A 46,029-nucleotide genomic window follows, 5' to 3' on the forward strand; every position below is an offset into this window, starting at 1 on the left:
GCTTCGTTGCGACGACTGGGGTTCAACTTCGTGTGCGCCGAGGTCGCTACCACCAACCCCAACCGCACCGCTTCCCTTCTTCCCCCGCGCTGCGTTTCCGTTAGCGCGAAAGAGGCGTGATTCTAAGCATCCGCTCCGCTCTCCGCAAGCCCTTTGTGAAAATAATTTGAAAAAGCCTCCGTGCGCTGCCGCGCACGGAGGCTTTGGGTTCGCAACACCAGGCGATCATGCCGACGACCAACACCCGTCGCTCGCCAGGCACTGCCCATCACCGCAAAATCAGCGGTGCTTGAATACCGGCTTCCGCCTCTCGACAAATGCCGCCATCCCTTCCTTCTGATCTTCGGTCGCGAACAGCGAATGGAACAGTCGGCGCTCGAAGTGAACGCCTTCGGCCAGCGTCGTCTCATATGCGCGGTTCACCGACTCCTTGACCATCATGACCGCCGGCAGCGAAAACTCGGCGATCGTCGTCGCAGCGGCAATCGCTTCGTCGAGCAGCTTGTCGGCCGGTAGCACACGCGACACGAGCCCCGCCCGCTCCGCCTCGACCGCGTCCATGAAACGCGCGGTCAGGCACATGTCCATCGCTTTCGCCTTCGACACCGCGCGCGGCAGGCGCTGCGTGCCGCCCGCGCCCGGCATCACGCCCAGCTTGATCTCGGGCTGGCCGAACTTGGCCGTATCCGCCGCGAAGATGATGTCGCACATCATCGCGAGCTCGCACCCGCCGCCAAGCGCGAAGCCCGCCACGGCGGCAATGATCGGCTTGCGGATCTCGCGGACGGTCTCCCAGTTACGCGTGATGTAGTCGCCGCGATAGACATCCATATAGGTATAGGTCGACATCATGCCGATGTCGGCCCCGGCCGCGAACGCCTTCTCGCTCCCCATCACGACGATCGCGCCAATCTCGTCGTCCGCGTCGAACGCCTTCAGCGCAGCGCCCAGTTCATCCATCAGCGCATCGTTCAGCGCATTGAGCGCCTTCGGACGGTTCAGCGTAACCAGCCCGACTCGCCCCCGGGTCTCCACCAGGATGTTCTCGTAAGACATCTATTTCTCCTCGATCAATGAAATGAGAAACGCCTCGCACATGCGAATAGTTTGATGCTACCATTCTCCGACCAACCGGTCGGTTAATTAATCGAACCAATCCCTCTCAACGTCCATCAGGCCGCCGTCATGACCCATGCACTGTTCACGAAGCACGAAGACACGCTGAAACACGCCCTCGCCGCCATCGAGAGCCGCGGGTACTGGAGCCCGTTTACGGAAATGCCGAGTCCCAAAGTGTACGGGGAAAGCGCCAACGCCGATGGCGAAGTCGCGTTCAAGGCGCACCTCGACAGCACGTTCGCCCTCGACCAGCCGGCATCCGGCGGTACCGTCGGTGCCGAGCAGTCTCCGTACGGGATCGCGCTCGGTATCCGCTACCCCAAATCGACGCCCGACGAACTGATTGCAGCGGCGGCCGCTGCCCAGCGCGCTTGGCGCGAAGCCGGCCCGAGCGCCTGGGTCGGCGTCAGCCTCGAAATCCTCGCGCGCCTGAACCGCGCGAGCTTCGAGATTGCGTACAGCGTGATGCACACCACGGGCCAGGCGTTCATGATGGCATTCCAGGCCGGCGGCCCCCACGCGCAGGATCGTGCGCTCGAAGCGGTCGCCTATGCGTGGGACGAACTGCGCCGCATCCCCGCCGACGCGCACTGGGAAAAGCCGCAAGGCAAGAACCCGCCGCTCGCGATGCACAAGCGCTATACGATCGTGCCGCGCGGCACCGGCCTCGTGCTCGGCTGTTGCACGTTTCCGACCTGGAACGGCTACCCCGGCCTGTTCGCCGACCTGGCGACCGGCAACACGGTCATCGTCAAACCGCACCCGGGCGCGATCCTGCCGCTCGCGATCACGGTCCGTATCGCCCGCGACGTGCTGCGCGAAGCCGGCTTCGATCCGAACGTCGTCACGCTCCTCGCGACCGAGCCGAACGACGGCGCCCTCGTGCAGGACCTCGCGCTGCGCCCCGAAATCAAGCTGATCGACTTCACCGGCAGCACGCACAACGGCACGTGGCTCGAACGCCATGCCCATCAGGCACAGGTGTATACAGAGAAGGCGGGCGTCAACCAGATCGTGATCGACTCGACCGACGACCTGAAGGCCGCAGCCAAGAACATCGCGTTCTCGCTCGCGCTGTACTCCGGCCAGATGTGCACGGCACCGCAGAATATCTATGTGCCGCGCGACGGCATCCGGACCGCGGAAGGTCATGCGAGCTTCGACGAAGTCGCCCAGGCGATCGCCACCTCCGTGCAAAAGCTGACCGGCGACCCGGCCCGCTCGGTCGAACTGATCGGTGCGATCCAGAACGACGGCGTGACCGCGCGCATCGACGACGCCCGCAAGCTCGGCCGCGTGCTCGCCGACAGCCAGACGCTCCAGCACCCGGCGTTCGCCGACGCGCGCGTGCGCACCCCGCTCGTGCTGCAGCTCGACGTGGCCGACCGCGCCAAATTCACGCAGGAGTGGTTCGGCCCGATCTCGTTCGTGATCGCGACCGACTCGACCGCGCAGTCGCTCGAGCTCGCCGGCGACATCGCCGCCGAGCATGGCGCACTGACGCTCTCCGTCTACAGCACCGACGACAAGATCGTCGACGCCGCGCACGAGGCGGCGGTGCGTGGCGGTGTCGCGCTGTCGATCAACTTGACGGGCGGTGTGTTCGTCAACCAGTCGGCCGCGTTCTCCGACTTCCACGGCACCGGCGCGAACCCGGCAGCCAACGCGGCGCTGGCCGACCCGGCGTTCGTCGCCAATCGGTTCCGCGTGGTTCAAAGCCGCGTCCATGTTGCGCCGAAGGCAGTCGCTGCGGAAGCCGGCCAGACGGCATAACCCGAATGGCCGACGTGCAAACGCCGCCACTTTCTCTACCATGAACGAATCCGCCACCCGGCGGGTTCGTTGCACCTCGACACGCTCATGACCGACGCCTACATCTGCGACGCGATTCGCACCCCCATCGGCCGCTACGGCGGCGCCCTGAAAGACGTTCGTGCCGACGATCTCGGCGCAGTGCCGCTCAAGGCGCTGATCGAACGCAACCGCAACGTCGACTGGTCGGCGATCGACGACGTGATCTATGGCTGCGCGAACCAGGCCGGCGAGGACAACCGCAACGTCGCACGCATGTCCGCGCTGCTTGCGGGCCTGCCGACCGCCGTCCCGGGCACGACGCTGAACCGGCTCTGCGGCTCGGGGATGGACGCGGTCGGTACGGCCGCCCGCGCGATCAAGGCGGGTGAGGCACGTCTGATGATCGCGGGCGGCGTGGAAAGCATGACGCGCGCGCCGTTCGTGATGGGCAAGGCCGTGAGCGCATTCGCGCGCCAGGCCGCCATTTTCGACACGACGATCGGCTGGCGTTTCATCAATCCGCTGATGAAACAGCAATGCGGCGTTGATTCGATGCCCGAGACGGCCGAAAACGTCGCGGTCGACTACAACATCAGCCGCGCCGACCAGGACCTGTTCGCGCTGCGCAGCCAGCAGAAGGCCGCACGTGCCCAGCAGGACGGCACGCTCGCCGCGGAAATCGTGCCGGTCACGATTGCGCAGAAGAAAGGCGATGCGCTGCTCGTCTCGCATGACGAGCATCCGCGCGAGACTTCGCTCGAAGCGCTCGCGAAGCTGAAGGGTGTCGTGCGCCCGGACGGTTCGGTGACGGCCGGCAATGCGTCGGGCGTCAACGACGGCGCATGTGCACTGCTGCTCGCCAGCGCGGAAGCCGCGGATCAGTACGGGCTGCGCCGCCGCGCACGCGTCGTCGGCATGGCGACCGCCGGCGTCGAGCCGCGCGTGATGGGCATCGGCCCGGCGCCTGCGACGCAGAAACTGTTGCGCCAGCTCGGCATGTCGATCGACCAGTTCGACGTGATCGAGCTAAACGAGGCGTTCGCGTCGCAAGGCCTCGCGGTGTTGCGCATGCTCGGCGTCGCCGACGACGATCCGCGCGTGAACCCGAACGGCGGCGCGATCGCGCTGGGTCACCCGCTCGGCGCATCGGGCGCGCGGCTCGTGACCACGGCACTTCACCAGCTCGAACGTACAGGCGGCCGCTTCGCGCTCTGTACGATGTGCATCGGCGTCGGCCAGGGCATCGCGATCGCCATCGAACGCGTGTAACCGCCGCGCGGCGCGCCTATAACGAAGTCATGAAGGAGACACTGCATGTCATATCAGGCGATCCAGCTGGATGTCGATCAGGCTGCCCGCGTGGCCACGATCACCCTCAACCGTCCGGACAAGCTGAACAGCTTCACGCGGGCGATGCACCGCGAACTGCAGTCGGCACTCGATGAAGTCGAAGCGGCCGGCGCGCGCGCGCTGATCCTGACGGGTGCGGGGCGCGGCTTCTGCGCGGGCCAGGACCTGGCCGACCTTGACTTCACGCCGGGTGCGTCGACCGACCTCGGCACGCTGATCGACGAGCATTTCAATCCGCTGATCCGCCGCCTGCAACGCATGCCGATTCCGGTGATCGCCGCCGTCAACGGCACAGCGGCCGGCGCCGGCGCGAATCTGGCGCTCGCCTGCGACCTCGTATTCGCTGCGCGCTCGAGCAGCTTCATCCAGGCTTTCGTCAAGATCGGGCTCGTGCCCGATTCGGGCGGCACCTGGTTCCTGCCGCAACGCGTCGGCATGGCCCGCGCGCTGGGGTTGGCGCTGACCGGCGACAAGCTCGGCGCCGAACAGGCCGAACAATGGGGTTTGATCTGGCGCGCGGTCGACGATGATGTGCTCGCCACGACGACCCGCCAGGTCGCCAACCAGCTCGCACTGCAGCCGACGCGCGCGATCGCGTCAATCAAGCAGTCGATGCGCGACAGCGTCACGAACACCCTCGAGCAGCAACTCGACCTCGAGCGCGACCTGCAGCGCAAGCTTGGCCAGTCGTACGACTATGCGGAAGGCGTGAAGGCGTTCATCGAAAAGCGCGCGCCGCGCTTCGAGGGACGTTGACATGACCGCCTCCACCGCCACGCTCGACCCCGATGCGCTCGCCCGCGCCACCGCGCGGGCCATGTACGACGCGGACGCCTGCAGCCGCGCGTTCGGGATGGAAGTCGCCGAAGTTCGCGCCGGCTACGCACGCCTGCAGATGCGCGTGCGGCCCGAATTCCTGAACGGGCATCAGACCTGCCACGGCGGCATCATCTTCACGCTCGCCGATTCGACGTTCGCGTTCGCATGCAACTCGTACAACCTGAATACCGTTGCGGCAGGCTGCTCGATCGAATACCTGCGCCCCGTATTCGGCAACGACCTGCTGACGGCCGAGGCGATCGAGCAAACGCGCAGCGGCCGGCACGGCATCTACGACATCCGCGTGACGAACCAGACGGGCGAAACGGTCGCGATGTTTCGCGGCAAATCGGCCCAGATCAAGGGTACGGTCCTCCCGGAAGACCGCTGACGTCAACGGCTCGCGCATAACAATCACTGGAGACAGGCATGACTACCCCGCTACCGCTCGAGCCGATCGAGACCGCGTCACGCGACGAGCTGACTGCGCTGCAGCTCGAGCGCCTGAAATGGTCGCTCCGGCATGCGTATGAGCACTCCCCCGTCTATCGTCGCAAATTCGACGAAGCGGGCGTGCATCCCGACGACCTGAAGACGCTCACGGATCTGTCGCGCTTCCCGTTCACGACCAAGAGCGACCTGCGCGACAGCTATCCGTTCGGGATGTTCGCGGTGCCGCAAGATCAGATCTCGCGCATCCACGCGTCGTCGGGCACCACCGGCAAGCCGACCGTCGTCGGCTATACGGCGCGCGACATCGACACGTGGGCGAATCTCGTCGCGCGCTCGATCCGGGCAGCCGGCGCGCGCCGCGGCGACAAGGTTCATGTCAGCTACGGCTACGGGCTGTTCACCGGCGGGCTCGGCGCGCATTACGGCGCGGAGCGCGCGGGGCTGACGGTGATCCCGTTCGGCGGCGGCCAGACCGAGAAGCAGGTGCAGCTGATCCAGGATTTCCGGCCCGACATCATCATGGTGACGCCGAGCTACATGCTGTCGATCGCCGACGAGATCGAGCGCCAGGGCCTCGATCCCGCGCAGAGCTCGCTACGCATCGGCATCTTCGGCGCGGAACCATGGACGAACGATATGCGCGTGGCCATCGAGCAGCGGATGGGCATCGATGCGGTCGACATCTACGGGCTGTCCGAAGTGATGGGCCCGGGCGTCGCGTCGGAATGCGTCGAGACCAAGGACGGCCCGACCATCTGGGAAGACTACTTCTATCCGGAAATCATCGATCCCGAGACCGGCGAAGTGCTGCCGGACGGCGAGCTGGGCGAGCTGGTCTTCACGTCGCTGGCGAAGGAAGCGCTGCCGATCATCCGCTACCGGACGCGCGACCTCACGCGCCTGCTGCCCGGCACCGCGCGCACGATGCGCAGGATGGAAAAGATCACCGGGCGTTCGGACGACATGATGATCGTGCGGGGCGTCAACGTCTTTCCGACGCAGATCGAGGAACAGTTGCTGAAGCAGCGTGCGCTCGCGCCCCACTATCAGATCGTGCTGACGAAGGAAGGGCCGCTCGACGTGCTGACGCTCAACGTCGAGCCGTGCCCCGAAACGGCGCCCGACACGGCAGTGATCCATGCGGCCAAACAGGCGCTCGCGTACGACATCAAGTCGCTGATCGGCGTGACTGCCGTGATCAACGTTCTGCCGGTCAACGGGATCGAGCGCTCGGTCGGCAAGGCGCGACGCGTCATCGACAAGCGCAAGGGCTGATACGGGCTACGGCACGACGGCCTCCCGCAACAGCCATCACGCGCGGCCCTCGAAAACAACAGCCCGACCGGCCAAAACCGATCGGGCTGCTTCGTCTCGATGCGCCGGCTACACGTGCGTGCCGGCATCACTGCGCATCACGAATTCGGGAACAGCAGCCACATCCGGCCGACTTGCTTCATCCGTCCCGCCTGGTCGCCGGCATCGTCGCCGAGCCCCCAGAAATAGTCGGCGCGCACGCCACCCTTGATCGCGGAACCCGTATCCTGCGCGAACACGAGCCGGTTCATCGGCGTATTCGTCAACGGACGCGTGGTCTGCAGGAACACGGGCGTGCCGAGCGGGATTGACGACGGATCGACCGCGATCGAGCGCTCGGGCGTGAGCGGCACGCCGAGCGCGCCGATCGGGCCGTCCGCGCCGCCGTGCGGCGCATCTTCCTTCGTCGGCATGTCGCGGAAGAATACAAACCGCGGATTCGTGTCGAGCAACGCGTCGACGCGGTTCGGGTTCGCCTTCGCCCACGCCTTGATGCCCTGCATCGTCGCCTGCGCGGGCGTCAGCTCGCCGCGATCGAGCAGCCACTTGCCGATCGAGCGGTAGGGCTGGTTGTTGGTGCCGCCGAAGCCGACCCGCATCACCGAACCGTCGTCGAGCAGCACGCGCCCCGAACCCTGCACCTGCAGGAAGAACGCCTCGATCGGATCGTCGACCCACACGAGTTCGTTGCCGTTCAGGATGCCGGCCCGCTCGAGCTGCGCGCGAGCCGGCAGCGCGGCACCGGCGCGATAGCCGGCCGGCCAGCGGTACAGTGCGTACTGGTAAGGACCGCGACGCACGCGGGAGCCGTGCAGCAGCGGCTCGTAATAGCCGGTCACGAGCCCGTCGAGCGTGCCGTCGGTGTTCGCGAGCTGAAACGGTGTGAAATACGTTTCGAAGAATGCCCGCGCCGTGCTGACGTCGAGTTCGTCGAGACGATCGGCCGCCGCGCAGGCGCGCTGCCACGCCGGCTGGCGCGCAAGCCGCACGCAGTTCTGCCGCAGCGCGGCCGTTGCGCCGATCAGCGAATCGTCCTGCCAGCCCGGCACCTGCTGCCACGCGACCGGCGTCAGCCGCTTCGCGGCGATCTGCCCCGGCACGATCGCCGCGCCGGTCGGCGGCTTGAGCGTCGACGTTCGCGTCGGCGCGCTGCCACATGCTGCCATCAGCGCGGCCGTCGCAGCCGCCGCAATCCAGCCGGCTACCCGGGGCCCAAACCACATACAATGTCCGTTCTTGATGGAAACCGCCATGTCAGATTTTCTCGACCAATATCCGATGCTCATCTTCGCGCTCGAGGCTTTCGTAGCGCTTGCCCTGCTGATCTTCATCGTCGTGTGGACGTCGTCGGGCAGGAAGAAGCACGCCCGCAACAACGACCGCCAGCCGCGCTGACCGGTCGCGCACGCTCAATGCAGCGTGCGCGGCATGTGCAGCGCAAACTCGTCGACCGGCGCATCGAACCGCTCGCCGTCCTCCGCCACGCAGAAGTAGGCGCCGCGCATCGTGCCGACCGGCGTCGCGATCACGGCCCAGCTCGTGTATTCGAACTGTTCGCCCGGCTGCAGCAGCGGCTGGTGCCCGACGACGCCGAGCCCCTTCACTTCCTGCACGTGGTCTTCGCTGTCCGTGATGATCCAGTGACGCGCGATCAGCTGCGCCGCGACCTGACCGGTATTGCGGATGGTCAGCGTGTACGCGAATGCGTATTGACGTCGATCGGGGTCGGATTGTTCCGGCAAGTAGCTGGTTTTCACCGAAACGGTGAATTGATACTGACTCATGGTGTTTCCGCTATAGGTAACCGCCCGCGCCGACTCGACCGGCAAGGCCGCGGGCGCGCCGCATTGGTTCGGCATTCTATGCGCAATCGGGCCGCGACCGCACGGGCCGTCGCCGCGCACCGGGTCGCCGGACGGTAGAATGGCGGTTTTGCGCCGCCGCGTCCACGCTCCCCTGTCATGACCCAATTCCGCATCGCTCCCAGCATCCTGTCGGCCGACTTCGCTCGGCTCGGCGAAGAAGTCCGCAACGTGGTCGCCGCCGGCGCCGACTGGATTCACTTCGACGTGATGGACAACCATTATGTGCCGAACCTCACGATCGGCCCGCTCGTCTGCGAGGCGATCCGCCCGCACGTGCAGGTGCCGATCGACGTGCACCTGATGGTGCGCCCGGTCGACCGGATCGTGCCCGATTTCGCGAAAGCCGGCGCGAACCTGATCAGCTTCCATCCGGAAGGCTCGGACCACATCGACCGTACGCTGTCGCTGATCCGCGATCACGGCTGCAAGGCCGGCCTCGTGTTCAACCCGGCCACGCCGCTGAACTATCTCGACCACGTGATGGACCGCCTCGACTTCGTGCTGCTGATGTCGGTGAACCCCGGCTTCGGCGGCCAGTCGTTCATCCCGGAAACGCTGAACAAGCTGCGCGAAGCGCGCGCCCGTATCGACGCGTACACGGAGCGCACCGGCCGCGAGATCCTGCTCGAGGTGGACGGCGGCGTGAAAGCCGACAACATCGCGGAAATCGCGGCAGCCGGCGCGGACACCTTCGTCGCGGGTTCGGCGATCTTCGGCAAGCCCGATTACCGCAAGGTGATCGACGAGATGCGCGCCGCGCTCGCCACCGTCGAGCGGAGCTGACGCCGTGGCCGATTCCTCGCTGGCAGGCCATGCGGCGGCCGAAGCCGACGGCCCGATCCGGTTCGCGGCGCCGCGCATCGACGCGGCGCTGATCGACCTCGACGGCACGATGGTCGACACCGCCGACGATTTCACGGCCGGGCTGAACGGGATGCTCGCGCAGCTCGGCGCGCCGGCCACGTCGCGCGACGAGGTGATCGGCTACGTCGGAAAGGGCTCCGAGCATCTGATCCAGAGCGTGCTGAAGCCGCGCTTCACGCACGACGAAGCGCACGCGCGCTTCGACGACGCGCTCGTGATCTATCAGGCCGAGTACGCGAAGATCAACGGCCGTCACACGCGCCTCTATCCCGAGGTCGCGGCCGGTCTCGATGCGTTGCGCGCGGCCGGCATCCGGCTCGCGTGCGTGACGAACAAGCCGCACCGCTTCGCGGTCGAGCTGCTCGAGCAGTACGGGCTGATCGATCGCTTCGGCATCGTGCTCGGCGGCGACAGCGTCGCGCGCAAGAAACCCGATCCGCTGCCGATGCTGACGGCGTGCGACGCGCTCGGCGTCGCGCCGGACGCGGCGGTCGCGATCGGCGACTCGGAAAACGACGCACTGGCGGGCCGCGCGGCCGGCATGGCGACGCTGACGGTGCCGTACGGCTACAACCACGGCAAAGCTATACAAACGATAAATTCGGATGGTATAGTCGATTCGTTGCTGGTCGCAGCACGCGCGATCACCGCGCACAATGCCGACCGGCCAACCATCTGATTATTTCTTCCATCCGCATGTTTCTGAATAAAAAACGGAGTCTGAGCAGCATCGACCGGGGAGCCTGGCCCTGGCGTCGCTGGTCGCGCTAACCTCTTCGATGAGGTACGCTGAGGCACGTCTTCAGCGCCGTTTTTTATCTCGCTGCGCATCCGCGCGCCGATCGTCGCACCACCTCGAGTTCTACCGCGTCCGAACGCTCGCGTTCAGGAGCGGCCGCAGGCTCGCGACGTTCGCACCCGGAGTGCCGGCCGGCAACAGGCACTTCTCGATCGACCGCCCTTTCGCCGACGGCAACCCGCGCAGCGTCAAGTGATCCCTGGCGCACGCCGCCGCTCGTCCCGAACAGGACCGGAACATGACCGAACTCGAATTCCAATCGCTTGCGAACGAAGGCTACAACCGCATCCCGCTGATCGCGGAAGCGCTCGCCGACCTCGAAACGCCGCTGTCCCTCTACCTGAAGCTGGCCCAGCCTGAACGCGCGGGCGCCAACTCGTTCCTGCTCGAGTCGGTGGTCGGCGGCGAACGCTTCGGCCGCTATTCGTTCATCGGCCTGCCCGCACGCACGCTGCTGCGCACCCGCGACGGCGTGTCCGAAGTGGTGCGCGACGGCCAGGTCGTCGAGACGCACGACGGCGACCCGTTTGAATTCATCGAGTCGTTCCAGGCGCGCTTCAAGGTCGCGCAGCGCCCGGGCCTGCCGCGCTTCTGCGGCGGCCTCGCCGGATACTTCGGCTACGACGCGGTGCGCTACATCGAGAAGAAGCTCGCGCGCACCACGCCGCGTGACGATCTCGGGCTGCCCGACATCCAGCTGCTGCTCACCGAAGAAGTCGCGGTGATCGACAACCTTGCGGGCAAGCTCTACCTGATCATCTATGCGGACCCGGCCCAGCCCGAGGCTTACACGAAGGCGAAGCAGCGTTTGCGCGAACTCAAGCAGCGCCTGCGCACGACGGTGCAGCCGCCCGTCACGTCCGCAAGCGTGCGCACCGAAACCTTCCGCGAATTCAAGAAGGACGACTATCTGGCCGCCGTGCGCCAGGCGAAGGAATACATCGCGGCCGGCGAACTGATGCAGATCCAGGTCGGCCAGCGGCTGACGAAGCCGTACCGCGACAATCCGCTGTCGCTGTATCGCGCGCTGCGTTCGCTGAATCCGTCGCCATACATGTATTACTACAACTTTGGCGACTTCCACGTGGTCGGCGCGTCGCCGGAAATCCTGGTGCGCCAGGAAAAGCGCGGGGAAGATCAGATCGTCACGATCCGTCCGCTCGCCGGCACGCGTCCGCGCGGCAACACGCCCGAGCGCGATGCCGAACTCGCGACCGAACTGCTGAACGATCCGAAGGAAATCGCGGAGCACGTGATGCTGATCGACCTTGCGCGCAACGACGTCGGCCGCATCGCTGAGATCGGCTCGGTGCAGGTGACCGACAAGATGGTGATCGAGAAATACTCGCACGTGCAGCACATCGTCAGCTCGGTCGAAGGCAAGCTGAAGCCCGGCATGACGAACTACGACGTGCTGCGCGCGACGTTCCCGGCCGGCACGCTGTCCGGCGCGCCGAAGGTGCGCGCGATGGAGCTGATCGACGAGCTCGAGCCGATCAAGCGCGGGCTGTACGGCGGTGCCGTCGGCTACCTGTCGTTCTCCGGCGAGATGGATCTCGCGATCGCGATCCGCACGGGCCTGATCCACAACGGCAACCTGTATGTGCAAGCGGCGGCCGGCGTCGTCGCCGACTCGGTGCCCGAATCCGAATGGCAAGAGACCGAGAACAAGGCGCGCGCGGTGCTGCGTGCGGCCGAACAGGTCCAGGACGGCCTCGATAGCGACTTCTGACCGGAGACTGACCATGCTGCTCATGATCGACAACTACGATTCGTTCACCTATAACCTGGTCCAGTACTTCGGCGAACTGGGCGAGGACGTGCACACGTACCGCAACGACGAAATCACGCTCGACGAGATCGCGCGCCTGAATCCCGATACCCTCTGCCTGTCGCCCGGCCCCAGCAACCCGCAGCACGCGGGCATCACGCTCGACGTGCTGCGCGAGTTCGCGGGCAAGAAGCCGATCCTCGGCGTCTGCCTCGGCCACCAGGCGATCGGCGAAGCGTTCGGCGGCCGCGTCGTGCGCGCGAAGACCATCATGCACGGCAAGGTGAGCCGGATCGAAACCGACTGCCGCGGCGTGTTCGCCGACCTGCCGAAGCATTTCGACGTCACGCGCTACCACTCGCTCGCGATCGAACGCGAATCGCTGCCCGACTGTCTCGAGGTGTCCGCGTGGACCGACGACGGCGAGATCATGGGCGTGCGTCACAAGACGCTGCCGATCGAAGGCGTGCAGTTCCACCCGGAATCGATCCTCTCCGAGCACGGCCACGCGCTGCTCGAGAATTTCCTGAAGCAGCATCGCGCAGCGGCCCGTGCGGCCGCGCCGGCCGCCTGACGGGAGACGCACGATGACGATTACCCCGCAGGAAGCGCTGCAACGCACGATCGAGCACCGCGAAATCTTCCACGACGAGATGCTGCACCTGATGCGGCTCATCATGCGCGGCGACATGTCGCCCGTGATGGCGGCCGCGATCATCACCGGGCTGCGCGTGAAGAAGGAGACGATCGGCGAGATCGCCGCCGCCGCGACCGTGATGCGCGAATTCGCGAACCACGTCGAAGTGCAGGACAACTCGAACTTCGTCGACATCGTCGGCACGGGCGGCGACGGCGCGCACACGTTCAACATCTCGACCGCGTCGATGTTCATCACGGCGGCAGCCGGCGCGAAGGTCGCGAAGCACGGCAACCGCGGCGTGTCGAGCAAGTCCGGCAGCGCCGACGTGCTCGAGGCGCTCGGCGTGAACATCGACCTGCAGCCCGACCAGGTTGCGGCATCGATCGCCGAAACCGGCATGGGCTTCATGTTCGCGCCGAACCATCATCCGGCGATGAAGAACATCGCGGCCGTGCGCCGCGAGCTCGGCGTGCGGACGATCTTCAACATCCTCGGCCCGCTGACCAATCCGGCCGGCGCGCCGAACCAGCTGATGGGCGTGTTCCACCCCGATCTCGTCGGCATCCAGGTGCGCGTGATGCAGCGTCTCGGCGCGCAGCACGTGCTGGTGGTGTACGGCAAGGACGGGATGGATGAAGTGTCGCTCGGCGCCGCGACGCTCGTCGGCGAATTGCGCGACGGCAAGGTGCACGAATACGAGATCCATCCGGAGGACTTCGGCCTGCAGATGGTGTCGAACCGCACGCTGAAGGTGGAAAATGCCGAGGAATCGCGCACGATGCTGCTCGGCGCGCTGGACAACCAGCCGGGCGTCGCACGCGAGATCGTCACGCTGAACGCGGGCACCGCGCTCTATGCGGCCAATATCGCGGAGTCGATCGCGGACGGTATCCAGCTCGCCCGCGAAGCGATCGCGAGCGGCAAGGCGCGCGCGAAAGTCGACGAGCTCGTGCGCTTCACGCAGCAGTTCAAGCGCTGACTCCCCTTACGAATCAAGCAGGAACCCACATGAGCGACATTCTCGACCGAATCATCGCCGTCAAGCGCGACGAAGTCGCGGCGGCCATGCGCAGCACGCCGCTCGAGGCACTGAAACTGGAAGCATCGTCGCGCGACCTGCGCGACTTCGTCGGCGCGCTGCGCGCGAAGCAGGCGGCCGGCAACGCGGCGGTGATCGCCGAAGTGAAGAAGGCGAGCCCGTCGAAAGGCGTGCTGCGCGAGCATTTCGTGCCGGCCGACATCGCGCGCTCGTATGCGGCACACGGCGCCGCGTGCCTGTCGGTGCTGACCGACGAGCAGTTCTTCCAGGGCAGCGTCCGCTATCTTCAGGAAGCACGCGCGGCCTGCACGCTGCCGGTGCTGCGCAAGGACTTCATCGTCGACGCGTACCAGATCCTCGAAGCGCGCGCGATGGGCGCCGACGCGATCCTGCTGATCGCGGCCGCGCTCGACACGCCGCTGATGCAGGACCTCGAGGCGTATGCGCACTCGCTCGGCCTCGCGGTGCTGGTCGAAGTGCACGATCGCGACGAAATGGAACAGGCGCTGACGCTGAAGACGCCGCTGCTCGGCATCAACAACCGCAACCTGCGCACGTTCGAGACGACGATCCAGACCACGCTCGACATGCTCGACATGATTCCGGCGGACCGGATGGTCGTGACCGAGTCGGGCATCCTGTCGCGCACCGACGTCGATACGATGCGCGCGGCGAACGTGAATGCGTTCCTCGTCGGCGAGGCGTTCATGCGCGCCGACCAGCCGGGCGAGGAACTCGCGCGGATGTTCTTCTGATGGCGATCGAACAGGAAATCAAGCTCGCGCTGCCGACCGGCCAGGCCGACGCCGCGCGACGCTTTTTCGAGACACTGACCGGCGAAGCCGGCGACGTCATCGCGCTCGCGAACGTCTATTACGACACCCCCGATCTCGCGCTGGCCCGCTCGAAGAGCGCGGTACGCGTGCGCCGTGCGCCGCACGGCTGGCTGCAGACCTTCAAGACGGTCGGCAGCGCAGAGGCCGGCCTGCATCGCCGCCATGAATGGGAGTTGCCCGTCGCCGGCGATGCGCTCGAAATCGACGCGCTCGTCGCCGCGTGCGACGTGCCGGAGGCCGCCGCCGCGCTGCGCGATGCGGCGCCCGCGCTGCACGCGCTGTTCCGGACGGATTTTTCGCGTACGCTGTGGCGCATCGCAATCGGCGGTGCGACCGTCGAGGCCGCGGTGGACGTCGGCGAGATCGTCGTCCAGGCGGAAAACGATACGCGCCGCGAACCGATCAGCGAAATCGAACTCGAACTGATCGACGGCCCGGAAGCGGCACTTGCTACACTCGCCGCCGAACTGCAGCAAGCGCTGCCGGGCCTCGCCCCCGAAAACATCAGCAAGGCGCAACGCGGCTACCGGCTGCGCGCGCAATAGACACGCATCACGCATGGCAACCCGCAAGACTCTCCGCACGCCGCAGCAGGCGTCGCTGTTCGACGATCCCGTGCCCGAAACGGCACAGGACGATGTTCCCGCCCCGGCCGCAGCCGGACGCAAGCCCGCAAGGAAGGCCGAGGCAGCCGCGCCGGCTTCCGCCGCCCCGCGACCCGCGGCCCCCGTTGTCGCGGACGTCCCGCACCTCGCCGCGCAATTCGACGCGCTGCCTGCCGTCTGGCGCGACGTGCTGAAACCCTTCACCGACAGCGACGCGTATGCGCCGCTGTGCCGCTTCGTCGACGACGAGCGCACGGCCGGCAAGACGGTCTACCCGACCGACGTGTTCCGCGCACTGCGCCTGACGAGCCCGGACGACGTGAAGATCGTGATCCTCGGCCAGGACCCGTACCACGGCGACGACCGCGGCACGCCGCAGGCGCACGGCCTGGCGTTCTCGGTACCGCCGGCCGTCCGTACGCCGCCGTCGCTGCGCAACATCTTCAAGGAAATCGCCGCGAATTTCGGCCACGACACGCCGCGTCACGGCTGCCTCGATACCTGGGCACGCCAGGGCGTGCTGCTGCTCAACACCGTACTGACGGTCGAGCGCGGTGCGGCCGCGAGCCATGCGAAGCGCGGCTGGGAGCAATGCACGGACACGCTGATTCGTGAGCTGGCCAACCGCCATCGCGGGCTCGTGTTCATGCTGTGGGGCGCGCATGCGCAGGCGAAACGCGCGCTGTTCGATGCGAGCGCGCACTGCGTACTCGAGGCGCCGCATCCGTCGCCGCTGTCCGCCCACCGCGGCTTCCTCGGTTGCCGCCACTTCACGCTCGCGAACGACTATCTGGTCGAAGCGGGCCGCGAGCCGATCGACTGGCGTCTGCCGGAAGTCGCGGAAACGCTCGCGTAATCGCGTTCCGCTTCCCGTTTTCCCCCGCACCATGCAAAAACGCTGCGCCCCTTTCGGGGTGCAGCGTTTTTTTCATCCGATGAAACAGCGGGCGCGATGCACCCGCGTCGGCCTTATGCGGCAGCGATCGCTTCGCGCGCGCCAGCGAGGGCTGCGCTCTGCGCATCCGGCCCGAGGTTGAGGCCTTCAGCGTGGATGAAGCTCACGTCGGTCATGCCGACGAAGCCGAGGAACGTGCGCAGGAACGGCGTCTGGCTGTCGTTCGGCGTACCCAGGTACTTGCCGCCACGGGCCGTCACCACGTGAACCTTCTTGCCCTTGATCAGGCCTTCCGGACCGTTCTCGGTGTAGCGGAACGTAACGCCTGCGCGGGCGATCCAGTCGAAATACGTCTTCAGTTGCGACGAGACGCCGAAGTTGTACATCGGTGCGCCGATCACGACGATGTCGGCGGCTTGCAGTTCGGCGATCAGCGCATCGCTCTTCGCGACGATCGCATTCTGTTCCGCGCTGCGCTGGTCGGCCGGCGTGAAGAATGCGCCGAGCACCGATTCGTCGAGGTGCGGCAGCGCGTCGGCCAGCAGGTCGCGAACCACGACCTTCGAGCCGGGGTTCGATTGTTGCAGCTTTGCCGTGAGTTCGTTGGCCAGCAGCGTGGACTGCGCACCTTGCGAGCGTGCGGCGGAATTGATTTGCAGAATGGTCGTCATGTCAGGCTCCGGTTAGGTTGCGCTTGGTAGCGCGAGTGACGCCATTGTGCGTGGCCGCCCGGTCTCGAAAAAGCGGGTTCAGGGCGACGGATTGTTGCAGCAACAGAACAATCGATGATCGCGCCCCGAGACCCGCCTGCCGCATGCTCAGCCCTTCAGCCAGGCTTCCCGGGCCTTGTGCGCGGCGGCCGGCTTCGCGGCCGCCGTAAGCCGGTAGCGCGTGACTTCCGGCCCGTCCAGCTTCAGTTTCGCGGTCCGCAACTCATCGCGGCGGAAGGCGTGCACCTCGACCTTGTCGCCCGGCCGGTAGCGCGCGAGCAGCGTATCGAGGTTCGTACCGGTGATGCGCAACCCGTCGAGCGCGATCAGCGTATCGCCGGCCGACAGCCCCGCGCGATGCGCGGCACCGCCTTCGTAGACCGCTGCCAGCGTGCAGTCCGCGCCACCGCGCGGGCGCGCGCCGATCGTCGGCTTCGCAGCCGCGCCGTGCGCAAGCTCGGGCGCAAGCGTCACGCCGAACGGTGCGAGCAGGTCGGCGAGCGGCAGGTCGCGCGTGCCGTGCACGGCGTCGGCGAACAGCCGGCCGAGCGCGACACCCGTCGCTTCCTCGATCAGCGTCTCCACCTCGTGTTCCTCGACACCCGCCTGCCTGCCACGATAGAACTCGCGGCCGTAGCGCTGCCACAGCAGGCGCATCACGTCGTCGAGCGACTTGCGGTTGCGCGTCTGCGCGCGGATCGCGAGATCGAACGCGAGCGCGACGAGCGAGCCCTTCGTGTAATAGCTGACGATCGCATTGGTCGCGTTCTCGTCCTGGCGGTAGTACTTGATCCACGCGTCGAACGAGCTTTCCGCGACGCTTTGCTTCAGGCGCCCCGTGCCTCGCAGCACGCCGCCGACCGTACGGCCGAGCGCCGCGAAATATTCATCCGGAGACATCAGCCCGCTGCGCACGAGCATCAGGTCGTCGTAATACGACGTGAAGCCCTCGAACAACCACAGCAGCGACGTGTAGTTTTCCCGCGCGAGATCGTACGGCACGAACGCAGCCGGCTTGATGCGCTTCACGTTCCACGTGTGGAAGTACTCGTGGCTGCACAGGCCGAGATACGTGCGATAGCCTTCCGTCGTTTCCGGCCGCCCCTTCACCGGCAGGTCGGTGCGGTTGCAGATCAGTGCGGTCGACGCACGATGCTCGAGGCCGCCGTAGCCGTCGCTGACCGCGAGCGTCATGAACACGTAGCGGTCCATCGGCGCCTGCTTCGATTTCGGCTCGAACAGCGCGATCTGCGCTTCGCATACGCGCTTCAGGTCGGTGCGCAGCCGCTCCATGTCGAGCTGCGTCACGCGCCCCGCGATCACGATGTCGTGCGGCACGCCATGCGCGTCGAACGTCGCCAGCGCGAATTCGCCGATCGTCACCGGATGGTCGGTGAGCGCGTCATAGTTCGAGGCGCGATATGCACCGAATCCGTAGCGCCGGGTGCCGCGCGCCTCGGGCAGCGACGTGCCGACGCGCCACGTGCGGAACGCCGGGCCCGCCGGCTTCGCGATGTCGACGTCGCACGGTGCATCCTCGCGGCCGGCGACGCTCAGGAATACGGCCGTGGCATTGAAGAAGCCGCCCGATTCGTCGAGATACGCGGAGCGGACCGACAGGTCCCACGCGTACACGTCGTAGCGCAGCGTCAGCGCGCCGTTCACGGGCGCGGCCTGCCACGTGTTCTTGTCGGTTTTCGCGATGCGCACCTTGCGGCCTGCGTCGTTGAACGCGGCAAGCGTCACGATGTTGCGCGCGAACTCGCGCACGAGGTAGCTGCCCGGAATCCACACCGGCAGCGAGAAGCGCTGGCCTTCGGGATCGGGATCGGCGACCGTCACCGACACTTCGAACAGGTGCGCGGCAAGATCTTTCGGGGCAATCGAATAACGGATCGGCTGGGTCATCGTGGCAATCGGTCGAAAATCGGACGGAATACGGCAGCGGAAACGAAGAGAGGCGCCGGCAGAGATCGCGGGCGCCCCTCGCGGGCCGGGCCATGCGGCCCGGCGGGTCGGTCGGTTACTTGCTCGACGCGAGCGCCTGGTTCAGCTGGTCGGCCGATACCGCGCCCGGCAGGCGACGGCCATCGGGGAAGAAGATCGTCGGCGTGCCGGTGACGTTCATCCCGCGGCCAAGCGCGAGGTTCTTGTCGAGCGCGGTCGTATCGCAATTGCCCGCACCGGACGGTGCGCGATGGTCGAGCATCCAGCCCTCCCAGGTTTTCGCGCGGTCGCTCGCACACCAGATCGCCTTCGACTTCGTGGTCGAATCCGGCGACAGCACCGGGTACAGGAAGGTGTAGACGGTCACGTTGTCGATCGACTGCAGCGTCGTCTCGAGGCGCTTGCAGTACGGGCAGTTCGGATCGGAGAACACCGCGATCTTGCGCGCGCCGTTGCCCTTGACGACCTTGATCGCATTCGCGAGCGGCAGGCTCGCGAAGTCGATCTTGTTGAGGTCGGACAGGCGCGCGTCGGTCAGGTTCTTGTGCGTCTTGGTGTCGACGAGATCGCCGAGCAGCACGTAGTCGCCGGCGGCATCGCTATAGATGATCTGCGTGCCCATATTCACTTCGTACAGGCCCGCGACCGGCGATTTCGACACGCTCTTGATCGGCGCGTCGCTGCCGAGGCGCGCTTGCAGCGTGGCTTTCAGCTTGTCGGTGGTTTGGTCGGCCTGCGCGGTGCAGCCGAGCGTCGCCATCGTGACGGCCAGCGCCAGCGAGGCGATGCGGATCGTTTTTTTCATCCTGTTGTTCCTTCAGCTCAATCGGAGTGCACGTCACAGTGTACGCCGTAACGGAACCCTGTCCGACAGGCCCGGAACGCGAAGGTTCGATCAGCCGAGCGCGGCCGACACGAGCCAGCGCTTCACCAGCGGTTGCGCGCCGACGAACGCCATGCCCGCGTTGCGCACCGCCTTCGCGAACGAGCCGGGCACCGCGAACAGCCGCTGCAGCCCGTCGGTCGCGACCATCAGCGCGCGGATGTCCTCGCGGCGCGAACGCTCGTAGCGGCGCAGCAGCACCGTATCGCCGAGGTTGCGGAAGCTTTCCTTGTTCGCGATCGCATCAGCGAGCGCCGCGACGTCGCGCAGCCCGAGGTTCATCCCCTGCCCCGCGAGCGGGTGGATCAGGTGTGCGGCATCGCCGACGAGCGCGACGCGCGGGGCGATCAGCTTGTCGACGGTCTGCAGCGCGAGCGGGAAGCCGGCGGCCGGCGTCACGCATTCGAGCGTGCCGACCTTGCCGTGCGACACGCGCTCGACTTCGGCCGCGAGTTGCGCGGGATCGAGCGCGAGCAATTCGTCCGCATGCGCGGTATGCGCGGACCACACGAGCGACACATGACCGTCCGGCAGCGGCAGCAGCGCGATGATCTCGCCCTCGTGAAACCACTGGCAGGCTGTCTCGCGATGCGGCAGCGACGCCTTGAAGTTCGCGACCACGCCGGTCTGCCGGTAATCGCGCCGCTCGACCCTGGCCCCCATTTGGGAGCGCACCCATGAATGCGCGCCGTCGGCACCGACCACGAGGTCCGCTTCGAGCACCTGCCCCGACGACAGCGTGAGCACCGCTGCGTCGTCGCGCACGTCGAAGCCCTGCGCGCGCGCATCGAACCACGTGAGATTCGGCTGGAACCGCAGCGCGGCGTCGAGCGATGTCTCGATCAGCGACGATTCGGCGATCCACGCGAGTTGCGGCACGGACGCCTGGTACGCGGAGAAATGCAGTTCGGCGTGTGCGTCGCCGTACACGCGCATGTCGTAGACCGGCGCGAGCCGGCCGTGATCGAGCGCCTGCCAGACCCGCAGCCGCTCCAGCAATGCCCGCGAGCTGGACGACAGCGCGTAGATACGCGTGTCGAACGCGAGATCGGCGGGGCGCGGCGTGGCCGGCTGGGCGAGTAACGCGGTCTTGTAGCCGGACTGGGTCAGCGCGAGCGCGGCCGTCTTGCCGACGAGCCCGCCGCCGACCACGGCGACGTCGAAGGTGTGGTGGGCAGTCATGGCGGGCATTATAGCTGCGGGGCCAATCCCTTACGCGGCCGGACTTTGCGGGAAATCAGCAGAATCGCGGGAGCGGCTCGGCAGCGCGGCGGCCCGTCGTATCGGGGCGTTCGGGGCGGACGCCGGAAACCGGGGCGTCGGCACGGTACAATAGCGCCTTTGATCGTCGGCCCGCCGTGCTCCGAGCGCCGGCCGTCCCTATTTTCCCGCGCCGCCGCGCTTCGTCCGGCCGCGCCGCCTTACCCGTTCGAAGGATTCCATGAGTCTCAAATGCGGCATCGTCGGCTTGCCCAACGTCGGCAAGTCCACCCTGTTCAATGCGCTGACCAAGGCCGGCATCGCCGCCGAGAACTACCCGTTCTGCACGATCGAGCCGAACGTCGGCATCGTCGAAGTGCCTGACACGCGCCTGAAGGCGCTGTCCGAAATCGTGAAGCCCGAGCGCGTCGTGCCGGCCGTCGTCGAATTCGTCGACATCGCGGGCCTCGTCGCGGGCGCGAGCAAGGGCGAAGGCCTCGGCAACCAGTTCCTCGCGAACATCCGCGAAACCGATGCGATCACGCACGTCGTGCGCTGCTTCGAGGACGACAACGTCATCCACGTCGCCGGCAAGGTGAGCCCGATCGACGACATCGAAGTGATCAACACCGAACTCGCGCTCGCCGACCTCGGCACCGTCGAGAAGGCGCTCACGCGCTACTCGAAGGCCGCGAAGTCGGGCAACGACAAGGAAGCGGCGAAGCTCGTCGCCGTGCTCGACAAGGTGCGCGCACAGCTCGACCAGGGCAAGGCCGTGCGCAGCCTGTCGCTGTCGGAAGACGAACAGGCGGTCATCAAGCCGTTCTGCCTGATCACCGCGAAGCCGGCGATGTACGTCGCGAACGTCAAGGACGACGGCTTCGAGAACAACCCGCACCTCGAAGCGGTGCGCAAGTACGCGGAAAGCGAGAATTCGCCGGTGGTCGCGGTGTGCGCGGCGATCGAAGCGGAAATCGCCGATCTCGACGATGCGGACAAGGAAGCCTTCCTCGCCGACATGGGCATGGAAGAGCCGGGCCTCGACCGCGTGATCCGCGCGGGCTTCAAGCTCCTCGGCCTGCAGACCTACTTCACCGCGGGCGTGAAGGAAGTGCGCGCGTGGACGATCCACATCGGCGACACGGCGCCGCAAGCGGCCGGCGTGATCCACACCGACTTCGAGCGCGGCTTCATTCGCGCGCAGACGATCGCCTTCAATGACTTCGTCTCGTACAAGGGCGAACAGGGGGCGAAGGAAGCCGGCAAGATGCGCGCGGAAGGGAAGGAATATGTGGTGCACGACGGGGATGTGATGAACTTCCTGTTCAACGTCTAAGTGCTCCTCCCGCACTGACCGTAGAAAAAGGCCCGCTGAATGCGGTAATGCCGTTCAGTTAAGGGACTTTGATGTGCCGAACGGCGTAACGCTTGGGTCGTGCTTTAACCACACGGGGGCATTCACGCCCCCGTTGTTTTTCCACGGTCTCGAACGCAAGGCGAGCGTGCAGGCGATCGAGCCACGCAGGTATCTTGCCGAACGCTGGGGTCACGGCTGCCCACATCATTTCGTGCTGGAAGACGTGGAACGCTCGTACGAAGCTGATATCGGTCGGATCGAGTTTCGCTTGCCATGCGGCAGTGGCCATTTCGCGGCGAATCAGGTTGTAGGCGATCAATGCGCCCCAGATCTCCTGATAGACCCCTTCAACGGTCCGGCTGCGCAAAGTCAGCTCCGTGCCGAGCATCGATTGCTTTAATTCCCGATAGCTGGTTTCGATCTGCCAGCGGCGCCCATAACAGGCGACGATATCGGCCGGTTTGAAGCGTTGGCGATCATCCAGCGAGGTCAGTAGCACGCGTTCGCGCCCGCATGCATCGATCGTACGAATCGCACGGGCCAGCCAGAACTCCGGCAGTTCAGGGGATTGTTTGCGCGCCTGCGGGGACACGCGCATGCGCACTGTCGCATCGCCCGGCGTGCCGTCGATCACGTCCCATCGGGTATGGGATTTGGCCGGAATCAGGAAGTGGCGGTTGTGCCCATTCATCGTCAGGCCGCACAGGATGCGAGCGGCCAGAAAGCCTTTGTCGAATACCGTCAGTGAATGGTCTGGTATCTGCGGCAGCAGATCCTGGGCGTACACCATCTCGTTGGTGCCATAGGCACCGAAATTGATATCGGCCACCAGATGCGTCGGGATGGCAGTTAGCGTCACCGCTCGTACTTGCGGATAGCTGGCCACTTTGCCGCTGGCGTAGCGTTGCGCACCTAAGTGCTCACGATTGGCCGGGCTGTCGGCCGTGCGCAGCGTGGTGCCGTCCATTGCCCACAGACTAAGACCCTTGAAGGTATGGCGTGCCGCGTCCTGCGTGGTCCATGCCCCTGCTGTGCGTTCGAACAGCCATGCCAGAGGCGCTTCACCCACACGCTGGCGGGCCTGTGCCACGGCGCTCTTGCTGACGAAGGGGGCGAGCTCGTTGGGTAGCGCCAGATCGAGACTGTCGAGCACCTCATTGATTGACCAGTGCCGGTACATGGCCAAGGCGATCACCAGCCAAACCACGTGTTCGGCCGGCAGGCGCCGACGACGAATGCTCGCGGCTCCCGTCGCTTCAACCGCATGCTCGACCCACTCGTGGGGCAAATGCTCCGCCAGCCGGCTCAGGTCCGGCCTCGGATGTTGGGCGGCGCTCAGATAGGTCAGGTGGCTGGAAAGCATCGCGCCGAAAGTTAACACCTCCGCGCAGCGTTTACAACTGCCCGCTCCAACAAAAATGCCGTTCAGTTGCTTAACTGAACGGCATTACCGCTGAATGCGGGCTTTTTCTTTTGATGCGCGGCGATGCATCGGATCGCTGCGACCCGGACATTCAACCTCGCCGCCTCGCCCCCCGCTCCGCAACGCCATCCGCCCATCGCGCAAAAGCAAATGGCCCGATCGGCCAACACCGATCGAGCCATTCTTCATGGAGTTGCATCTGACAGCAAGCCGCAAGCACGCATGCCTGAGGCCACGCTGTCATTTCACGTCATCACACCGCCGAAGCCCGCCGCCCCGCACTCGCCTGCGCATCCCGCCCGCGCTTGTTCAGCCACGACGCGAACAGCACGATCAGAGCAAGCACGGCGGTCGCCCCCACTTCCATCCGGTGCTCCTCGCTGACGAACATCGCGGTCAACGTGCCGCAGATGAACAGGATCACCGCCCACGTCAGCCACGGGAACAGCCACATCCGCAGCGTCAGGTCGGCGCCGCCTGCTTCGAGCGTCTTGCGCATCCGCAGCTGCGAAATCGCGATCACGAGATACACGAGCAGCGCGATCGCCCTCGACGTCGCGAGCAGGAACCCGAACACCTGCTCCGGCATCAGGTAGTTCGCGATCACGGTCACGAAGCCGAATGCGGTCGATGCCAGCACGGCCGCACGCGGCGTGCCGGTCGAATCGGTGCGGTGCAGGAACGCGGGCGCGTCCTCGCGCCTGGACAGCGAGAACAGCATCCGCGATGCGGTGTACAGCGCGGAATTCAGGCAGCTCGCGACCGATACGAGCACGATCACGTCGATGATCGCCTTCGCGTTCGGGACGCCGATCAACTCCATCGCGCGCTGATACGAGCCGTGCGTCGGCAGCAGTGGATCGTTCCACGGCACGATGGCCGCGACGACGAGGATCGAGCCGAGATAGAACAGCGTGATGCGCCAGATGACGGAATTCGTCGCGCGCACGATCTGGCGTTGCGGGTTGTCGGATTCGGCGGCTGCGATCGTCACGATCTCGGTGCCGAGGAACGAGAACATCGTCGTCAGCATCGCCGCAAGCACCGCGCCGGCACCGTTCGGCATGAAGCCCTGGTGCGCGAAGAGATTCGACACGCCCGATACGGCGGGTGCGGGCACGATGCCGACGATCGCCGCACCGCCGATGCACAGGAACACGACGATCGCGATCACCTTGATCAGCGCGAACCAGAATTCGAATTCGCCGTAGTTCTTCACCGAGAAGAGATTGGTGATCGTCAGCAGCAGCGTAATGCCGAGCGCGAAGATCCAGGTCGCGATACTCGGGAACCACGCATTGAGAATGGTCGCGGCGGCAGTCGCCTCGATCGGGATCACGAGCACCCAGAACCACCAGTACAGCCAACCGATGGTGAAGCCAGCCCAGTGGCCGATCGCGCGATCGGCATAGGTCGAGAACGAACCGCTGTCCGGATGCGCGACGGCCATCTCGCCGAGCATGCGCATCACCAGCACGACCAGCACGCCCGCGATCGCATACGCGAGGATCGAAGCCGGGCCGGCTTCCGCGATCGCGTGGCCGGAGCCGACGAACAAACCTGCGCCGATGACGCCGGCAATCGACATCATCGTCACGTGCCGCTGCTTCAGACCCGTGCCGAGGCCTGCGTTGCTTCCACTCATCTGTCTCTCTCCAAAAAACGGTTCCGGTACGACCGGTGTCGCATGAAGGCGGCGCGGGGAGTTGTCGTTGTTGAATCCGGTTGCCTGCCACGCAAACGCGGCATGTGGGCAGGAGGCCGGATCGAGCCTGTTCCGGTCGGTGCGCGACGCAGTCTGCGAAGCTGCGAGTGCGATGCGGCGCGCGAGGTGCCGGCGCATCGCGTGCGCCCTTTCCGTCGGCTGTCTGTCAGCCGCCTTCGAAGCGAAGGAGTGTAAGCATCAAACGGTTCTTCACTAAGAACCAATTGAAGAATTTCGATGGAACCACTTGTTGCATCGATGCGAACCGATGCAACAGGTGGTCCGCTTTGGCGTCTCACTGGCGCGCCGCCGAAGCGGGCGTTCGACGCGAGGCAAGGCTGCCCGGCATCGTGGCGGACGCGTCCCGTCGAAGCGGTTCGCGGGTCCGGCACACGCAGCGCCGTACGCTCAGTTCGCGCCTGCCGGCCCTTCGCCCCGCCATTTGGCCGGCACGATCGCGTGCCATTCTCGCAGAAGCAGGTTTTTGACGGCGTCGGGATGCGCGGCCGACAGGCGCACGAGCACGATCGGCCAGCCCGCATAGTGATCGGTCACGTAGTACACGTGCGGTTCCGATTCGATCAGCCACGCGCGCTCGTCGGAGCCGACGCCCTTCACGACGAGCGTGTCGCCGTCCTCGCGCAGGCGCGCGAGCAGCTTGCCCTTCACCTTGAGTGCGGGCGTGCCGTACGACGTGCCCTCCTCGACACCCCGCCAGGCCAGCGCGATCTGCCGGACTTCGTCGAATGTCACGATGCGCCTCCGTTCGTCGATGATCGACGCCCGGACACCGTAGCGGAAATCGTGGATCGCGCCTAGCCGGATGGCACGCGGCCCTGGCGCATGGCGACGCGCGTCTAGCGGCCGGCCACACGCGCCGCCACCGGCGCCCGCCCTGTCGTGGCAACGATCGCGAACGCGATGGCATTCGCGGCCGCGCTGGCCAGGATCGGTACGAGATAGCCACCGCCCGCGTCGTAGATGAAGCCGGCCGCGGCCGGCCCGATCAGCGTGCCGAACGCGACGCTCGTGTAGAGCACACCGATGATCGCGCTCACGTTGCGGCCGCCGAAGTAGTCCATCACGACGGCGGGCAGCACGGCGACCCAGCCACCGTAGAACACGCCGAACCCGAGTGCGAACGCGGCGAGCGTGACGACGGTACCGGCGCCGGCCCAGGCGACGAGCGTGACGGCCATGCCCGCGAACATCGCGAGCAGCGATGCGCGGCGGCCGAAACGATCGGCCAGGCCACCGAGGAAGAAGCGCCCTGCCGTGCTGCCGACGCCGATCGCGCCGAGCAGCAGCACGGCCGTCGACGGCGCGACGCCATGATCGAGCGCATACGGCACGAGATGCACGAACGGCACGAACACCCCGAACGAGCACACGAGGCACGCCGCGTAGAGGCTCGCGAACGGCCGCGACGTCACGGCCTCGCGCACGCCCGCGCCGGCCGGCACCGATGAGGCGCCACCGGGCAGCGCGTCGCCCGACGACTCACGCGCCGCATCGCCGTCGGGCAACAAGCCGCGCCCGCGCGGGTCGTTTTCGATCAGCAGCGACATGCCCGCGCCCACCACGACCGAGATCGCCGCGAGCGTGAGATACGCGCCGCGCCAGCCAACATGCGCGATCAGCGCGGACGCGAGCGGCGGCATCACGAGCGTGCCGACACCGATCCCGGCGACCGCGAGCCCCGACGCGAAGCCGCGCCGCCGCACGAACCAGCGCTGCACGGCACCGACGGCCGGCACATACGCGCAGCCGACGCCGAGGCCGACACCGAACCCGTACGCGACATAGACCTGCAGCAGCGTATGCGCGGCACCGGCTGCCGCGAGGCCGGCCGCCGTCAACAGCATGCCGGCGACGGCGAGCCGCCGCGAACCGAAGCGATCGGCAAGCGGGCCGCTGACGATGCCGAAGCCGAAATACAGGAAGCCGGCGAGCGAGAATACGAGCGAGATCTGCCCGCGCGACGCGGCGAACTCCCGCTGCAGCGATTCGACGAACGCGCTGAACGTATACGCGCCGCCGAATCCGACGAAGGTGACGGCGAACGCGGCCGCCACCACATACCAGCCGTAGAAGACGCGCGATGCGCGCAGGCGGTTCATGACGATGCTCCTCTCAGATTCACCGAACACCGCGCGGTGTCCGGATTGCCTCATGGATATAGTTGAACTATGTTGATCGCATCGACGGCGCGAATCCCGGCCACGGCGACACGATCCAATGCAACAACGGTACTCGCGCCTACCCATCGTCTCAAACGATATTTCGTCAGCCTTTCGCTTTAGAAAAACTCAATGATTCGCTCCCGTCTGCCCCCGCTCAACGCGTTGCGCGCATTCGAGGCGGCCGCCCGCCACCTGTCGGTGAAATCCGCGGCGGAGGAATTGTCGGTCACGCCCGGCGCGGTCAGCCAGATGATCCGCACGCTCGAAACCCACCTCGGCGTGCGGCTGTTCGAGCGCGTGAACCGCGGCATCCTGCTGACCGCCGCGGGCCGCGACTACCTGCCGCCCGTGCGCAACGCGTTCCGGCAGATCGCCGATGCGTCGCAGCGCGTGTCGGGTGCCGCCGACAGCGGCGTGCTGACGGTAAGCGTCACGCCGTTTTTCGCGTCCGCGTGGCTCGTGCCGCGCCTCGCGCAATTCCGCGACGCGTGCCCGGACGTCGATCTGCAGATCGCCGCGAGCCACGCACTCTCGGATTTCACGCGCGATGGCGTCGACGTCGCGATCCGTCACGGCCTGGGCCGTTACATCGGCCTGTGCAGCGAACGGCTGCTGACGGTGGAGATCGTCGCGCTCGCGGCGCCGTCGCTCGTCGCCCGGCTCGGCATGCCGGCCACGCCCGCCGACCTGGCCGGATGGCCGCATCTGCACGACGCCGAGCGCAAGGGCTGGCACATCTGGTTCGACGCGCAGCGAATCGACGATTTCGGCGCGCCGCGCGGCCCCGCGTTCGACGATTCCGGCCTGTTGCTGCAGGCGATCCTCGCCGGCCAGGGCGCCGGCCTGCTGCCGGCGGCGATGGTGCGCGACGAACTCGCGAGCGGCCGGCTCGTGCAGCTTGCCGACGTCGCGTGGCTCGACGATTTCGCGTACTACCTCGTCTATCCGCCGCATCATGCGGAGCGCCCGAAAGTCGCCGCGTTCCGACGGTGGATCCTCGATGCCGCGCAAGCCGACGGCGCGGCATCGATGACCGGCGCGGCATAGCGTAGCGGCACCGCCAGGCGGCGACGACGCTACGCAGCCGATCGGCTAACATGCGCGGACCGTCGGCCCGCCCTCGACGGCAGATAACGACATCCGGAGAGAGACCATGCCAACCCTGCTCCGCCGCGCGACGCGCATCGCGACCCTGTCGGCCGTGCTGTTCGCCGCGTGCGCGGCCCTGCCGCCGCCGGCGCACGCGTATCGCGCGTCGCCCGGGTACGGCAGCGAAGCCGACCTCGACCGGCATGACACCTACCGCAATCGCGACGGCGACCTCGTCCATGCACCGGCCCATTCGAAATCGGGCCGCGTGCCGGACGGCGCGAGCGCGCGCTGCCGCGACGGCACGTACAGCTTCAGCCGCCATCGGCGCGGCACCTGCTCGGGGCACGGCGGCGTCGCCGCGTGGCTGTGAGCGCGGGTCGGCCGAATGGCCTGCGCGGCGCCGGCGGCACGGTGGCGAAGTACAATACGCGCTCGCGCCGCCAACCCGCGGCGACACCGCCGCGCCGTGCGCGGCACGCTCCGTACCGAATCACCCGACGCCACGCACGCCGCAGCGCTGCGCGGCAGTCTCAACCACTTCTGACTTTCACACCAAATGGCCCAATACGTTTTCACGATGAACCGGGTCGGCAAGATCGTGCCGCCCAAGCGCCAGATCCTGAAGGACATCTCGCTGTCGTTCTTTCCCGGCGCGAAGATCGGCGTGCTCGGCCTGAACGGCTCGGGCAAGTCGACGCTGATCCGCATCATGGCGGGCGTCGACAAGGACATCGAAGGCGAAGCGACGCCGATGCCGAACCTGAACATCGGCTACCTGCCGCAGGAACCGCAACTCGACCCGACGAAGACGGTGCGTGAAGCCGTCGAGGAAGGGCTCGGCGACCTGTTCCAGGCGAACAAGAAGCTTGAAGAGATCTACGCGGCCTATGCCGAGCCGGACGCCGACTTCGACGCGCTCGCGGCCGAGCAGGCGAAATACGAAGCGATCCTCGCGTCGAGCGACGGCGGCAGCCCCGAGCAACAGCTCGAAGTGGCCGCCGACGCGCTGCGCCTGCCGGCGTGGGACGCGAAGATCGAACACCTGTCGGGCGGCGAAAAGCGCCGCGTCGCGCTGTGCAAGCTGCTGCTCGAGAAGCCGGACATGCTGCTGCTCGACGAACCGACCAACCACCTCGACGCCGAATCGGTCGACTGGCTCGAGCAGTTCCTGGTGCGCTTCCCGGGCACCGTCGTCGCCGTCACGCACGATCGCTACTTCCTCGACAACGCGGCCGAGTGGATTCTCGAACTCGACCGCGGCCACGGCATTCCGTGGAAGGGCAACTACAGCAGCTGGCTCGACCAGAAGGAAGAGCGCCTGAAGCAGGAAGAAGCGTCGGAATCGGCGCGCCAGAAGGCCATCAAGAAGGAACTGGAGTGGGTGCGCCAGAACCCGAAGGGCCGTCAGGCGAAGTCGAAGGCACGTATCGCGCGCTTCGAGGAGCTGAGCAGCCAGGAATACCAGAAGCGCAACGAAACGCAGGAAATCTTCATCCCGGTCGGCGACCGCCTCGGCAATGAAGTGATCGAGTTCAAGAACGTCAGCAAGGCGTTCGGCGACCGCCTGCTGATCGACAACCTGAACCTGAAGATCCCGGCCGGCGCGATCGTCGGCATCATCGGCCCGAACGGCGCCGGCAAGTCGACGCTGTTCCGGATGCTCACGGGCAAGGAACAGCCGGATTCGGGCGAAGTCGTGATGGGTCCGACCGTGAAGCTCGCGTACGTCGACCAGAGCCGCGACGCGCTTGACGGCACGAAGACGGTGTTCGAGGAAATCTCGGGCGGCGCCGACGTGCTGACGGTCGGCAAGTACGAGACGCCGTCGCGTGCGTACATCGGCCGCTTCAACTTCAAGGGCGGCGACCAGCAGAAGATCGTCGGCAACCTGTCCGGCGGCGAACGCGGCCGCCTGCACCTCGCGAAGACGCTGATCTCCGGCGGCAACGTGCTGCTGCTCGACGAACCGTCGAACGACCTCGACGTCGAAACGCTGCGCGCGCTGGAAGACGCGCTGCTCGAATTCGCGGGCTCGGTGATGGTGATCTCGCACGATCGCTGGTTCCTCGACCGGATCGCGACGCACATCCTCGCGTTCGAAGGCGATTCGCAGGTCACGTTCTTCGACGGCAACTACCAGGAATACGAAGCCGACAAGCGTGCGCGCCTCGGCGAGGAAGCCGCGAAGCCGAAGCGCCTGCGCTACAAGCCGATCAGCCGCTGAGCGGCGCGGCCCGGGCACCCGGCACCGCAGCAATGCGGCGCCGGATGCCGCAAGCGGCCGCATCCGGATCGGCAACCACAAGAATGCGGGTCAATGGCAGCGGGTCAATGGCCCGCTTTTTTTCGTCCGGCGATCGGCCGGCCGCCGGCTACGCGAACGCGCCCAGTTCGCGCAAGCGCGCCTCGGTCGCCGCCGCGCTCGTGTGATGGATGCCGTGCCAGCCGAGCGTCGTCGCGGCCGCCGCATTCTTCGCGTTGTCGTCGATGAACACGAGTTCGTGCGGCGCGATGCCCGGCAGGTGCGAGTCGATCCGCGCATGCATCTCGCGGTAGATCGCCGGATCGGGTTTCACGAGCTTCACGCGGCCCGACACGACGATGTCCTTGAAGCGCCGCAGCACCGGAAAGTTGTCCCACGCATACGGAAACGTCTGCGCGGACCAGTTGGTCAGCCCGAAGAGCGGCATCCCCTGCGCGTCGAGCCGATCGACGAGCGCGGCCCCTTCGTCGAGCACGCCGCCGATCATCTCGTGCCAGCGCGCGTAGAACGCACGGATCAGCGCCTCGTGCTCCGGAAACTTCGCGACGAGCTCGCTCGTCCCTTCGTCGATCGTCTGACCGCCGTCCTGGCGAACGACCCAGTCCATCGCGCACACGTGCGTGAGGAACCAGCGACGCTCGGCGTCGTCCGGAATCAGTTGCCGGTACAGGTACTCGGGGCTCCAGTCGATCAGCACGCCGCCGAAGTCGAACACCACCGCCTTGATCGTCATGCGAACTCCGTGGCAAGCACGTCGGCAAGCGGACGCGGCGTCACCGCATTGCCCGACAGCGTATTGTTTTCCCAGATGAAGTGGTGATGCGCGACGATCTGCGCGGCCGACAGGTGTGCGCGCTCGTTGGTCGTGTGCAGATCGGACACGACGGTCGTCCGGTAGCCGAGCAAGGCCGCGCGACGGGCGGCCGAATCGACGCAGAACTCGGTCGCATAGCCGCAGATCAGCACCGAACGGATGCCGTGGCCGTCGAGCTGCGCGGCGAGCGGCGTGTCGTGGAACGAATCGCTCATCGGCTTGCGGATGCGCCAGTCGGCGCGGCCGACGATCAGTTCCTCATGCAGTTCCCAGCCGGGCGTGCCGGGCACGATGTCGTCGTCCGCATCGCCGTCGTGCTGCACGAAGCACACGGGCGCGTTCGCCGCGCGCGCCGCCGCGGTCAGCCGGTTGATCCCCGACACGACGTCGTCCAGCCGGTACGCGGGCCGCGCCCGCTGCACCAGCCCGCGCTGCATGTCGATCACGATCACTGCGGTGTCTGCCACCTTTTTCATGTCTATGCGTCGCCCCAAGCTGGAAGGTATCGTGTTCTGCGAATGCCGCTCGGCTTGCAATGCATCAAATATTCTTGCAAATACCAATACTTTGAATAGACACGCGGATCCGACTCTATTATTCCGCATTGCTCTTTAGAAAGATTTTTCGCATTATCAAAACACGAAAGCCAATTATCATCACTCACAAAATGAATTTGATACGACCCCGCATGTCGAATAATTCTCCCAGTGGCGATACATTGATCGAACAAGCCCTCATTTCTCAGCTTCTCGACAACCGCCTGATGCAACAATATGCGAGGGAAAAAGGCTCTTCTGCTCTCGACATCATACGCGCTAACCAATGCAGGACTATACGTCACCTTGCCATTTTCAAAATGCTCATCGAAGGCGACCCCTCCACGTATAAGCAATCCATTCTTCAAAAAAGCAAGTTGCAATCGACGCAGCACATCCGCAAAATAAAGAAAGCCCAGCCCACCATTCAGCAGACACACGAACACAGAATCAGAAATGGCGGTGTATTTCACATCTGTTTCATTAATATCACTCAACGCGGAAAAAGAACTAGTCAATCGATCCTTTAACCGCGTCGATCGACTCAAAAGATCCTGACCAATAAGCTCCTTATAACCAAGCAGATCCAAGAACGCGTAATATCTATAATTGTTCACTCAAGAGCCCTCGCAAGCTTCTTCATCTGCCCCTCATATCGCTCAATTTTGTCAGCCCAGGGCTCAAATACCGCCCCATAAAATACCTGACCATTCATCGAAGCGTGACGAGTATCTTCTTGAGTAATATCAAAAATTGCCTTGCCGAGCAGCTGAGAAACCGGGGCCAATGGGCCGAGATTTTCTACTTGAGCCACAATCGGGTCCTTCTTTATATACGAACTTTTTGGCAAATCAAGATTATCCAAAAACCCGGCCATTAGTTGCTTCTTGATTCTATCCGACCATCTTTCGAATGACTTCTTCATCCGCCCGCGATGCATCTGAAACTGCTGACTAATTGCCCCACAAAAAACCGGTATCTGATAATCACTCTCGAGGCCATACGGCTCCATAGTTGACAAAACTAGCCGATCATGCCTAAACCAATTTTCGAGAACAACCGGTAGAGATTTTACGGCCAAGGCTGAAAAACGATCTGTCGTGACCGGAACAAAATATCCCTCACACGCCAGGAGCGACAATCTAGATATAGCCCCCGTGCTAGGCCCGAGATCGAAAACCACATGATCAAAATCGTGAAACTCAATCAAATCCCGAACCAATCGCCTAATGCAAAGATACGTGTTTTTTTGATTTATATTACTTGTAATAGCCTGCTCAACAGCCGAACTAAAATAAGCCTCACCATGCGCACCAAAATCCAAATCGCCTCGAAGCAGATATAGATTTTCGTAACGAGCATTCCTGACCAAGTCAACTTTCGAGACATCAACTCGAGACGCGTTACCCTCCAACCGCGGCTTTAATGCATCGTAAATCGAATCACCCGGTAATGTTTCCGATGCGCTATCCCAAAAACCCTCGTCCGACGCAAAGAATAATTCGGTTGCGTTAGACTGAGAATCAGCATCAATTATGAGCGTCTTCCTCCCCTTTTTGCTCAAAAAAGCCGCCAAATTAAAAACCGTCGTCGTCTTTGATACACCGCCCTTATTATTATAAAGAGCAAAAACTTTAATAGCCAAAGCGCCCTCGCCTTTTCATAAATTCTAGTCAAACTGGCTGCGTGCGTGCGTCGAGCCACGCCTTCGCATCGCCGCTGACATGCCGGCCGACGCGCTCGCGCACGGTCGCGTGATACGCGTTCAGCCACGCACGCTCTTCTTCGTGCAGCATCTCGATCAGCACGCAGCGCGTGTCGATCGGGCACAGCGTCAGCGTCTCGAACGCAAGGAAGTCGCCGAACTCGGTCTGCCCGCCCGCGCGATTCACGACCAGGTTCTCGATCCGGATGCCCCATTTGCCGGCCCGGTACACGCCTGGCTCGATCGACGTGATCATCCCCTCCTCCATCGCCGTGTATGGCTCGGCTGGCGCGTAGTGCGAGATGACCTGCGGGCCTTCGTGCACGTTGAGGAAATAACCGACGCCGTGGCCGGTGCCGTGGCCGTAGTCGAGCCCGGCCGCCCACATCGGCGCGCGCGCGATCGCATCGAGCATCGGCGAGCGGATGCCGCGCGGAAAGCGTGCGCGCGACAGCGCCATCATCGACTTCAGCACGATCGTGAAATCGCGGCGCTGCAGGTCGCTGACCGTGCCGACCGGCACGACGCGCGTGATATCGGTCGTGCCGGTCGTGTACTGGCCGCCCGAATCGACGAGCAGCAGGCCGTCGCCGGCGATCGTCGCGTGCGACTCGGGCGTCGCGCGGTAGTGCGGCATCGCGCCATTCGCGTTGAAGCCCGCGATCGTCGCGAAGCTGCGCGACACATAGCCGGGGCGTCGTGCGCGCGCGGCGGTGAGTTTCTCGTCGATTGTCAGCTCGGTGATCGTCTCGCGGTTCACCGCCTGTTCGAACCACGCGAAGAATTCGGCGAGCGCGGCGCCGTCGTGCTCCATCGTCACGCGCACGTGCTCGATTTCGGCGGACGTCTTTCGTGACTTCGCGAACGTCGACGGGTTGACGGCCTCGATCAGCTTCACGCCGGCCGGCACGGCCTCGAGCGTGCCGAACGTCACGCGGCGCGGATCGATCAGCAGCGTCGCGCCGTCGGGCAGCGCCGCGAGCGACGCGCGCGCGGCGTCGTAGGCACGGACCTCGACGCCGTCCCGCGCAAGCGCCGCGGCCAGCGCCGGCGACACCTTGCCGTCGGCGACGAACAGCGTCGCATGATCGGCGCCGATCATCGCGTGCGCGACGAATACGGGGTTGAAGTTGACGTCGGCGCCGCGCAGGTTGAACAGCCACGCGAGATCGTCGAGCGTCGACACGAAATGCCATTGCGCGCCCTGCGCGAGCATCGCGCGGCGCACGTCGGCGAGCTTGCTTGCGCGCGTCGTGTCGGCCTGAGGCGCCACGTGTTCGAACACCGCATCGCCCGGCAGCCCCGGCCGTTCCGGCCAGATCGCATCGAGCAGGTCGAGATCGGTGCGCAGCGCAATGCCGCGCGCGCTCAGCGCGGCCGTCAGCACGCGAGCCGCCGCGACGCCGAGCACGGCGCCGTCGACACCGACCGTCGCACCGGCCGGCACGTTCTGCGCGAGCCAGTCGACGTGCGGCGCGCTCTGCTGCCCGCCCGTCATCTTCATCAGCTGGACACCCGTGCCGGCGAGTTCGGCCTCGGCCTGCACCCAGTAACGGCTGTCGACCCACAGGCCCGCGAACTCCGCGGTCACGACCAGCGTGCCGACCGAGCCGGTGAAACCGGACAGCCAGCGGCGCGCCTGCCAGCGTTCGGGGAGGTACTCGGACAGGTGAGGATCGGCGGACGGCACGAGATAGGCGGCCAGGTCCTCGCGGACCATCGCGCCGCGCAGCAGCGCGAGGCGGGCCGGCACCGACGAGACTTCGGGGAGACGGGCATTCATGATTTCACCTGAGAGCTTTCAGCGACGGGCCGACAGGGCGACCGTCACGGCTACGGCGAGGAACGCGACACCGGTGCAGACCGGCCATTCGAGCGTCTCGCCGTCGTAAAACAGTCCAGAGAGGTTGCCGGCCATGCGCGCGGCGGCGGCGCCTGCGATGCCGACCAGCACCACGATCCACCATGCCGGCCGGCCCGTGCGCCGCATCGGATGCAGCCACCGGCCGAACAGCCCGACGGCCGCTCCCAGGACAAGGATTCCAAACCAGTTCATTCGACGCCTTCTATAAATTCAGATTCGTCCCATAGGCGTGAACGTTGCCAGCGGCTAGCATCGATTCATCCATCGAACCCGAGACCAGCCGGGCGCCGCGAACATTCGAGTGTAGGGGCCGACTCGAGGTTATGGCAAGCGCGCACCGGCAGCCGTATTGAAGAAATTCTCATGCGAATCGCTCTGATCGATCCGGAGGCGCGTCATGCCGCGCTCCTGAACCACCTGCTCTTCGCCGGCGGTCATGTGTGCCACGCGTTTCCGTCCAGTGCGGCGTTCTTCGAGTGGCTCGCCACCGATACCTGCGACATGCTGATCATCGGCAGCTGGGCCGGCGACCAGCCGGCCGAGGAAGTCATTCCGCGCGCGCAGGCAATCCTGCCCGGGTTGCCGGCCATCGCCGTGATGCAACTGCCGCGCGAAAGCGAAGTCGTGTCGTGCCTGCACGCGGGTGCCGACGATTGCCTCGTGCGCCCGGTGAGCGGGCCCGAACTGCTCGCACGGGTCAATGCACTGAGCCGCCGCGCCGGCGTCCGGCGGCCCCCGACTCGCTCGCGCGAAATGTATGGAGAATACGCATTCGACGCGACCCACAGCCTCGTGCGCTTCGGCGACGCGATCGTCGCGCTCACGCCGAAGGAATTCCGCTTCGCGCAGCTGCTGTTCGCGAACCTGTCCCGGCCCGTGTCCCGCGCGCATATCCTCGAAACGGTCTGGGCCCGCCGCCGCGACATGAAGTCGCGCACGCTCGACACCCATGCGTCCCGGCTGCGCAGCAAGCTGCTGCTGCTCCCGGAGCGCGGCTACCGGCTCCTGCCGCTCTACGGCTACGGCTATCAGCTCGACCGCGTGCCGATCGAGCCCCCAAATTCGAGGCCACGCCACGCTGATGCCCGGTATGCCGCGAGTGAGGAAATCGCTGAAACGCTATAATATGGGGCTAAACGATAGCCCTCGATATGCAACTCCTCACGATCGGAATCAACCACCACACTGCGCCTGTCGCCCTGCGCGAACGCGTGGCGTTTCCGCTCGAGCAAATCAAGCCGGCTCTCGTCACCTTCAAGAATGTGTTCCTCGGCCCCCAGGCACCCAATGCGCCCGAAGCGGCCATCCTGTCGACCTGCAACCGCACCGAGCTCTATTGCGCGACCGACGATCGGGCCGCGCGCGAAGGCGCGCTTCGCTGGTTGTCGGAGTACCACCGGATTCCGGTCGACGAACTCGCACCGCACGTCTACGCGCTGCCTCAGTCGGAAGCGGTTAGGCACGCATTCCGCGTCGCGTCGGGCCTCGATTCGATGGTGCTCGGCGAAACCCAGATTCTGGGCCAGATGAAGGACGCGGTGCGCACCGCGACGGAAGCCGGCGCGCTCGGCACCTATCTGAACCAGCTGTTCCAGCGCACGTTCGCCGTCGCGAAGGAAGTGCGCGGCACCACCGAGATCGGCACGCAGTCGGTGTCGATGGCCGCCGCCGCGGTCCGCCTCGCGCAGCGCATCTTCGAAAGGGTGTCGGATCAGCGCGTGCTGTTCATCGGCGCCGGCGAGATGATCGAGCTGTGCGCAACGCACTTCGCCGCGCAGAGCCCGCGCGAGCTGGTCATCGCGAATCGCACGGCCGAGCGCGGCCAGCGGCTCGCCGAACGCTTCAATGGCCGCGCGATGCCGCTATCGGACCTGCCGGCCCGCATGCACGAATTCGACATCATCGTGTCGTGCACGGCGTCGACGCTGCCGATCATCGGCCTCGGCGCGGTCGAGCGCGCGGTGAAGGCGCGCCGCCATCGGCCGATCTTCATGGTCGACCTCGCGGTGCCGCGCGACATCGAGCCCGAAGTCGGCAAGCTGAAGGACGTGTTCCTCTACACCGTCGACGATCTCGGCGCGATCGTGCGCGAAGGCAACGCGTCGCGCCAGGCCGCGGTCGCGCAGGCCGAAACGATCATCGAGACGCGCGTGCAGAATTTCATGCAATGGCTCGACACGCGCAGCGTCGTGCCGGTGATCCGTCACATGCATACGCAGGCCGACGCGCTGCGCCGCGCGGAAGTCGAGAAGGCACAAAGGCTGCTCGCACGCGGTGACGATCCGGCCGCCGTTCTCGAAGCGCTGTCGCAGGCGCTCACCAACAAGCTGATCCACGGCCCGACGAGCGCGCTCAACCGCGTGAACGGCGCCGATCGCGATTCGCTGATCGACCTGATGCGCGGCTTCTATCAGCACGCGCCGCGCTCGAACGACCCGTCCGGCCACTAGCGCCGGCCGATTGCCCTGCCGCCGGCCCGTTGTCGCCTGCCGCCGGCCTATTCTTTCCGAATACCCTTTGCCCGGGAGCGCCGCTCCACACCATGAAGACGAGCATGCAACGCAAGCTCGACCAGCTGTCCACCCGGCTGGCCGAACTGAACGACCTGCTGAGCCGCGAAAACGTCACGGCCGACCTCGACCAGTACCGCAAGCTGACGCGCGAACACGCGGAACTCGGCCCGGTCGTCGAGCAGTACGCGCTGTGGCGCCAGGCGCGCAACGACGAAACGGCCGCGCAGGAACTGCTCGCCGATGCGTCGATGCGCGATTTCGCCGAAGACGAGATCCGCAGCGCGCGCGAACGCATGGGCCGCCTCGAAGGCGAATTGCAGAAGATGCTGCTGCCGAAGGATCCGAACGACGACCGCAACATCTTCCTCGAAATCCGCGCGGGCACTGGCGGCGACGAATCGGCGCTGTTTGCCGGCGACCTGCTGCGCATGTACCTGCGCTTCGCGGAACGTCAGCGCTGGCAGGTCGAGATGATGTCGGAAAGCGCATCGGATCTCGGCGGCTACAAGGAAGTGATCGTACGGATCGCGGGCCAGGGCGCGTACTCGCGCCTGAAATTCGAATCGGGTGGCCATCGCGTGCAGCGCGTGCCGGCGACCGAGACGCAGGGGCGCATCCACACGTCCGCGTGCACGGTCGCGGTGATGCCGGAAGCCGACGAGATCGGCGAGGTCGAGATCAATCCGGCCGACCTGCGGATCGACACGTTCCGCGCGTCCGGCGCGGGCGGCCAGCACATCAACAAGACCGATTCGGCGGTGCGCGTCACGCACATCCCGACCGGGATCGTCGTCGAGTGCCAGGACGACCGCTCGCAGCACAAGAACAAGGATCGCGCGCTGAAGGTGCTCGCCGCGCGCATCAAGGACAAGCAGTATCACGAACAGCACGCGAAGGAAGCGGCGACGCGCAAGAGCCTGATCGGCTCGGGCGACCGCTCGGAACGGATTCGCACGTACAACTTCCCGCAGGGCCGGATGACCGACCACCGGATCAACCTGACGCTCTACCGGCTTGAGGCGCTGATGGACGGCGATCTCGACGAGCTGATCGGCGCGCTCGTGACCGAGCATCAGGCCGAGCTGCTCGCGTCGCTCGGCGACACCGACTGAGGCCGCGATGCCCGACACCACCGCCGACGAACTGCTGCGCGCGTCGCCACTCGACACGGTCGACGCCCGCGTGCTGCTCGCGTACGCGCTCGGCTGGACCCGCACCCAGTTGATCACGCGCGGCGACACCCCGCTCGAGCCGGCCGCGATCGCACGCTACCGCGCGCTCGAAGCACGCCGCGCGGCCGGCGAACCGGTCGCGCAACTCGTCGGGATGCGCGAATTCTTCGGCCGGCCGTTCGACGTGACGCCCGACGTGCTGATCCCGCGCCCCGAAACCGAACTGCTCGTCGAAGCCGCGCTCGACGCGATCGACGGGCGGCCGCATCCGGCCGTGCTGGATCTCGGCACCGGCAGCGGCGCGATCGCCGTGTCGATCGCCGCCGAACGGCCCGATGCCCGGGTATGGGCGCTCGACCGTTCGCCGGCCGCGCTCGACGTCGCGCAGCGCAATGCTCACAAACTACTCGACGCACGTCGCCCCGGCGGCCCGCTGCACTGGCTGCAGAGCGACTGGTACGCCGCGCTCGATCCGGTGCTCGCGTTCGACACGATCGTCAGCAACCCGCCGTACATCGCGCGGCACGATCCGCACCTCGCCCAGGGCGACCTGCGTTTCGAGCCGCGCGGTGCGCTCACCGACGATGCCGACGGCCTCAGCGCGATCCGCACGATCGTCGCGGGCGCCGGCGCCTATCTGAAACCGGGCGGCACGCTCTGGATCGAGCACGGCTACGACCAGGCCGAAGCCGTCCGCGCATTGCTCGCCGCACGCGGCTTCGTCGCGATCGAATCGCTCGCCGATCTCGCCGCGATCGAACGCACGACGGGCGGCCGCGTACCCGGCTGATGGCCGGCCCGCACGGTTGAAATCCGCTATCATTTCGTTCTAACGCCCCGCAAACGCAAGGTCAGACATGGACACCCAACAACGTATCAAGCAAATCGTCGACGAAAACCAGGTCGTGCTCTTCATGAAGGGCAACGCGCAATTCCCGATGTGCGGCTTCTCGGGCCGCGCCGTGCAGGTGCTGAAAGCCTGCGGCGTCGACCAGTTCAAGACGGTCAACGTGCTCGAGGACGACGAAATCCGTCAGGGCATCAAGGCATTCTCGAACTGGCCGACCATTCCGCAGCTGTACGTGAAGGGTGAATTCATCGGCGGGTCGGACATCATGATGGAGATGTACCAGTCGGGCGAACTGCAGCAACTGTTCGCCGCCGCGTAACGCCGTTTCCCGATGGCATCTCCCAGCGCGCCGCCACGCCGGCTGATCGTCGCGATCACCGGTGCCACCGGCGCGGTCTACGGTGTGCGGCTGCTCGAACTGCTGCGCGCCGCCGGCGGCGTCGAAACGCATCTGCTGGTTTCGAACGCCGGCTGGCTCAATATCCAGCATGAACTCAAGCTGTCGAAGGCCGAGGTCGAAAACCGGGCGGATGTCGTGCATTCGGTGCGCGATGTCGGCGCGACGATCGCGTCCGGTTCGTTCGCGACCGACGGGATGGTGATCGCACCGTGCTCGATGAAGACGCTCGCGAGCGTCGCGCACGGGCTGTCGGACAACCTGATCACGCGCGCGGCCGACGTCACGCTGAAGGAACGCCGGCGTCTCGTGCTGATGGTGCGCGAAACGCCGTTCAATCTCGCACATCTGCGCAACATGACCGCCGTGACCGAAATGGGCGGCATCGTGTTTCCGCCGCTGCCCGCGTTCTACGCAATGCCGAAGACAATCGAGGAACTGGTCGACCAGACCGTCACGCGCGTGCTCGACCTGTTCGCGCTCAGCGCGCCGATGACGACGCCATGGGCCGGCATCCGGCCGGCGCAGTAAGTCGCCCGACTCGACTCGGCGCACCGCCCCGTTCTTCACGCATCTTCGTCGATTCAGCCGCCTGCCGGCTCGATCTGGCGACTTCAAGCCCAGTGGCGCCTCACGCCTGGAATCGGCCTAATTATCAACAGGCGCGATTCAATCAAATTCCATCAGGCCGATTTATCAATGTGCGGTGTGCGCCTATAGTCTTATCCAATCCCCTTTTTGCAGGCTCCCCACCATGAACCGCTTGCCCTCGCTGTACCTGTCCCACGGCGCACCGACCCTGCCGATCGACCCGACGCTGCCGTCCGGCGCGTTCACGCACCTCGGCGCCGAATTGCCGCGCCCGCGCGCGGTGCTGATGCTGTCCGCGCATTGGGGCACGCAGCGGCCGGTCGCGAGCGTGGCCGCGCAGCCGGAAACGATCCACGACTTCCACGGCTTCCCGCAGGCGTTGTACGACATCCGCTATCCGGCGCCGGGCGCGCCCGATGTCGCCGAGCGGGCGGCCGCGCTGCTGAACGCGGCCGGCATCGCCACCGCGACGACCGAGCATGGTCTCGACCATGGCGCGTGGGTACCGATGCTGCTGATGTTCCCGGAGGCTGACGTGCCGGTCGCGCAGTTGTCGATCCAGCCGCGCGCGGACGCCGCCCATCACTTCGCGCTGGGCCGCGCGCTGCGGCCGCTGCGCGACGAGGGCGTGATGGTGATCGGCTCCGGCCAGATCACGCACAACCTGCGCGCGGCCGATTTCGGCGCGGCGCCCGAAGATGCGGATCCGCGCGTCGCGGAATTCACCGACTGGTTCGAGGCGAAGCTCGCCGCGCGCGACGTCGACGCACTGCTCGACTATCGCCACCAGGCGCCGCACGCGGCGCTGATGCATCCGACCGACGAACACCTGCTGCCGGTGTTCACCGCGCTCGGCGCGGCCGACGACGACTATCGGCTCGGCATCCAGTCGCTCGGCACGTATCAACGCGTGCTCGCGATGACGAACTACGTGTTCGCGAGCGCGGCCGCCTGAATCGCGCGCCTGGCCAGGGACGGCCCCACCAACAAAAAACCCGCCCGAGCATCGCTCGGGCGGGTTTTTTTAACGCTTCCTGCCGCAGCCGATCCCGGCGGCAGGTCAGGCGTCAGACACCGACCCCTTCGAGGATCTCGTCGTGCGACTCGCGCTCGTCGAGATACTTGGTCCGGTAGCCCGTGTTCACGCCCCAGAAGTAGAACACCAGCGCGATCGCCGCGACGACCAGCATGTCCCAGCCGTACGGCAGCACGCCGTGACCGCCGAATTCCTTGCTGCCGATCAGCGACAGGATGGCCATCGTCGGCAGGTACGCGACCAGCCACCATGCGGCCTTCAGGTCGGCGCCCCAGCCGGTCCAGCCGGCCTTGGCCTGGAAGAAGAAGTACACCGGCAGCGCGACGATCATCAGCAGGATGATCTCGCCCGTCAGCGGCCACTTCGCCCAGTACAGGATCAGCGACGCGCAGACGAACGCGAACGGTGCAATCAGCTTCATGAACGGGATCGACAACGGACGCTCGATGTCGGTCGCCGCGCGGCGCAGCGCCATCAGGCTGATCGGGCCGGTCAGGTACGAGATCACCGTCGCGACCGAGATCACCGCCGCGAGCGAACTCCAGCCGCGGAAGAAGAACAGGAACACGAACGACACGAGCAGGTTGAACCACATCGCCTGACGCGGCACGCCGTAGATCGGGTGCACGTTGCCGAACATCTTCGGCATCGTGTTGTTGCGCTCCATCGCGTAGATCATGCGGGTGGTCGTCGCCATGTAGGTCGTACCGGTGCCGCTCGGGCTGATGAACGCGTCGACGTACAGCAGGATCGCGAGCCAGTTCAGGTTCAGTGCGATCGCCAGTTCGGCGAACGGCGACTTGAAGTTGAAGTGCGACCAGCCTTGTGCGACGTCGAGCGGATTCACCGAGCCGATGTACGCCATCTGCAGCAGCACGTAGATCACGAGTGCGAGCAGGATCGACGTGATCACCGCGAACGGCACGCTGCGCGACGGATTGCGCGCTTCACCGGCCAGGTTCACCGGGCTCTGGAAGCCGTTGAACGCGAACACGATGCCGCTCGTCGCGACCGCGGTCAGCACGGCCGACCAGCCGTACGGCGCGAAGCTCGCGTTCGACGCGACGCCGAGGTTCTCCGAGTGGAAGCTCGTCAGCATCAGGCCGAGGATCGTGAGGCCGGGGATCAGGAACTTGAAGATCGTGATCGCGGTGTTCGCACGCGCGAAGGCCTTGACGCCCCAGTAGTTCAGCATGAAGTAGATGACGACCAGCACCGCCGACAGCAGCAGGCCGAGGGTCTGCAACTCGCCGTTCACGAACAACGCGTGCGCCCACGGATACGGCCACGTGCTCATGTACTGGATCGACGCTTCCGCTTCGATCGGAATCACCGACACGATCGCGATCCAGTTCGCCCAAGCGCTGATGAAGCCCACCAGCGAACCGTGCGAGTAGCGTGCATAGCGCACCATGCCGCCGGACTCGGGGAACATCGCACCCAGTTCCGCATACGTCAGCGCAATCGCGAGAATCACGACCGCACCGATGATCCATGCACAAATCGCTGCCGGACCGGCGATCTTCGCGGCCTTCCAGGCGCCGAACAGCCAGCCCGAGCCGATAATCGAACCCAGCCCCGTCAGCATCAATGCAAACGGGCCGATGTTCCGTTGAATAGAACTCTTCACATCCTCTCCTGTGTCTCAAAAAGCATGGTCGGCCGCCTGTCCGGGATCGGCTCGGACAGCACCGCGCATGCAATTTTGGGGGAACGGCGCACCCGATCAGGGCAACCCGTCCACGCGGCGCGTAGTTTAACGGTTGCACCTGGAAGTTGGCGCCAAAATCGTTCGGCCCCTACAAAAAATTCGCGCGGTTTGCAAGCTTTGTAAACCTGAACTCCGCAATAACCCTGAGTGAATGGAAATCCGGTTGACCGCGGGACCGATAAGCCGTATAAACAACGGTGCAGGATTTCAAGCGGCGAGTGAATTGGTTCTTTCGTAGTTCGCCCATCAACGGTACTCCGGTTGGTCCTATTACCCCCTTCCTTGATTTTCCGCACCCATGGGCCTCGGCCCCGTTTTATCTTTTTAGGAACAAGTAACATGGCAACCGGTACCGTCAAGTGGTTCAATGACGCAAAGGGCTTCGGCTTCATCACCCCGGAAGGCGGCGGCGACGATCTGTTCGCGCACTTCTCGGAAATCCGCGTCGAAGGCTTCAAGACGCTGCAAGAAAACCAGAAGGTTGAATTCGAAGTGAAGACGGGCCCGAAGGGTCTGCAAGCTGCGAACATCCGTCCGGTCTAAGTTCGGCGCGATTATTCGTGTAAAAAAGCCCCGCTTCGGCGGGGCTTTTTTGTTTTCCGTGACCCGTCCTAGAATAGGTTGACACTTTTTCGCCGAAGCGAAGAGGTGCCAAGTGGAGCAAGGGAACAAGCGGACGCAGCGGGACTACAGCCTGGCTTTTAAACTGTCGGTGGTGGCGCAGGTCGAAAAAGGCGAACTGACGTACAAAGAGGCGCAGCAGCGCTACGGCATCCAGGGACGCTCGACCGTACTGGTATGGTTACGTAAGCACGGCTTGCAGGATTGGGCCGATCCATCCGGCCGTGCGCGATCGGGTTGCACCATGCCAAAGCCAGACTCAAAGCCACTCACACCGGAGCAGCGCATCAAGGAGTTGGAGACGCAGTTGCGCGAGGCGCAGGAGAAAGCGGCGCTGTTCGAGGCCGTGCTCGACGTGATGCGCAAGGACTACGGGATCACCGTAAAAAAGCCTTCGGGCAGGTCGTTGCGCAAAAGCGGATCGAAAAGCTGAGCGTCGAGCGAGCCTGCCGCTACATGGGCATCAGTCGCCAAGCGTATTACAAGCGATGTCGCAGCGAGGCGCGCCGCTGCTCGCAAGCCGAGACCGTGACGGCATTGGTGCGCGACGTGCGACTGCGCCAGCCTAGGCTTGGGGCACGCAAACTGCATCACCTGCTTGGGCCGGCGTTGGTCGAGCGCGGCATCAAGCTGGGGCGAGATGGGCTGTTCGATGTGCTGCGCGCCGCGCGACTGCTGGTCGTGCCGCATCGGGCGTATCACAAGACAACGCAAAGCCACCATCACTTCCGGCGCCATCCGAATCTACTGAAACCCGGGCCGGATCAAATCGTGCCGAGCGGCCCCGAGCAGGTGTGGGTAGCCGACATCACGTACCTACCCACAGCGGGTCGGTTTGTGTATCTGAGCCTGGTCACGGATGCGTACTCGCGCAAGATCGTTGGACATCACGTTCACGACAGCCTGCAGACCGAACAGGTTAGCCAGGCGTTGAAGAAGGCGTTGCGCAGGCGCCAGAGCCGCCAGCCATTGATCCATCACTCCGATCGCGGGGTGCAGTACTGCTCGACCTACTATCAGGACATCCACCGGCGCCACGGCCTGCGCTGCTCGATGACGGACGGCTACGACTGCTATCAGAACGCGCTGGCCGAGCGAATCAACGGCATCCTTAAGGGCGAGTTCTTGTTGCAACGTCCCGCCGACCTTGCTCAGGCCGTCAAGATGGTCGAGCAGTCAGTGCGCATCTACAACCAGGAGCGGCCACATGCCGCCCTGAAATACAAAACGCCCGATGCGGTGCATCGGGCGTTTTAGCGCTTGGATACTGTCAACCTATTCCAGGACTTGACA

General features: G+C 65.5%; 45 protein-coding genes. 27 read left to right on the forward strand and 18 right to left on the reverse strand.

Annotated features, from left to right (window positions below):
* Positions 1–279: 279 nt before the first annotated feature.
* Positions 280–1,056, reverse strand: a complete 777-nt coding sequence (locus tag ACTJKF_RS28150; protein WP_440628045.1) for an enoyl-CoA hydratase — start codon at positions 1,054–1,056, stop codon at positions 280–282.
* Between the two features lie 129 nt (positions 1,057–1,185).
* On the opposite strand from ACTJKF_RS28150, the gene paaN reads away from it, so the two are divergent.
* The 5 genes from paaN to paaK all read left to right on the forward strand — a co-directional run bounded on the left by paaN (position 1,186) and on the right by paaK (position 6,810).
* A complete protein-coding gene (paaN, locus tag ACTJKF_RS28155) occupies positions 1,186–2,892 on the forward strand; it encodes a phenylacetic acid degradation protein PaaN (RefSeq protein ID WP_440628047.1) in 1,707 nt (568 codons plus the stop codon).
* Positions 2,893–2,979: 87 nt separating this feature from the next.
* Complete coding sequence (gene pcaF, locus ACTJKF_RS28160; RefSeq protein WP_440628049.1) at positions 2,980–4,182, forward strand: 3-oxoadipyl-CoA thiolase; 1,203 nt, start codon at positions 2,980–2,982, stop codon at positions 4,180–4,182.
* Positions 4,183–4,227: 45 nt separating this feature from the next.
* Positions 4,228–5,019 carry a 2-(1,2-epoxy-1,2-dihydrophenyl)acetyl-CoA isomerase PaaG gene (gene paaG, locus ACTJKF_RS28165; RefSeq protein WP_440628051.1) on the forward strand — a complete coding sequence of 264 codons (792 nt, stop codon included), beginning with the start codon at positions 4,228–4,230 and terminating at the stop codon, positions 5,017–5,019.
* Between the two features lies 1 nt (position 5,020).
* On the forward strand, positions 5,021–5,473 hold the full coding sequence (gene paaI / locus ACTJKF_RS28170) for a hydroxyphenylacetyl-CoA thioesterase PaaI (protein WP_440628052.1): 453 nt from the start codon (positions 5,021–5,023) through the stop codon (positions 5,471–5,473).
* A gap of 38 nt (positions 5,474–5,511) precedes the next feature.
* A complete protein-coding gene (paaK, locus tag ACTJKF_RS28175; RefSeq protein ID WP_440628054.1) occupies positions 5,512–6,810 on the forward strand; it encodes a phenylacetate--CoA ligase PaaK in 1,299 nt (432 codons plus the stop codon).
* Positions 6,811–6,947: 137 nt separating this feature from the next.
* Here the strand turns inward: paaK and mltA are convergent, their stop codons facing one another.
* Positions 6,948–8,072, reverse strand: a complete 1,125-nt coding sequence (mltA, locus tag ACTJKF_RS28180; RefSeq protein WP_440628055.1) for a murein transglycosylase A — start codon at positions 8,070–8,072, stop codon at positions 6,948–6,950.
* A gap of 28 nt (positions 8,073–8,100) precedes the next feature.
* Here mltA and ACTJKF_RS28185 point away from each other — a divergent pair, with 28 nt between their 5' ends.
* Complete coding sequence (locus ACTJKF_RS28185; protein ID WP_014898203.1) at positions 8,101–8,244, forward strand: hypothetical protein; 144 nt, start codon at positions 8,101–8,103, stop codon at positions 8,242–8,244.
* Between the two features lie 14 nt (positions 8,245–8,258).
* On the opposite strand, the gene apaG is transcribed toward ACTJKF_RS28185, so the two are convergent.
* Positions 8,259–8,633, reverse strand: a complete 375-nt coding sequence (gene apaG / locus ACTJKF_RS28190) for a Co2+/Mg2+ efflux protein ApaG (RefSeq protein ID WP_440628057.1) — start codon at positions 8,631–8,633, stop codon at positions 8,259–8,261.
* 177 nt (positions 8,634–8,810) lie between these two features.
* On the opposite strand from apaG, the gene rpe reads away from it, so the two are divergent.
* The 8 genes from rpe (at position 8,811) to ACTJKF_RS28230 (ending at position 16,124) form a co-directional block, all read left to right on the forward strand.
* Positions 8,811–9,497: a ribulose-phosphate 3-epimerase gene (gene rpe, locus ACTJKF_RS28195; RefSeq protein ID WP_006482066.1), complete on the forward strand. Its 687-nt coding sequence runs from the start codon at positions 8,811–8,813 to the stop codon at positions 9,495–9,497.
* 4 nt (positions 9,498–9,501) lie between these two features.
* Positions 9,502–10,257: a phosphoglycolate phosphatase gene (locus ACTJKF_RS28200; protein ID WP_440628059.1), complete on the forward strand. Its 756-nt coding sequence runs from the start codon at positions 9,502–9,504 to the stop codon at positions 10,255–10,257.
* 358 nt (positions 10,258–10,615) lie between these two features.
* Complete coding sequence (gene trpE, locus ACTJKF_RS28205; protein WP_440628060.1) at positions 10,616–12,109, forward strand: anthranilate synthase component I; 1,494 nt, start codon at positions 10,616–10,618, stop codon at positions 12,107–12,109.
* Between the two features lie 13 nt (positions 12,110–12,122).
* A complete protein-coding gene (locus ACTJKF_RS28210) occupies positions 12,123–12,722 on the forward strand; it encodes an aminodeoxychorismate/anthranilate synthase component II (RefSeq protein ID WP_440628062.1) in 600 nt (199 codons plus the stop codon).
* Between the two features lie 13 nt (positions 12,723–12,735).
* A complete protein-coding gene (trpD, locus tag ACTJKF_RS28215; RefSeq protein WP_039318793.1) occupies positions 12,736–13,767 on the forward strand; it encodes an anthranilate phosphoribosyltransferase in 1,032 nt (343 codons plus the stop codon).
* A gap of 29 nt (positions 13,768–13,796) precedes the next feature.
* Positions 13,797–14,582: an indole-3-glycerol phosphate synthase TrpC gene (gene trpC, locus ACTJKF_RS28220; RefSeq protein ID WP_440628065.1), complete on the forward strand. Its 786-nt coding sequence runs from the start codon at positions 13,797–13,799 to the stop codon at positions 14,580–14,582.
* Entirely contained in the window at positions 14,582–15,208 is a 627-nt protein-coding gene (locus ACTJKF_RS28225; RefSeq protein ID WP_440628066.1) for a CYTH domain-containing protein, read from the forward strand. Before trpC ends, ACTJKF_RS28225 begins: the two co-directional genes overlap by 1 nt.
* Before the next feature lie 13 nt (positions 15,209–15,221).
* Positions 15,222–16,124 (forward strand): uracil-DNA glycosylase, encoded by a 903-nt coding sequence (locus ACTJKF_RS28230; protein ID WP_440628068.1) that lies wholly within the window; start codon positions 15,222–15,224, stop codon positions 16,122–16,124.
* A gap of 113 nt (positions 16,125–16,237) precedes the next feature.
* On the opposite strand, the gene ACTJKF_RS28235 is transcribed toward ACTJKF_RS28230, so the two are convergent.
* The 4 genes from ACTJKF_RS28235 to ACTJKF_RS28250 form a co-directional block, all read right to left on the reverse strand.
* Positions 16,238–16,834 carry an FMN-dependent NADH-azoreductase gene (locus ACTJKF_RS28235; RefSeq protein WP_440628069.1) on the reverse strand — a complete coding sequence of 199 codons (597 nt, stop codon included), beginning with the start codon at positions 16,832–16,834 and terminating at the stop codon, positions 16,238–16,240.
* A gap of 147 nt (positions 16,835–16,981) precedes the next feature.
* Positions 16,982–18,781: a M61 family metallopeptidase gene (locus ACTJKF_RS28240; RefSeq protein WP_440628071.1), complete on the reverse strand. Its 1,800-nt coding sequence runs from the start codon at positions 18,779–18,781 to the stop codon at positions 16,982–16,984.
* Positions 18,782–18,896: 115 nt separating this feature from the next.
* Positions 18,897–19,625 (reverse strand): DsbC family protein, encoded by a 729-nt coding sequence (locus ACTJKF_RS28245; RefSeq protein ID WP_440628072.1) that lies wholly within the window; start codon positions 19,623–19,625, stop codon positions 18,897–18,899.
* Positions 19,626–19,715: 90 nt separating this feature from the next.
* Positions 19,716–20,894: a UbiH/UbiF family hydroxylase gene (locus ACTJKF_RS28250; RefSeq protein ID WP_440628074.1), complete on the reverse strand. Its 1,179-nt coding sequence runs from the start codon at positions 20,892–20,894 to the stop codon at positions 19,716–19,718.
* Positions 20,895–21,144: 250 nt separating this feature from the next.
* Here ACTJKF_RS28250 and ychF point away from each other — a divergent pair, with 250 nt between their 5' ends.
* The gene (ychF, locus tag ACTJKF_RS28255) at positions 21,145–22,239 is read left to right on the forward strand and encodes a redox-regulated ATPase YchF (protein ID WP_440628076.1); all 1,095 of its coding nucleotides are present in this window, start codon (positions 21,145–21,147) and stop codon (positions 22,237–22,239) included.
* 58 nt (positions 22,240–22,297) lie between these two features.
* Here the strand turns inward: ychF and ACTJKF_RS28260 are convergent, their stop codons facing one another.
* From ACTJKF_RS28260 to ACTJKF_RS28275, 4 genes are all read right to left on the reverse strand, one after another.
* On the reverse strand, positions 22,298–23,623 hold the full coding sequence (locus ACTJKF_RS28260; RefSeq protein WP_440628078.1) for an IS4 family transposase: 1,326 nt from the start codon (positions 23,621–23,623) through the stop codon (positions 22,298–22,300).
* Positions 23,624–23,936: 313 nt separating this feature from the next.
* Positions 23,937–25,328 (reverse strand): GABA permease, encoded by a 1,392-nt coding sequence (gabP, locus tag ACTJKF_RS28265; RefSeq protein WP_440628080.1) that lies wholly within the window; start codon positions 25,326–25,328, stop codon positions 23,937–23,939.
* 468 nt (positions 25,329–25,796) lie between these two features.
* Positions 25,797–26,141 (reverse strand): MmcQ/YjbR family DNA-binding protein, encoded by a 345-nt coding sequence (locus ACTJKF_RS28270; RefSeq protein WP_440628082.1) that lies wholly within the window; start codon positions 26,139–26,141, stop codon positions 25,797–25,799.
* Between the two features lie 104 nt (positions 26,142–26,245).
* Entirely contained in the window at positions 26,246–27,508 is a 1,263-nt protein-coding gene (locus ACTJKF_RS28275) for an MFS transporter (protein WP_440628084.1), read from the reverse strand.
* A gap of 192 nt (positions 27,509–27,700) precedes the next feature.
* Here ACTJKF_RS28275 and gcvA point away from each other — a divergent pair, with 192 nt between their 5' ends.
* The 3 genes from gcvA to ettA all read left to right on the forward strand — a co-directional run bounded on the left by gcvA (position 27,701) and on the right by ettA (position 30,887).
* Positions 27,701–28,618: a transcriptional regulator GcvA gene (gcvA, locus tag ACTJKF_RS28280; RefSeq protein ID WP_440628086.1), complete on the forward strand. Its 918-nt coding sequence runs from the start codon at positions 27,701–27,703 to the stop codon at positions 28,616–28,618.
* Positions 28,619–28,724: 106 nt separating this feature from the next.
* The gene (locus ACTJKF_RS28285; RefSeq protein ID WP_440628088.1) at positions 28,725–29,033 is read left to right on the forward strand and encodes a DUF3761 domain-containing protein; all 309 of its coding nucleotides are present in this window, start codon (positions 28,725–28,727) and stop codon (positions 29,031–29,033) included.
* A 186-nt stretch (positions 29,034–29,219) separates the two neighbouring features.
* Positions 29,220–30,887 (forward strand): energy-dependent translational throttle protein EttA, encoded by a 1,668-nt coding sequence (gene ettA, locus ACTJKF_RS28290; protein ID WP_098549884.1) that lies wholly within the window; start codon positions 29,220–29,222, stop codon positions 30,885–30,887.
* 148 nt (positions 30,888–31,035) lie between these two features.
* On the opposite strand, the gene ACTJKF_RS28295 is transcribed toward ettA, so the two are convergent.
* From ACTJKF_RS28295 to ACTJKF_RS28320, 6 genes are read right to left on the reverse strand one after another with little or no spacing between them, the layout of a single operon-like run.
* The gene (locus ACTJKF_RS28295) at positions 31,036–31,659 is read right to left on the reverse strand and encodes an HAD family hydrolase (RefSeq protein WP_440628090.1); all 624 of its coding nucleotides are present in this window, start codon (positions 31,657–31,659) and stop codon (positions 31,036–31,038) included.
* Positions 31,656–32,207 (reverse strand): cysteine hydrolase family protein, encoded by a 552-nt coding sequence (locus ACTJKF_RS28300; RefSeq protein ID WP_440628111.1) that lies wholly within the window; start codon positions 32,205–32,207, stop codon positions 31,656–31,658. Before ACTJKF_RS28300 ends, ACTJKF_RS28295 begins: the two co-directional genes overlap by 4 nt.
* Before the next feature lie 11 nt (positions 32,208–32,218).
* The gene (locus ACTJKF_RS28305) at positions 32,219–32,866 is read right to left on the reverse strand and encodes a hypothetical protein (RefSeq protein ID WP_440628092.1); all 648 of its coding nucleotides are present in this window, start codon (positions 32,864–32,866) and stop codon (positions 32,219–32,221) included.
* A 23-nt stretch (positions 32,867–32,889) separates the two neighbouring features.
* Positions 32,890–33,921: a ParA family protein gene (locus ACTJKF_RS28310; RefSeq protein WP_440628094.1), complete on the reverse strand. Its 1,032-nt coding sequence runs from the start codon at positions 33,919–33,921 to the stop codon at positions 32,890–32,892.
* A gap of 28 nt (positions 33,922–33,949) precedes the next feature.
* Positions 33,950–35,764, reverse strand: a complete 1,815-nt coding sequence (locus ACTJKF_RS28315; protein WP_440628096.1) for an aminopeptidase P family protein — start codon at positions 35,762–35,764, stop codon at positions 33,950–33,952.
* Between the two features lie 18 nt (positions 35,765–35,782).
* Positions 35,783–36,037, reverse strand: coding sequence for a hypothetical protein (locus ACTJKF_RS28320; protein ID WP_006759431.1), 255 nt, complete (start codon positions 36,035–36,037; stop codon positions 35,783–35,785).
* A gap of 171 nt (positions 36,038–36,208) precedes the next feature.
* On the opposite strand from ACTJKF_RS28320, the gene ACTJKF_RS28325 reads away from it, so the two are divergent.
* The 7 genes from ACTJKF_RS28325 to ACTJKF_RS28355 all read left to right on the forward strand — a co-directional run bounded on the left by ACTJKF_RS28325 (position 36,209) and on the right by ACTJKF_RS28355 (position 42,323).
* On the forward strand, positions 36,209–36,970 hold the full coding sequence (locus ACTJKF_RS28325; protein WP_440628099.1) for a response regulator transcription factor: 762 nt from the start codon (positions 36,209–36,211) through the stop codon (positions 36,968–36,970).
* A gap of 26 nt (positions 36,971–36,996) precedes the next feature.
* Positions 36,997–38,295 (forward strand): glutamyl-tRNA reductase, encoded by a 1,299-nt coding sequence (hemA, locus tag ACTJKF_RS28330; protein WP_440628101.1) that lies wholly within the window; start codon positions 36,997–36,999, stop codon positions 38,293–38,295.
* A 92-nt stretch (positions 38,296–38,387) separates the two neighbouring features.
* Complete coding sequence (prfA, locus tag ACTJKF_RS28335; protein WP_440628103.1) at positions 38,388–39,470, forward strand: peptide chain release factor 1; 1,083 nt, start codon at positions 38,388–38,390, stop codon at positions 39,468–39,470.
* Between the two features lie 7 nt (positions 39,471–39,477).
* On the forward strand, positions 39,478–40,320 hold the full coding sequence (gene prmC, locus ACTJKF_RS28340; RefSeq protein ID WP_440628104.1) for a peptide chain release factor N(5)-glutamine methyltransferase: 843 nt from the start codon (positions 39,478–39,480) through the stop codon (positions 40,318–40,320).
* A 67-nt stretch (positions 40,321–40,387) separates the two neighbouring features.
* Positions 40,388–40,699, forward strand: coding sequence for a Grx4 family monothiol glutaredoxin (grxD, locus tag ACTJKF_RS28345; protein WP_006477066.1), 312 nt, complete (start codon positions 40,388–40,390; stop codon positions 40,697–40,699).
* A gap of 12 nt (positions 40,700–40,711) precedes the next feature.
* Positions 40,712–41,308 carry a UbiX family flavin prenyltransferase gene (locus tag ACTJKF_RS28350; protein WP_440628106.1) on the forward strand — a complete coding sequence of 199 codons (597 nt, stop codon included), beginning with the start codon at positions 40,712–40,714 and terminating at the stop codon, positions 41,306–41,308.
* 223 nt (positions 41,309–41,531) lie between these two features.
* Positions 41,532–42,323: a DODA-type extradiol aromatic ring-opening family dioxygenase gene (locus ACTJKF_RS28355; RefSeq protein ID WP_440628108.1), complete on the forward strand. Its 792-nt coding sequence runs from the start codon at positions 41,532–41,534 to the stop codon at positions 42,321–42,323.
* A 112-nt stretch (positions 42,324–42,435) separates the two neighbouring features.
* Here ACTJKF_RS28355 and ACTJKF_RS28360 read toward each other — a convergent pair whose 3' ends face one another.
* A complete protein-coding gene (locus tag ACTJKF_RS28360; protein ID WP_440628110.1) occupies positions 42,436–44,034 on the reverse strand; it encodes an APC family permease in 1,599 nt (532 codons plus the stop codon).
* Positions 44,035–44,454: 420 nt separating this feature from the next.
* On the opposite strand from ACTJKF_RS28360, the gene ACTJKF_RS28365 reads away from it, so the two are divergent.
* Together ACTJKF_RS28365 and ACTJKF_RS28370 are read left to right on the forward strand one after the other, a co-directional pair.
* Positions 44,455–44,658, forward strand: coding sequence for a cold-shock protein (locus ACTJKF_RS28365; RefSeq protein WP_006477070.1), 204 nt, complete (start codon positions 44,455–44,457; stop codon positions 44,656–44,658).
* Between the two features lie 112 nt (positions 44,659–44,770).
* Positions 44,771–45,993, forward strand: a protein-coding gene (locus tag ACTJKF_RS28370) for an IS3 family transposase (protein WP_440623306.1) whose coding sequence is annotated in 2 segments (ribosomal slippage) — positions 44,771–45,136 and positions 45,139–45,993 — 1,221 coding nt in all. Because the reading frame shifts where the segments join, the coding sequence is not laid out codon by codon here.
* The last annotated feature ends 36 nt before the right edge of the window (positions 45,994–46,029 follow it).

This window comes from Burkholderia sp. 22313, from assembly GCF_052045245.1.
Classification (GTDB): Bacteria; Pseudomonadota; Gammaproteobacteria; order Burkholderiales; family Burkholderiaceae; genus Burkholderia.

What these genes read in the sequence shown, in the direction of transcription:
- ACTJKF_RS28150 (WP_440628045.1), bottom strand. Translation starts at nt 1,056, where the DNA reads ATGTCTTACGAGAACATCCTGGTGGAGACCCGGGGGCGAGTCGGGCTG.
- paaN (WP_440628047.1), top strand. Translation starts at nt 1,186, where the DNA reads ATGACCCATGCACTGTTCACGAAGCACGAAGACACGCTGAAACACGCC.
- pcaF (WP_440628049.1), top strand. Translation starts at nt 2,980, where the DNA reads ATGACCGACGCCTACATCTGCGACGCGATTCGCACCCCCATCGGCCGC.
- paaG (WP_440628051.1), top strand. Translation starts at nt 4,228, where the DNA reads ATGTCATATCAGGCGATCCAGCTGGATGTCGATCAGGCTGCCCGCGTG.
- paaI (WP_440628052.1), top strand. Translation starts at nt 5,021, where the DNA reads ATGACCGCCTCCACCGCCACGCTCGACCCCGATGCGCTCGCCCGCGCC.
- paaK (WP_440628054.1), top strand. Translation starts at nt 5,512, where the DNA reads ATGACTACCCCGCTACCGCTCGAGCCGATCGAGACCGCGTCACGCGAC.
- mltA (WP_440628055.1), bottom strand. Translation starts at nt 8,072, where the DNA reads ATGTGGTTTGGGCCCCGGGTAGCCGGCTGGATTGCGGCGGCTGCGACG.
- ACTJKF_RS28185 (WP_014898203.1), top strand. Translation starts at nt 8,101, where the DNA reads ATGTCAGATTTTCTCGACCAATATCCGATGCTCATCTTCGCGCTCGAG.
- apaG (WP_440628057.1), bottom strand. Translation starts at nt 8,633, where the DNA reads ATGAGTCAGTATCAATTCACCGTTTCGGTGAAAACCAGCTACTTGCCG.
- rpe (WP_006482066.1), top strand. Translation starts at nt 8,811, where the DNA reads ATGACCCAATTCCGCATCGCTCCCAGCATCCTGTCGGCCGACTTCGCT.
- trpE (WP_440628060.1), top strand. Translation starts at nt 10,616, where the DNA reads ATGACCGAACTCGAATTCCAATCGCTTGCGAACGAAGGCTACAACCGC.
- ACTJKF_RS28210 (WP_440628062.1), top strand. Translation starts at nt 12,123, where the DNA reads ATGCTGCTCATGATCGACAACTACGATTCGTTCACCTATAACCTGGTC.
- trpD (WP_039318793.1), top strand. Translation starts at nt 12,736, where the DNA reads ATGACGATTACCCCGCAGGAAGCGCTGCAACGCACGATCGAGCACCGC.
- trpC (WP_440628065.1), top strand. Translation starts at nt 13,797, where the DNA reads ATGAGCGACATTCTCGACCGAATCATCGCCGTCAAGCGCGACGAAGTC.
- ACTJKF_RS28225 (WP_440628066.1), top strand. Translation starts at nt 14,582, where the DNA reads ATGGCGATCGAACAGGAAATCAAGCTCGCGCTGCCGACCGGCCAGGCC.
- ACTJKF_RS28230 (WP_440628068.1), top strand. Translation starts at nt 15,222, where the DNA reads ATGGCAACCCGCAAGACTCTCCGCACGCCGCAGCAGGCGTCGCTGTTC.
- ACTJKF_RS28235 (WP_440628069.1), bottom strand. Translation starts at nt 16,834, where the DNA reads ATGACGACCATTCTGCAAATCAATTCCGCCGCACGCTCGCAAGGTGCG.
- ACTJKF_RS28240 (WP_440628071.1), bottom strand. Translation starts at nt 18,781, where the DNA reads ATGACCCAGCCGATCCGTTATTCGATTGCCCCGAAAGATCTTGCCGCG.
- ACTJKF_RS28245 (WP_440628072.1), bottom strand. Translation starts at nt 19,625, where the DNA reads ATGAAAAAAACGATCCGCATCGCCTCGCTGGCGCTGGCCGTCACGATG.
- ACTJKF_RS28250 (WP_440628074.1), bottom strand. Translation starts at nt 20,894, where the DNA reads ATGCCCGCCATGACTGCCCACCACACCTTCGACGTCGCCGTGGTCGGC.
- ychF (WP_440628076.1), top strand. Translation starts at nt 21,145, where the DNA reads ATGAGTCTCAAATGCGGCATCGTCGGCTTGCCCAACGTCGGCAAGTCC.
- ACTJKF_RS28260 (WP_440628078.1), bottom strand. Translation starts at nt 23,623, where the DNA reads ATGCTTTCCAGCCACCTGACCTATCTGAGCGCCGCCCAACATCCGAGG.
- gabP (WP_440628080.1), bottom strand. Translation starts at nt 25,328, where the DNA reads ATGAGTGGAAGCAACGCAGGCCTCGGCACGGGTCTGAAGCAGCGGCAC.
- ACTJKF_RS28275 (WP_440628084.1), bottom strand. Translation starts at nt 27,508, where the DNA reads ATGAACCGCCTGCGCGCATCGCGCGTCTTCTACGGCTGGTATGTGGTG.
- gcvA (WP_440628086.1), top strand. Translation starts at nt 27,701, where the DNA reads ATGATTCGCTCCCGTCTGCCCCCGCTCAACGCGTTGCGCGCATTCGAG.
- ACTJKF_RS28285 (WP_440628088.1), top strand. Translation starts at nt 28,725, where the DNA reads ATGCCAACCCTGCTCCGCCGCGCGACGCGCATCGCGACCCTGTCGGCC.
- ettA (WP_098549884.1), top strand. Translation starts at nt 29,220, where the DNA reads ATGGCCCAATACGTTTTCACGATGAACCGGGTCGGCAAGATCGTGCCG.
- ACTJKF_RS28295 (WP_440628090.1), bottom strand. Translation starts at nt 31,659, where the DNA reads ATGACGATCAAGGCGGTGGTGTTCGACTTCGGCGGCGTGCTGATCGAC.
- ACTJKF_RS28315 (WP_440628096.1), bottom strand. Translation starts at nt 35,764, where the DNA reads ATGAATGCCCGTCTCCCCGAAGTCTCGTCGGTGCCGGCCCGCCTCGCG.
- ACTJKF_RS28320 (WP_006759431.1), bottom strand. Translation starts at nt 36,037, where the DNA reads ATGAACTGGTTTGGAATCCTTGTCCTGGGAGCGGCCGTCGGGCTGTTC.
- ACTJKF_RS28325 (WP_440628099.1), top strand. Translation starts at nt 36,209, where the DNA reads ATGCGAATCGCTCTGATCGATCCGGAGGCGCGTCATGCCGCGCTCCTG.
- hemA (WP_440628101.1), top strand. Translation starts at nt 36,997, where the DNA reads ATGCAACTCCTCACGATCGGAATCAACCACCACACTGCGCCTGTCGCC.
- prfA (WP_440628103.1), top strand. Translation starts at nt 38,388, where the DNA reads ATGAAGACGAGCATGCAACGCAAGCTCGACCAGCTGTCCACCCGGCTG.
- prmC (WP_440628104.1), top strand. Translation starts at nt 39,478, where the DNA reads ATGCCCGACACCACCGCCGACGAACTGCTGCGCGCGTCGCCACTCGAC.
- grxD (WP_006477066.1), top strand. Translation starts at nt 40,388, where the DNA reads ATGGACACCCAACAACGTATCAAGCAAATCGTCGACGAAAACCAGGTC.
- ACTJKF_RS28350 (WP_440628106.1), top strand. Translation starts at nt 40,712, where the DNA reads ATGGCATCTCCCAGCGCGCCGCCACGCCGGCTGATCGTCGCGATCACC.
- ACTJKF_RS28355 (WP_440628108.1), top strand. Translation starts at nt 41,532, where the DNA reads ATGAACCGCTTGCCCTCGCTGTACCTGTCCCACGGCGCACCGACCCTG.
- ACTJKF_RS28365 (WP_006477070.1), top strand. Translation starts at nt 44,455, where the DNA reads ATGGCAACCGGTACCGTCAAGTGGTTCAATGACGCAAAGGGCTTCGGC.